The following is a 57,671-nucleotide window of genomic DNA, read 5'->3' as shown; positions in this document are numbered from 1 at the left end:
TCATTGCCTGCGAGCCCATAAGCATGGAGCGCTTCGGAGATATGCTCTTCTTTAAGGCAGATATCACCGACACGATTAAGTCCATCTTTGTCAGCAGCTAACTCAAAGGCCTTGGTTGCATAATTGTACTCTCGTTCCTCAACGCAGGTGTTTCCTAACTCAACGAGTTTTTTCTTGTCCTCAATTTTTGAGAATATTTCAAAGGCATAATCAAAACGATACTTTGTTACACATTGATTACCAACTTCAATTAATTGGGAGGTATCACCAATGGCGATAAATGCCTTAACTGCATGATCTAACTTCCCATCATTCAAGCATTTTTTCCCAAGCTGGAGAAGTTTATCTTTATCATTCGCCAGTTTGTAAACATCAATACAATTGTCAATCTGTGACAGTCTTCGGTAATCCTCGGCAACGTCCAAGAGTTGTTTCTTATTGCCAGCCAAGACAAAAGACTTCACCGCATCACTAAGATTTCCTCGCCGTCTATATTCTTCACCAAGAGCCGTCATAAGATTATAACGGAGTTCAGGCGTAAACATGGAGAGATTAAGATTCTCTATCCCTTTCTTTAATAAGTGGGGAACAACCTTCGCAAATTTATTGGTATCTTCTTTTTGTGCAAAGAACTCCTGGTTGGTTTCAACAATGTTTGAAACCATTTTAGTAATGGCCTTATCCTTTTCCTCCATGCATCTCACCTTTTTTTGACCTACCCCTTAAGGGTTATGTTTTACTGTTGAGTAAAAATATGAGAGTGAAACTAGTATATAAATGTTGCGATTAATATACGTTTTTGGAGATTAATTGTTCGCAGTACCCTGGTTTCTGCTAGCTACTCTGGGGTGATACTCATGGAATCCGACATCTTTATATATCCTTGGTCTCAATCGCGTAGTATGACAACAAGATCATCACGTCCCTTAAAACCAGCACGAAAAGGAACGCCTCTTATTGTAACGAGCGCCTTGCCCTATGCAAATGGAAGTATCCATGTTGGTCATTTAGTTGAGTACATCCAGACTGACATCTTTGTCCGATTTTTACGGAGTACAGGAGAACCAGTTGTCTATTGCTGTGCTGATGATACCCATGGAGCACCTATTGCCATTAAGGCAGATGAATTAAAGATCACGCCAGAAGAACTTATTGCTCGCATGGGAGAAGAGCATCAACGGGATTTTCAGGCATTTCACATTCAATTTGATTCCTACTATACTACCCATTCTCCTGAAAACAAGTACTTTAGCGATCTTATTTTTACCCGGTTAAAAGAAAGAGGGTATATCTACACAAAAGATGTAGAAGTAACCTTCTGTCCCTATTGCCAACGAAACTTGCCTGACAGGTATGTCAAGGGAACCTGTCCTAAATGTAAAGCCCCTGACCAGTACGGAGATGTTTGCGAGCATTGCCATGCAACCTACACAACCGTTGATCTCCTTGAGCCTTACTGTGTGATCTGCAAACAAAAACCTACACGAAAGATATCATCCCATTACTTCTTCAAGCTGAGTGCATTTTCACAACAACTCAATGATTGGCTCACCACTAATAAGAGACTCCAGCCAGAGATTATCCATTATGTGCAGAATTGGATTCATGAAGGATTACAGGATTGGGATTGCAGCAGAGATGGACCTTATTTTGGATTTCTTATCCCTGGCGAGAAAGACAAATATTACTATGTCTGGCTTGATGCCCCTATTGGTTATATTGCATCCTATGCCCATGCCAGACACAAAAAGACCCAAGAAGCTGAGCAAGGATGGAACAACTCACGGATTATCCATTTCATCGGCAAAGACATCATCTACTTCCACTTTTTATTCTGGCCAGCCATGCTGATGGGAGCTGGATTTCAGTTACCAGAGCAAATCATTGTGCATGGCTTTTTGATGGTCAATGACCAAAAGATGTCGAAGTCACGGGGGACGTTTTTTACTGCTCGTGAATTCCTTGAGCGATATCCTGCTGAATATTTACGCTTTTATTATGCACGAGTACTCAGCAAGAAAATGGCAGATATCAATCTTGATTTTGCTGATGTTGAACAGAGTATAAATACCGAGCTTGTCGCCAACATTGCAAATTTTTGTTATCGAGTATTGCATTTCTGTCAGCATTCGCTTGGAGGAAACATAGGAACGGTTCATTTCTCCGAAGAACTGGCAACGAAAAGAGAAGATAACCTCAAAAAAATTACTGAGAGCTATGCAGAAGTAAACCTCAATGATACTCTTAAAGGAATTCTGCATTTCAGTGCCCTTGGTAATAAATATTTTCAGGAGCAAGAGCCATGGAAGCAGATGAAAACAGATAAGGAAAAAACGCAAGAGGTTATTACGAATGCGGTTAACCTGGTGAAGGATCTGAGCATTCTCGTACAGCCGATCTTGCCGGTATTTTCTCAAGAACTTCAAAAACAGTTGAGATGTGGAGTGCTTACCTGGCAGGATCTTGCAACAAAACTTGAACACCATCAGATAGGAGAGGTTAAGGTTCTTATCCAAAAGATACAACCGTCGTCGACATCGTCATCACAATCTTCATCTCCTACCTCTCAACCGCCTGCATCACAAGATCCCTTTGCTAACCTTGATCTTCGTGTTGCTACGATTTTAAAGGTCGACGATCATCCAAAGGCAGATAAGCTCTATGTATTACAGATTAATCTTGGTTCAGAAAAACGACAACTTGTTGCGGGCATTAAAACTGCCTACACCAAAGAAGAGCTTTTGGGAAAGAACATTGTTGTTATCGCGAACTTGAAGCCTGCAATGCTTCGAGGGGTGGAAAGCCAAGGAATGCTGTTAGCAGGAGAAGACAACGAAGGAAATCTTGGTATCGTGACTGTTAGTCATACAACACCCGGTACAAGTATCTTTGTTGAAGGAATTTCTCAGAAACCTGCAACAGAAGTAACGCTTGACTTGTTCACCAAGGTAGCCTTAACCGTGAAGAACGCTACGGTGCACTATAACGGAAAGCCCCTGAAAGCAGGCACAGAGATCTGTCATGTTGAACACGTGAAGGATGGAGCACGCATTCGTTAATAGGTTGTTATGTGCAATATTACTCGGACGATTTTTCTTGAGCAAGATTTATTAAAATAAGTAGTTTAATTTGATTTATGATTCAAAAAATTTATGAAGAACAACTCAGAAGAATAATGAGACTTAGGGAAAGACTTAATGATTATTCAGAAATCACTGATGAAAATTATGCAGATGCAATTGATGATTGTACTTCTTTTTTCATCCAATGTTATCATCTCAGTGATTGGTTAATTAAAAGCGGGTTTAACAAGAGTGGGGTACATCATTACGTTAAATCAAAACACAGTTTATCTTTGTGTAGAAATCTTGCGAATAAACAAAAACACCAATCGATTGATAGATATAAATCAGAAAATAGATTTGTTACCATAGAAAGGTCAACACCAATAACAAGATTTGTTGACCACATAACTGATGGGAAGATAAAGCTTGGCATTGACCTTTGGGAGTTAGGTCATCCTATAGGGGTGCTGGAAGTAGCAGATCAATGCATTAAGGATTGGTTAGCCTTCATAAATTCAAATGTTTAAAGAAAAATCGTCCTGCGTCATACTGTCGGTCGCTATCGCTCCCTCGTTCGCCTTGCAGGCTCACCACATAACAGCGCGCGATGTTAGGCGAAAAAAACTTACAAATACTATGGCTGATTTAGTAATGCAACCCTTAAATGAAGGCCTCATTGCATCAGTTTATGAAAGCGCAAGAAGTTGGAGACCTTTCCAGACTGAAAAAAAAGTACTTGGGTATTTGGAAGACCGATTAACAGGTATTATAACTTGTATTCATCATGATATTTCTGGTGATAGAACATCATCAAGAACTCTTCCAGAACTTGTTGCTTTGGAATCATTTTATACCGTGGCTTTGCTTAGATATTTGCAGCAAACTGTCGGTATTCCAACGCACATACAGCATTTGCCAGTATATAACACTCCAGAAGGTAACCAAGTTGAGAGATATCTAGAAGAATTCTTTAAGACCACATTACGCCAAAAAATCGTTCCGTCATAAAACCTTCGCTCCACTTCGTAGGACTCGATGCGCATAACACGCAATCGCTTTGTTATACGAAACTAATTTTGTCAGAAATTTTATATTTTTGATGGGGGACAATCTTACAATAGATAAGGAGTCCCTAATTCCTTACTTTTATGGGGGAGTTTCTTCTTCTTATCTGTTATAGAAAGATAGTTTTGTCTAGTTGTTACTGGACGACCCAATTCTTTTTCAGCATCTATCCTAGCATTTCCTGCGACTTTTCCGCCTCTTTTGGCAACATCTTTGCTCTTATCAAAAGTTTCTGGTTTTTCATCTTGTGAAAGTTCGGTTGTCATACGTTCACCAAGCATTGTAAAAATCAGCTCTAAATCATTCATGTGATCTCTTAGATTGGCTTTTGATTGTTTTGGCAGATCTTTGAACTTTTTGTACTCAGTTGGAGTCATTCCGAATGTGGCTTTAGAAATCTCTGCTGTAAGAATAGCAAAATCTCTTTTTTCTTCAATGCCTCTTTCTTTCCATTCATCAGTCAGATTTTGCCTTATTGCAATACCCCTTAACCTTTTATCAATCCAATCTTGAGGATATCCTTTTGCAGAGTAAATCTCTTTCATTCTTTCCTGTGCAAGTTCAGGATTCTCTATTTCATCAATTCGGTCTTTCCCTACCTCTGCCAGCCATCTCTTGAATGGTTCAGCATTTTTGCTTGGAATTGACTGGATAAGCCGAAAAACATCCTTTGTATTTCCTGCAAGAACGCTTCTCTTTTTACCTGTTTCAGTCAGCATTTCTACATGGGGACAATTTGTCCCTAGGTAGCCTCCAAGCTCTTCATCTCTTTTACGTAATTTTTTTAGATAGTCAGTAGGGTTAACACTATCTGTTAAAGCTTGGACTATATCAACCAAAGAATAATGCCATTCATCTTTAAACCAAGTTCTTCGGATTTTCTTGCTCTGAAATACCACTAATGCTTTGTCTTTGGCAGGCTCTTCCATTTTGTATCGCTCTTATATATTCATTAACTTAAATTAAGATAGAGATATTACATTGTTTTTCATAACATCCAATACCATTTTAGCAATATCATGCAGTGAAATTGATTCTGGGTCTGAGAAACCGCCTACTTTTGTCATGATTCTTACATTAAAATTTAAGAATTTTCCTTCATGAGCAAATGGGCTTCTATACTTATCATAAAGGCGTTTTATAGATTTTTCAAATTCTATGTATAATTCATTCACATCTTTATACCCTTCTGTTCTCAAAGTTGAAGTTTTAACTCCGTTCACTTTTTCAACCTTCAATCTCATAAAACTAGGGGCAGTATTGAGATTCTTATAAGTAGTTACAATAAGCTTCACAAAATTTTTTCTTGACCCATAGGTATCTCTATATTCTTCATACCATCTTGGGATTATATTTTTAGCAGAAGTGCAACTTTTAAGCTCTTTTGTAAAAGCGTCTATTCTTACTTTATCATCACACAACCATTCATCAAAAGTTTTGTATTCATTATAGTTCTTTTTGGACGCAATTGATTCTATTATAACACATAGTATAAACATTGCAATCTCAAAATGCCCTCCTTTAATATTTTTAAGTGCCTGCTCATAAAGATAAAATATTTCTTGCTGATACTCATTTTTATTATTAACGCCTTTACAAAATTCAGAAAATTCTATATCAATCTGTTTAAATTTCTTTGATTCAATCATTTTTCATCTTTCCATTTAAGCAATATTAAATTAAAGCACCTAATACATCTAAGCGAATGGCGAAATGGCAAAATTTTTAATTTTGCTCCACAATAAGGACATTCTGCCTTAACTAATCCAAAAAAAAGACTAAGACCAAGTAACCCTAAGGCATAAGCTATTAGTGCTGCGCCAAATGTGTAAAATATACCTATAATAGTTATTATGGCTATTACTCCTGTTAGAAATATTATAAAACCTAATAAAATTAAGAATATTCCACAAATTTTTGCTATAATTCCAGTTCGTGGTTTGACTAAACTTAATTGTTTGTATTCCTTTATCATTTTTTATCCACTATCTTAAAGTATTTCTCATAACTTTCATTAAGCCAGAACTGATTTTGTCTTCCGACTTTCTTATATTTTAGAATTCCTTCGTGAACCATTTTTAGAAGATGCACTTGTGCTGTATTCCAAGATACTTTAACTTCTGCTGCTATGTCTTCTGTTGTTGAAGGCCAATCTGCCTTTTTTAGAAATTCTAGTATCTTTTGTTTTGTATTAATCATTAGCGAAACTCCCCCGTAAACTGTGATATATCATAAGCCAAGGCATAATTCCTATATAAATATTCCGATGAAATTTTGTAGAAACAGAACTCTCCCCTAAAATAGATTAACTTGAAGAGGCTTTGCCTTGGATGAATTAAAATTGTCCCCGTTACTTCTTGTTCTTGAAAGTCGCTGTTCGCTCCGTTGATAGAACGCCTCTCAAAATTACTTTTCGGTCGAAATCCGTTGGGACTTCGTAACCGACGGAGAGCATAACACCGGGCGTATGTGTTATGTTCAATAATTCCTTGCCCGCTTAACGAAAAATTTATTAACTATTCAGTAAGTTAGGTATTATGACAATGCTCTCTGTTGTAGCAATTTTGGGAAATATTCTTATAATTTTTTCTGTATTACCACAAATCTACACTCAGGTTAAGACAAAAACCCGAAAAGGTTTAAGTGCTTTAATGATTTGGTGTTGGGTAATTGGAAATGGATTCATGTTGATATATAATATCATTGAGGTTAGAGATTTCTATAATAATATTCTATTTACACTAAATATATTAACTTCTGTATTTATGTTGTATCTTTATTATTTTAGGTCTAAATAGGCAGCAAGGAATGACTCTTCGTCCTCGATACGCCAAAACTCGAACTCTGCCCTAACGGAGGAGCATAACCGCGATCCGCATACGTTTTTTGAGATCCCAAAAATTGATTTTTAAACAAAAACAACGAGAACGGGGGTTTCCTAACTGACGAAAGGACGTTTTTACGAAAACTTAGCGAAAGGTTTATATATGTGTAATCACATCTATCCACATAAGGTGATAAAACATGCCAAATATAACATTAGCAATACCGGAAGATTTACACACAAGAATGAGAGAACACTCTGAGATTAGGTGGAGTGAAGTAGTTAGAAAAACTATAACCCAGAAGATAGAAGATTTAGATGTTATGGACAAACTAACTGCTAAGAGTAAATTAACACAAAAAGATGTAGATGAAATTGCTAATAAAGTAGATAGTGCAGTTGCAAGAAAACTCGGTCTAAGAAGATGATTCTTGTCATTGACTCTAATATCCTTCTTGCTAGTCTTATTAGGGATTCTACTGTAAGAAAGATTATTGTTGAGTCTGGCTGGGACTTTTTCTATCCAGAATCTTCTTTCCACGAGATAAGGAAGTATAAAGATTTAGTTCTAGAAAAATCTGGAATGAATGAAGAAGAATATACAGAATTGTTAAATCATTTACTAAAGCATATTACTTTAGTCCCAGAAGAGCAGATTAAGCTTAAAATAGAAGAAGTTGATAAACTTCTTGGAAAAATTGATCCTGATGATGTTGTTTTCTTGGCAACTGCTTTTGGCATTGAAAATTCTAAGATGTGGTCAGATGACCCTCATCTTGAAAAACAGAATAAAGTTAGAGTTTTTAAGACAAAGCATATTGTAAAACTGTTTTTTCCTGAAGAAAAAGAAAAAACCAAATAGTTACCTACGCGGCACATTAATGTTTTGAGATCCAAAAAATTGATTTTTCAACAAAAACAACGAGAAAAAATAAGAAAAACTTTATAAAGAAGTTCTCTTTTAATCCTTGCGAATGAAAAAAGAGAGGAAGGGGCAGATTGAAAAAGTAGCTCAGCCTTTTAAAAAAGAGAGGCCGTATGCAGTCCGAGTGCTGATCATTTATTCTCTTATTCTTGGAGTATTTTATCTCTTCTTAGCGATCTACGTGCCCAGCACCATGCTTGCAGGCAAAATGCTGATTGGCAATGCAGCACGAGACGTCAATATTCTTACGACCGTCATTATTGCCGTGCTGGTGTATGGTATTGCTGAACAAAAATCATGGTCCTATTATTTGGCTTTTGTTCTCTATTCCCTCAGCGTCCTGAATTCACTCATCTCAGTAGCATTCTTAAAGTTCAGTATCTTTGGCTTTATGGAACAACTGATTCTTGGAGCATTGCTTGTTACCGTCATTCTCAATGGACTTACGCTCTGGTATGTCCACAACAGGAGAAGCTATTTCCTTAAGAAAACATATTTTTCTCCTGAACGCAAGGATGTTTTCTTTGCCCACAGTATCATTGTCATAGGATGTATCATGTTGTTAATCCTTCTGAGCTCAGCCATTGGCCTTTATCTCTCGCTCACCAAAAACATCGATCAAATCGTTCAGGAACTTGAAGGCTTTGACTTTACCGAAGCAAAGGTAGTATGCTTAACACGAGAAAAACAGAACGATCTATGCCTGGTAACCGTTGCCTTAATCCACCGTCATAATGAAAACGTACAAACAGCCTGTAATGAAATTCAATCAGAGTTTTACAAATTTACCTGCTACAATGCCATCAAATAAAAAAAGAGGAAGAAAAGCACAGGTAACGGTTTTTTTGCTTATTGGACTCCTCTTGATTTTTTCCTCATTCCTTATCTTTTTTATTAAGTCCAGAGTCAGCGAATATAAACCACCCGTACGAGAAGAAGTAAAGGTTCCTCCCGAAGTGCAACCAATACAGGATTATGTGGAGAACTGTGTTACTGATGTTACGGTGAAGGGCTTGAAGATTATGGGTATGCAGGGAGGGTGGATTAGTCTTACTGATGAAACCTTAAGCGGCAGCAGCTTTCACTATTCTTCTGTACCAACAGAGTCAGAGCTTATTGATTTTGGTCCCTTACGTGTACCATACTGGTGGTACCTGAAAAGCAGGAATGACTGTACCAAGGATTGTCAGTTTTCTGATCGCGGAAGACCTTTGCTTAAAAGCACGCAACAAGAAGGAATGAGAACGTCAAACGATAAGTCCATGGAAGCACAATTGGATCGGTGGATACAACGAGAGCTACCTGCTTGCCTTGATGACTTTAAACCATTTGCCCAACAAGGCATGGTGATTACCGAAACAGGAGATATCCAACCCTTAACCATAGTGACGCAGAAGGATGTGGTTGTCGAGATCTCCTACCCCTTAACCGTACAGCGTGGAGAAAAAATCTATGATCTTGATGCATTCATTAGTATTATCGATGTTCCTCTCTTTGCAATGTACGAGCTTTCCACAAAAATCGTGAATGAGGAGATTGCCTGGGCATATATTGAGGACGTTACCTTAAACCTTATTGCATTGTATTCTGGTGTGGAAAAACCTCTGCCACCCTTTGCTGCCACAACCTTTGGCCCTGGCGGCATACGAGCACCTTGGATAAAGACTGAAGTTCAAGAGGTCATCGAAGAGCTCATTTTGCCCAACTATATCCAGGCCATCCAGATTCCGAACACGACTGGTTATCGAAGATACCGTGTTGAAAATAACGCGGTCTTGACGAATGAACAACAGGGTGTTCTCGATATGTTCGTCATCACGATTCTTGAAAAGCCCTATCCCTATAGCGTTGATTTCTTTTATTTAGGGTGGCCTGTTTATTTTGACATTACGCCACGTGAAGGTGAGCTTATCACGGCAAGCACGATCTCACAGCAGAGTTTACAAGGTCTTCTCCAAGTATTTATCCAGCGGTATGAGTTTTCATATGATGTGAGCTTCCCGGTATTAGTAACCTTACGTGATGATGATGCATTTGCTGGACAGGGATATCATTTCCAGTTTGCCATAGAAACAAACATTCGTGATAACTGGGCACTTACTACAGACTATCAACTAGGAGAGCCTTTGTTAGGAGAACAATCCCTCTTTGACCAGCGGAATCAACGATTGAGTGGCAATGTGACCATTGAAACACGGGATAAGCAAACAAAACAGGCATTGCCCGGTGTTCAGGTCATGTATGCCTGTGGCGCACGCAGCCTCTTTGTTGGAGTGACCTCTCTTGACGATGAAGAAAAAGCACGAATAACCAAACAATTACCTGTCTGCTTAAATGGTGTCCTCACCATGAGCAAGCAGGATTATCTTGACTATTCAGTGGTCGTTGATACGAAGATAGGTGAGGAGCTTTCGGTGGTGGTTGAACAATGAAACCGTTACTGATGCGTATAAGTGTTCTCTGTTGCTGTCTCCTTCTGTTTTTTTTGCCCGTGACCACGGCATCCCTTCTGAGTACGAAGCCAATTACCGTAGACCTTGAGCCGCTTGATTACCAGAATGTTGTTTTAAAGGAAAGAGACTTTGATAATATCTACGCGCTGCAGCAAGCCCCTACCTTAGAACAACGACGGCAATTATTGGCAACAGAAACAAGCCCTGTCGAAAGAGCAGAGCAAGTGTTATTGATACTGGAACGCATAAGCACTGACCCTGGCGATGCTCCTTTTCAACAGTATGTGATTAAAAAAGGCGATGAAAAAAATAAGACGGTTGTTGTTCCGCTCATTCCTGGGACTTATCGCATGGAAGCACAGTTGTTGTTGTATGAAAATGTGACCATTCCTGAATATCAGATTTCCTACTGTAAAGGTCTGACTGGTGGGGGATGGAAACAGACCGGTGATACGGCAAAAGATGCAGCTATTGCAGCAGGCATTAGTGTCGGAGCAAGCTATCTTGCCGCTGCCTCTATCCCGGTACTTTCAAGTATTGCAGCGCCTTTGGCTGCAGCAGGTCCTATTGGCATAGCCATTGTAAGCGTTATTTTTGCTCTGCAGATCCTCGCCAATATATTTGGTTGTCTTGGAGACGAGGAAAAGGTAACGGTTCCTTCCATAACCTTAAACCCTGCACTTATTGGAGGTGCTGTCGGGAACATTACCATTACCAAGGAGATGCTGGCTCAGGAAGAGATAACCTTTTATGTCTTTAAGTTACCCTTACCCATCCGCATTGAGGAGATGAATATCATGATGGCTGTTGAGGATTTTTCACAAGCCTACCCCTACATGATGAAACCATCATAACCAAAGATACCAAAGATTTTTGAGGAGAAACTTATTTATGCCCCTAAGGATCATGGATTTCACAAGAACCGTAGATCTCAAAAAAAGTATAGCTTTGTTGATGGCAAGCTTAGTCATCAGTTTATCCTTGATTACGCCGATTTTTGCTCAACCAAACACTATTTTTAATGCAACAGTAACCGGTATTGATGGCACTGCTCAATATCATCGCCAAGATGATATCTTAACCTACAAGGTCATTGTTGAAACCAATGATACTGTTGAGCCAGACCAGATTAAGGTAAACAATGTTGTTTTTGGTCGCAACTTTTGTAATGGAGGTACTTCCTGTGCAGCTTATTCCAGCCCAACTGTTGTTGGCCAAGAATGTACGTGTACGGACTCCAGTTTTATTCCTGAGGATCCCTATGGATTTACCTTTTATTATTTTACTCCCGGTGTCAGTGATCCGCTTGATGTCTTTGGTCCTGTTATGGTCTATCCTGAAGAGCTTCCTCCAACCATAACCCTCTTTAATATCACCCAGGGAAACAAAAAAGTAACAGCAAATATCTCTGTTGCTGATACTGCATGCCAAGATCCTGAATGTGAAGGAAAATGTACAGGCATTTCGTATCTTGAGATCTATGCGAATGGTGATGTTGTTGGTCTTGATCGTCCCAATACCCAAAATTGCAGCTATGCAACCGGGCTTGTTCTTGACGGTGTTACCTCAGGAGAAACTGATCTGTACGTTAGAGTTTATGATCTCTTTAGTCAAGCAACCGAGAGCGATCATATACGCTATACTATTGATCTTGAGGACCCTGCATTGGAAAGCGTTAGCATACTGGATGATCAGTCTGGCGAAGAAGTACGATACATCTCCTTAGAAGGGAACCGAGAACAAGTCGTTGATGTTGAAGTCGTCTTTAGGGAAGAAAATCTTGTCGAAAGTATTGCTGATCTCTCTTATCTTAATGATGACCGAAGCTTTGCCGAGAGCTATAAAGCAATTCCCTTTCCCAATAGTGGCGCAGGAATCCAGGTTGATTGTGAGACCAGTGAAGAAACCTACACCTGTACCTTTGAGCGCATCCATTTGAAGATGAACAGCGAGAGTGCTGTCTTGCGTTTTAATCTGACTGATGTTGGAGGGAATAACGTCGCTGCAGAACAGACCGTCACCTTTACCATTGATGATAGCGGACCTGAAGGTTTGGGAATTCAAAGCGGCATGTGCATTAACGAGGCATGTTTCTTAGGACCTGATAGCAATAATCTTACCATAGTCCTGCAATCTCCTGGCGCAGGATTTACCAAGACCATGAGCATCAATAATCAAGAGGTGCATTATGTAACCGTAGATTTAAGTGGCTTTATGGGAAGCGCCTGGCAACGGGTTGGAAGTAATGATTGCACGGCAGCAGGCGAACTCTGGAGCTGCCGTTGGTATAATCTGCGAAAGGGAGTTTCCTTAGTGAGTGGAAGAACGGTTGATATCTTTCTCACCACCCCTTCGCAGGATGATGCTGGTAATCCTATTGAAGGCGAAATTCGAGGAAGCTTCGTGTATGATGAAACGCCACCAGAAATTCTCAGCATTACCGTAGCAACCGATGAAGGAAAGGACTATTTTAAGGATGGTGATACCCTACTCTTTACTGCCGAGATTGAAGAAATCCACAGTCAGGTAGCTGAAGATGGCAGTACTACCTCTGGAGATTTTTCACGGATTAAACCAGGAGCGATTAAGATCCCTGCAGATCAATGCAGTCCTAAGACCATTAACAATACGCAAACCTGTACCTGGACGATTACTGATGTACGAGCAACAAGCGGAGAGGTGAGTGTGAAATTTTCTATCAGTGATATGGTGGGCAACACGGCAACCCAAGAAACAACGCTCAGGATCTATGGTGTTTCTACTGAGGAATTTCCTGACCATTTTACCAACACGGTTTCCTTTATTCCGGACAACTACAAATTAGATGCATTAACTGCGCAACGCTTTCCGCTGAAGGCATTTGCCGTCGTGCATCTTAGGGAGAAAGCAGGAGCAAGCATTAACGGAGATGATCTCAAGGCAGTCGTCAGAGAACAATGTAATTACGCCTCTGAATTTTCTGACGAGCCCTATCTCTATGCTGATCCGGTATATGATCCTTCCTTAGACGAATGGACTGCAGTATTGCGGATTGATTTCAAAACAACGGATTTCTCTGAGATCGGCCCAGAGGTTCCCTTTGATTGTATCTTCTACCTCGACTATATCTATCAAGAACAGGCTCTGAGAAATCCAGAGCTTGAGAACGTGAGTTTTGCGGTCCAGATCTATAATGTTCCTTTAGATAGTGTTGATGATGCGTTTTTGGACAAGATTAATGAACATAGGCATTGGGTTCGTGCAGGGCAAGAATGGGTCAATGGGCTCAATAAACTCTTTACCATTCTCAATAATATCTGCGAGTTGGAAGGTGTACTGTCTGCACTGTACAAACTCATGGCCCAGACCAGAGCAGTTGTCTATGCCATCAGCGGGGTTATTTATGCCTTTGATCCTCCGGCTGCACAAAACCTTTGGGACAAGTATAATGAGATTATGTGTAATATTCAGAGTACGAAACTGACGAGCATTGGAAAATTATTTGGAAAAGAGTCATCTGGTGAACCAACAGGTGGAGGTAAGTTTCTCAAACAGGCCTGTGCTGCGGTGAGTTGTGCGCAATGTGATCCTAATCCACAAACGAATCTCTGGGGTGGGGAAGTTGACAGTGAGGGGTATACATGGAACAGATTTCCTGGAAGTGATTATCTCTTTGACCCTGAAACATTCTTACCATTTGATAAACAAATAACAGACTCCGCTCAGGAAAAAACAGGGACAGAAAAGAATGTACGACCCATTCCTACTACCGAAGATCTACGAAATGCCTTTTCTGCATATCCACGGCCAGAGGACAGTATTATTGTAAGTATTGGCTGTTTTTGTGTGCCTGGCATTATCTACCATCTCAATAGACTACAGCAACTTGAATGTGCCTATGTTGATTGTATGGCTGAGCAGAGCAAGAGCGGATTACAGCGATTTGCCAGTTGTGAAGAAGGATTAGCGATTGCGCAATGTGTCTATACCTGGGGAAGTATTGCCCGCAGCTTTGGTGCCTTTCTTGTCCTTGAACGAATGGCTGAGTGGGTGCAAACCATTCTTAACCATCCTACGGCGTTTGCAATCCAACAGGCTCGAGGATTTGTCTGTGCTGACTATAATACGCAACTAAGTACGCCGGTCTGTAAGGCATCTACCTTAGAGAATCCCATGACCATCACCAACATGGGCTGTGCTCTTTTTGATTCCTATATGACCTTTGCCGATCATGAAAGCTACACCAACAATATTGCATCAATCTTTAAAGCAGATAGTTTCAAGAACATGTTCAAAGGAGAAGATGATATCTGTGGCCAAGAAGATGTCAAGGAAGTCCTTGATGCCCTTGAAAAGCGTGAAGAAGATCAAGAAGGAGGAGAAGAAGGTGGAGGGCCAGACATTGGGCCTTCAGGGTGAGACAACATGAACTCCAGAGCATACCTCAACATAGTGGTGATGATAGTAGTAGCAACAAGCATACTCTTGGTGCTACCACAAGGGGTGGAAGGGACAGGTGATAGGCCGGATGAAGGGGAGACAAGAGGAGACGCAGGGATAGGAACAACCGTAAGTCCAGTAGTACACTCTGATAAAGCGTGTTCAGCTCCAACTGAGGGTTCAGACAGAGGTTGGTCTGGATGGTGTAATTTCATCTTTGGTGGGGTTGGCGTTCCTTCTGGACAACAATTTTTCCGAACCCCAGATCCAAGTTCAATCTACCTTGCTGAAAAACTCGGATGGACTGACTATGAAAAAGAACGGCGACTTCCTTATGATTTTGCAGATCCTTTTGTCTGGGAATTGTGGATGTGCCAGAAGTCTGATTTTGGTTTAGGAGTGCCTGAAGATGCAATGCTTCGTGTTGATTCCCAGGGATTTGGACGCTATGCAGTTTATCTTGCAGGAGAATGGTACTACCAAACAGGAGATGATACCTTTTCCTACAAACTCGACTGGTCTCTCGGAGATAGCATCTACTTTACTCTTTACTTGAAAAACAGAAACATCCCCAATACCTATGCAGTCATCAATAAGAGTGGAACCCTTCTCAGAAATCAGCAGGGAGCTGCAAGTGGATTCTTCCAGTTTTATCTGAATGAAACCTCGAGTAGTTATAGTGACAAAAATGTTGCTCAAGACCAGCCATACTGGACTGATCTCTGTGTCCGGTATATTGAAGATTACAATCCAGACTTGGCTGCAAGTTATACTGCGGAAGATATTGAAGATCCTGTCTGTGTTCCTCTGCTTAACCAGGATGAGTTTGTTGAAGGAATGTTAAGTTATAGTGCTCCACAAGGGGAAGCGCCAGATATTGGGCCGGGTGACGGTGGAGGTAGTGATGATGAGCGCACCATTCCTTAACACCTCTCGCCTTGGAGATCTTCTTGCCCTCAAAGAACTCAAGAAGAGTTTTGATGGAAAGCAGTTACTTGTTGGTCTTGCTCTTGATCTGGTGTATGTCATCCTCATTGCCTTGCTTTGGTATGGCTATCTCACGTATAGTGCAGGCATTCTCAATACAGAACCTGGACAGTTTGACGATCCTGCTCTCTTACTTACCTTTGTGCAAGGGATAGCCTATCGATTTGTCTTTATCACGCTCTTGACAATCCTTGCTACTCTCTTGCTCTCCTCCATTATCAAGGGATGGATCTATCGCTACTGTATGCAACAACGCTATACTGCACGTTTTTTCAGTGTGCTCTTTCTTATGAAGACCGGCTGGTTTCTTTTATGGGCAATGTTTCTGTTGCTCTTACTCACCATCCAACAGGAACAAGCCTTCTTCTGGACCATGGTGTACATCCTTCTCCCGCTTTACGTTTATGGTACGGTCATTCTCTCCACACTTCTTGATCCACAACAGATCAAAAAATCACTCGCTCAGAGTATGCACGTGCTCTTCAAGATCCATCGATTTATTATCCCTCTTATAATTATAAGCGTTGGTGGTGTACTGCTCTTCATTCTCATCTTTGCCTTGCAAGGACTGCCAGCAGGCGTATGGTATGGTTGTATTGCTCTTCTGTTCCTTGCCTATCTGGATTGGGCACGGCTGTTTTTCATCCAAGTCATCACCACAGTGGCATCGAGCAGAATAACAATCAAAACAAAGTCCATAAAACCAAAAGGTATAAAAGGAAGCTCTGGCTCTATATCTCAAAAAATAACCACAAAAGAGGCTAACGCATGAGTACAAAGGGTCAAATAACCTTGTTCTTGATAGTGGGTATTGTTCTCGTTATTGTGGTTGGTACCTTATTTACGCTCACGAAAGGAAAAACAACCACTGAAACCAAAAAGCAACAAGAACAGGCGCAAGAATCACTGGTTGTTGCGCCAACTGCCCAGGTCTATGTGGAATCTTGTCTGAGCAATGAAGCGAAGAATGCTCTTTTTTTCTCAGGATTTCAAGGAGGCTATATCTGGATTCCTCCTTCTATCCCAACCCTTGCAACCTTCTACGCCAACACCTCTTACTGGTTTTACCAGGGAAATGATATTTCACCCTCTACGACGCTCATCGCCCAGCAGATTGCCGACTATGTTGATCAATTCGCCCTTTCCTGTATTCTTGCCTTAGAAGACAACCTGCCGGGATACAACATTACAAATTATGGAACCTTGCAGAGCACGGTACAAATCCGTGAAGAAGATGTCCTTGTACAGACACAATTCCCCCTCACCATTGCTACGCCAGGAAATGAGCAGCAGATAGATGCATTTAATGTTCTTGTTCCAGTTCCTCTTGGCAAGGTCCTTACGGTCGGGCATGCTGTTGTTGATCTCTTTGCTGCAGATCCCACTATGATAGACTTAAGCGGTATTGCCGCACAACCCGTAGATGTAGCGGTGTATCATCTTGACACCTATGAGAAGGTAGTCACCATACGAGAGGACACCACGCAACTGAATGGTTATCCGTTACAATTTAGTTTTGCCGTCCAGATGCAGCCTGGCCTAGGAAACAGAGCGCCTATCATTACCATAGAACCATACCATGAAGCACCGCTTGGCTTAATTCTTCTGAACATCACTGCGGTTGATCCTGACCATGATCCCTTAACCTATGCAATTCTCGATGACCAAGCAACGATTAATGCTGAGGGAATGGTGAGCTTTACCCCTACTGAGTCCGGTCTTTACACACCTATTGTGACGGTTACCGATCCCTTGAATGCCTCAGACTTTATCATGCTTATGATTAATGTAACCGGTTGATAACGATGAAACAAATGATGATACCATTATGGATAACGTTACTTGTAGTGTTAGTGGTGTTCTCACCCCTCATCTCTGCAGAAACAGATGTCGGGGGGGGTGACTCTGACGATGGAAACCAACAATTTACTGGTGAAAATGTTGAAGATTTTAGTACCTGGTGTGAAACTAACCCAGAGAGTTGTCCGAAATGGTTAACAGCCAACTATAAAGGAGACTATGCAAAGACCTATTTTGAAAATAAACCCGAGGTCAGTGAGAGCAATAAGGATCTCTTTCAACGATATTTGGAAAGCAGTGATAGTGGTGAGACCTACACAGACAACACCCTCAATAATGCACACAACTACCTAACCTCATCAACCTTATTCCCAGATGGTATGACTGCTGAGAAAGATAAAACCATTGCCGAGAAATATTGTCAGAGTATCTATCAAGGAAAGACCTGTGAGTTTGACAGTGCAGCAATGATTACTGTCGTTAACGAGGGATATCCTGAGCAGGGGGACTCAATTAAGGTAACATTCGCTGATAAAGGAGGAAAAGTCACGGTTCCTGTAGCAGGCACGGATAGTGTATTTAGAGGTGAACCTGGAGCATCAATGACCTTAGAAGGTGATCAGTTTATTATTAATGGAGTTGGAACAGTTACCCGAGATGGGGTGACGTATCGTAGAGTAGAAGGAGAATCTGACCACCCTGCAGTCAGATTTGAATTCGTGGAAGGACATTTTTCATTAGCTCAAGGGAGCAACTGGAAAATCCAAGGTAAATTGTTTACTAACCGGGAAAGTGATTATATTATGGCACAGCCCGGGAAGAATGATGCCACGGTCACGTTTAATCCTGACGCGAATCTTATTGTCTCTACACTGGATGTTGAATTCACCTTTCTGACAGAGGTTAATGGAAAAAAATACGATGTGAAAGGAAAAGGAAACTACTTTGGAATTCGATTTAGTGACCGACAAGGACTTCAAGCGTTGACTGAAACAACCATTAAAGATGGTGATGCATATGCTACCGATGCTCTTTCAGGTACGGCTACGCGGTTTGAGAATGCCCCCGACCATGGGCTCCGGGTTCTCTTTGGCGTTGAAGAAGGTTCTGACGGAGAGAAGGCTTTGAACGGAGATGTAACTGCAATAGAGACTCTCAGAACGGATGAAAATACTCCAGTCGCAATTTTCACCGGCACTGAAACTGTGCTTCTGGGACAAGGAAAGGTAACGCAAAAGAAGGGTGAGAGCGATATCGCAGTAGAGGGAATGTATAAAGACCTCTACACCAGCATTGAAGGACAAAAGGTACAATTGGCAACAACAGAAGAGTTTGACTTTGAAGAGAATCATGTAGAGGATCTAGCTAGAGTCAATGTTGACAACCAGGAGCTATTCTACGAGTATGACAACAGAATACCTGATAAGCAACCTTTATGGGTAGGGACAACGCAAGATCCTGAAAAAAAACAACCAACATCAACAACACAGGTCTCCTTCTCCACAGAACCTCTTGACGCTCTTGGTAAGAATAAAGGAGGCGGTCAAATAGCCAGCATCAATGACCTAAATCAAATGAGAGTGAGTGTTGATCCCACTTCCACAACTCTGTTCAACGACGTAACCGCATGGGACAACGATAAAAATAAGTTAGTTACATTTCCAATTGATTTAGGTACCCTGAAACCAGATGGATGGTATGCGATTGACACTGCTGCAGGTACGAGTGGTGCTCCTGAGGCAGCAGCAGTAAGTGCTGATGCAACAAAGGACGAAGCAGAAGAAAGTGCTGAACCAGCTCCAGATGGAGAGACTGGCGCTGAAACCCGCAACTCTCCAGGAGAAGCAAGAAAAGAATGGACAAGGACAGAGAATGACATAATTACCATCAACTCTGGACTTCCCGATGCTGTTGGTCTTGATGATCTGTTTGGCGATTTGGAGTTTAATTCTCTGTACATCAAGCAGCCAGATGGAAAGTATTACGAGGTAAGAGTTAAAGAAGGTAAATATTATTACACAGATAGTGATAGTTACCCTACAGGTCCCTATGCAGCTATATGGGGTGGAGAAGAAATCTATAGCTTTGATAAACTTCCTGTGGACTATAATGAGGTACCAAAAGATCCACCAACCCAAGAGGAAAGAGATGACTGGAAACGACAAGCTCAAGAGAGGGCTGCATTAGATCATACTGCTGTAGATCCACCTCCTGATCCTACTGCAACAGCAGCTGCGGTAAGTGCTACTGATCCTGCTACACATTGTGCACATCCAGGACCACCTTGTGATTAAAATGATGCTTCTCCAGGACAAATCTTGAAGCAGGAATATGCTTATACGTCACTTTTTGATGAAAATAGCAAGATTTATATATTTGTGACGCATACCTGTGTTTATGGTGAACCTGAGGATAAGAACAGTTAAAGGTAAGACTTATTATTATCTCGAACACACCATCAGAGAAGGTAAGAGATTTAGGAACAAAAGAAAGTATCTTGGTTCTGAAGAGCCTAAGAATACAGCATTAATTAAAGAAAAATTCATGCACGAGCTATTCTTAGAGAAATTTAACGAAAATCTTGAGAGTATTCAGAAGAAATTTAGCGAGGATTTCTCTACCTATCCCCCTTCTGCGAGAGAACAGCACATTGAATCATTTATGATTAGATTTACGTATAACACCAACAGAATAGAGGGTAGTACACTGTCGTTGAAAGAAACGGCTGATTTGTTACAGCAACACATAACGCCCAGAAATAAGCCTCTAGAGGATGTGAAAGAAGCAGAAGCTCATAGGAAAGTTTTCTATGAAATGCTAGACTCTAAGAAAGATTTAAGTCTGTCTACGGTACTTTATTGGCACAAGCTACTTTTACAAGACACCAAGCCTGATATTGCAGGGGTAATAAGAAAGCATCAAGTAGCTATTGCTCGAAGCAAAGTAGAACTACCATTCCCAGCAGAGCTTGATATTTTGCTCCATGATTTTTGTAGCTGGTACCATAAAAATAAAAGTAAACTAAACCCCGTAGTCTTGGCTTCGTTGGTTCATTTGAAATTTGTAACTATCCATCCATTTAGCGATGGTAATGGAAGAATTTCAAGATTAATGATGAATTTTGTATTGCATAAGCACAGCTATCCGATGTTAAACATTGAGTATACAAACCGAAACAGTTATTATAACGCTCTCGAGAGAAGCCAGACGAAGAACAAAGACTATATTTTTGTACAATCTTTAGTAAAGAGATATTTGAAAATGTATTATAGATATGCCAAGTGACCACAAAATAAATTTCTCATGAAGACTGGACGTTTTGTGAGAGATAAACGTCTCAAAAGAAGCAAAGTTTAAATAGACAAACGAATTCTCGTGTATTAACTAAGTTGGGTGCTCGTACTATGGCTACCTTTACGGTATCAATACCTAAGGAATTGAAAGAAGAAATTGATAAATTCCCTGAAATTAACTTAGCTGAATATCTAAAAAAGAGATTCCAGCTTAGAATACATGAATTGCTAAAGTTTGAAGAATTGAAGAATAAAGGAGCGCTCTAACGTGGCATCGGTAACATTATCAATAAGCAGTGAATTTAAGGAAAAGCTAAAGCATTTCGAATGGGTTAATTGGAGCGAGATCGCTAAAGAAGAAACCAGAAAGAAGCTGATTTTTGAAAAGTACCTTCAAACCGGAGAAGTTTCTGATGACGACTGGACGTTTTGTGAGAGCATAGACTGGCATCCTGTTGACGAATTACCGCTCAAGGAAGCGTTTATCAAGAAACTTGCGAAGATTAAAAAAGAAAAGACTATTAAAATAGAGTCTGTTTCTGACATCTTCAAATGAGCTATACGATCGAAAGACGCAGTTAAAAACACATGTGAGGTTTATTGCCCGCCCTATACCTCTTCGTACTTATGTCCTCTGACGAGAACTTCAACATAAACTCTATTGCCTTGAATGGTGTAAAGAATTCGAAGTTTTCCTACTCTTATTCTATAATAATCCTTCAATTCGTATTGTAGTTTCTTGTTTCTTTCTGGACTCTCCTCAAGTTCCTGTAATTTGTAGAGAACCTGCTCTTCAAGTGGTTTATTCTTTAATTTTTTCACATCCTTTAAGAAAGAGTCGGTTAATATAACTTCATAACTCATTTTTTGAGAACATCCTTTAGCTTGTGTATTCTTCCAGCGTTGATATCTTCTTTGCTCCTTCTTATTGATTCTCGCACCTCAGGAGCATTCATAAGTTCTATTGATTCCACAATAACATCGAATTCTTCTTTCTTCCGTATCATTTCCTGAAAAATATCTTCATTTATCGTTATTGTCCTTGTCATATCTTTCACCAAGAAGTTGATGTTACTTCTCTATATAAACGTTTCGGACAGGCAATTCTGGTGTTCCATTTGCTATTCTGTTTACACATTTAAAAACAACCACTCATCAGAAAAGCAAAGTTTATATATAACTGATTATATACCTACTATTGGTGATGTATAATGAGCGCAACAACTATACAACTTGAGAAATCCGTTGTAGCATCATTAAAGGAAGTGAAAGAATATCCTCGACAGACCTATAATGAATTGATTAAGCAGATGATTCATACATGTAAGAATATAAAGAAAAGAAACCAATATGATGAGTTTCTCCATAAAACTCAGCAAGTTAAGATGAAAGAACTGTGGGACAACAAAGAAGATGAGGCATGGGAAAATGCCTAAGCCAGGCGATATTGTTCTCGCTCATGTCCAGTTTACTGATACGTTTGAGATTAAAAAAAGACCTGCCGTAGTGCTGTTCAGCGAATTTGATAATGTAGTGGTCGCTGGTATCACCAGCAATCTTGAAATGAAAGGCATACTGTTGACAAAAAAGGATGGAGCTCTCAAGGATAGTGTCATTAAATTAAACTACATCTTTACTGTTTCGACTGCTATGATTGAAAAAGTATTATTTTCTCTATCGAGTGAAAAGAAAAAGAACATTTTTGATGAGTTAGTTCAGCGACTGCATGGGTTGCGGTAAAAGAGGTTACCGAATAAGAATCTGTGGTTCAGTGCTTGTCGTGACCTCAACATTCGTTCCAGAAATCTGGTATTGATCGTACTTTGCCAGAACAAGCGCTGCTCGCTTGGTGTCAATGGCTTCTAATCCTGCAACAAGAATAGCAATATTTCCATTAGGATGCTCATAAAGCTGAATAGATCCCATTCCCTGACTGAAGCCCTTGGTACAGGGAACTGGATAATCCATTAGTTCTGCTGCAACGGTATTAATACAAGGTCCGCCAACCACAATCAGATTTTGGGCACTGACATTGGTTATTTCAGAGGCCAAACGAACAGCCTCTACATTAATGGCAGTGTTGCTGTATGCCTGTAAGCTCAACGCAACATAGGTAACACCTACCACATCTGCTGCATTGGCATAATCACCAACCACCAAAAGCCCATTGAAATGACCATCAGCAAAGAAAAGATCTGGATAATCATGAAGATCAGCCCCATCTACCTGAGGCATGAGGAAACTAGAGAAAAAGAGTGCAAGAACCATTGATAACAGACTATACAGCGAGCGAAGTTTCATGGTGATCAACGACAATTAAACGTAAACTATTCATCCCTACATATAAGAGGAATGTCAGGAACATGAAGATAAACAACAACAAGAAGGAAAAGAAAAAAAGAGAAAAAAGAGCGTTGCGCTCTTATCCAGTTACTGTTGGCTTGCCAACGGTTATGTCCGTCAAGCTGGTACCGGTAACTTCAACTTCGTCACCAGTAAGTTGGTCCTTATAGCTTGCATAGTCAGAGGCTACATTGGTTGCTCGTCTGGTGTCTGCTGCGCTATATCCTGCAACAAGCATAGCGACATAGTCACCGTTCTGGAAGAGCTTAATCTTCGCTTTTCCTTCAGTAAATCCAGATGCACAATCAGCTGGATTGTCGAGCAAGGTAGCAGCTGCTGGGTTGACACATGGTCCACCAACAACAATTGCATTCTGTGCCTTGACATTGGCTATCTCAGATGCTAATTTAACAGCACCAAGACCAATCTCTTGGACGTCATCAGTATTGACGCCGCTGGTTCCTGTTGAGGTTGTCGTATCTCCTGCAGTGACATAGACCAAACCCATTGCCTGTTGCTTCGGGAAGGTAATCTTCAAAGAGTTCTGACCACTGGTTGGCCTGTTCTCTTGGTAGATTGTTCCGTACTTGTCTGCTGCCTCATACAACGTTGAGTCACCAAGTTGGGCATAGCTGTAAATCTCTGAGCCCTGGGTTGGTGAGGTTGTGTTGTACTGCAGTTCGTTACTGGAAACATAGACATTACCAGATCTCCAGGTAACTCTGGTTGAACCATCGTCCATCTGGTTGCTGGTTACGGAAAACTTGTTTTCCGCAGTTGTGTTAAACGCAATACAGGCCCCATACTGGGTGTAAAGACCATCTGCCAAGTCGTCAGTTGCACCATAACAACTGTCTCCTGCAACATCACCATAGTCACCATCACCGTTCATATCAAACGAGGTAAGCGATGAGGTTGCTGTCGGAGAACTTGGTACGACAAAAGTGTAGGAATTACCATCAATAGTTACCGTACCGGTTGTTCCCGTGTAGGTTCCCACATAGGTAACGCCTGCATTGTTCTCATCGTCAAACTTTGCCTGGGTGTTACTGATGTCTATTCCCCTATACTGGAGGATGTGGCTGTACTCGTTCTTGGAAACAACAAGGTATTCCTCATCAGCAATGGGTTCTGTTTCGTTGAGAACCAAGTCTCTGACCGGAGAGGAATAATATCCAAGTACGACACCAGTTCCGTTGATGGAAAAGATTTCCGCATTGGCAGTTCCTCCCAACTTGTTGGTCCATTTCAACTTGTAGTAGTTGTCTGAACCACTTAAGGAGATTTCCTCGGTCTTGCCATAGTCCATGCCTTTGTAGTCAATATCAAAAGCACTGAGGAAGAAATTTCCGGATTCACCCTCTTCCTTTGTAGCAGCTGCATCCATGGTCGTTCCTGGTGTAATATAGAGTGTCGTTGAAGGCGTGTATTTGACACGGATTTCACTAATAGTAACGTCTGCACCTTCAGTTGTTCCTGCATCAGTTCCGGTGATGATATCAACACCAACAGCATCAACCGTGTTGGTACCAACTTCAAGGGACCCACCATAGTTGTTATTAGAGGTGTTGGCATCAGTGAGCTTTACTTTCTTAGCTCCAACCGTAAAGGTAACCTGATTACCAATCTCGGATGCATAACCATAGTAAATCATATTGGTTACACCCAACTCACTACCATCTTTTAAGAGGTAGGTTTCTCCTTCTTCAAGGTCTCCGGTTGATTCTCCATTAACCGTGAAGTAGGCCTTTGGTCCTGAAGCAACTGCATCAACTGTTACGGCATATTCAACGCCATTTACGGTAATGGTCTTGCTCGTTCCTTCTTTTTGGGTAAAGGTTCCTGCACCGCCCATCAAGGTAAGTGCTACATTGTTAGTAGTGCTGTGGTCGGTATCAGTTATCGTGTATTCCTTCCCCAAAAGGGTTATCTTCTTGTTCTCAAAGTTCTTGAGTTCTCCACTATTGGCAGTGGTGTGATCAGATTTCCAGGCAGGAGTAAAGGTTGCCTTGTACTCGTAACCAAGACTGCTTCCATCAACCTTGAGATAGGCCTGTGGTTTATCACTAACATCTGTCCATAGCTCCCACATGACTCTGGTAGAATTCGGCAGGTTAATAACCTGGGAAACGCTTGCGGTGTTCAGTGCAGAACCGGTATTGGCATCAGCCAAAGCCTTGATATCTGTTTTGGTCACTGAGGTTTTTACCGAACTTAACGTTTCGTTAAATTCAACATAATCAGTACTTTCTTTAATCTGGGCAGCATCACCTTGTACAACCGTAGTACTGCCAGCTCCAGTATCGACCGGAGTCTTCTTGACTGATGCAGCCTGCATTGCAATGGCAATGTTGGTCACACCAACCACGTCTTCTGCTGCTGCATTATCACCAACAACTAAAACAGCATCAAACACACCATCCTTGATGAATAGTGGGTTCGGATAGTTGCTTAAATCAGCAGCCATTGCTCCGAGCACCGTTGCACCTAGCATGGTTGCTCCTGCTCCTAAGGCTGCAATTTTCCTAATCGCCTTTTTTACCCTCATTCGCTACACCTCCATGTGTATTTTTTTGGGTACTTTAATCGTTTTCAGTACGGTCTTCCTCGGCAAGACAGCACTCTACCTCGCCGAAGCGCCTATTGTTGAACTGTTTTGGTAAAGTATATCCATCCTCCTTTATAAAGTTTTCGCAATGGATTGTTTCCCTGGTAAGGGTAGATGGGGTTTCAAATCCTGTAAGATAAGAATTTTGGCTTTCCAACCTTTTGTACCTCCCCGATAGAAACAGTTATTTTTCGTTTTCTCTATTCTTTCCCTAACCTTGCTTATCGAGAAGAAGAGCTGGCAAGAGAAAGCAAAAGAATGCGGGGAGCAGGATTCGAACCTGCGAAGGCACTAAGCCAACAGGTGTCTTCATTTCATTGCCCTAAGGCTCATCACACCTTGAAATGCCTAAGCCTGTCCCGTCTGACCCAGGTAAGTTGCTTACCGTGTTTGGCCACTCCGGCATCCCCGCGTTACGCTCAGTGCAGGCGTAGTTATATTTATACCTTTGCCATAATGTTTAAATAGTTCCCCCATTAATAATAGTTTATGAAAATCATCTCTCAAGGGGCTGAGGCAGTTCTCTTACAAGAAAAGGATGCCATTGTCAAGGAGCGAAGACCCAAGCAATACCGTCTTCCTGAACTGGATGATGTCTTAAGAAAACAACGGACACGGAGAGAGGCAAAGGTCATGGAAACATTAACACTGCTCAAGATCCCCTGTCCTCGTTTACTGGCCATCGATGATAAAGGGAGGTGTGTCACCATGGAAAATATTAAGGGAAGTACCTTAAGCGATGTCCTTGAGTCCGCTCCGTATATGCAGCTCTTCACAACCATCGGAAAGTACGTTGGACTCATGCATGCCAACCATATCATCCATGGAGATCTTACCACCTCAAATATTATGCTTACCCCAGAAAAGGAGATTGTGTTTGTTGATTTTGGATTAAGCTTTTTTTCAACCAAAAGAGAGGATAAAGCTGTAGACCTCCATCTCTTACAACAGGCATTGGCAAGTAAACATTATACTATTGCAGATGCATGCTGGTCTGCATTTTGTAAAGGCTATAGCTCATCGCCTGACCACAAGGCGATCTTACAACGATTAGCACACGTTCAACAACGGGGAAGGAATAAAGCAAAACATTAGGTCACTACATCAGTGCAGAGAATGAGGTACAACTATGTGGATCATGAAGATCAAGCTCCGGCATAACTGTATGATGGGGAACAAATGCAGGGCGTTTCACGTTGAACTGCTCGCTGTTCCCCTTGATTATTATACCGAAGGGAACAACGTCCTGTATTCACGAATGGCAACCCTCTTTGGTAATGACCAGCAGATCAAGAATTTCATGGAAGCTCTCAAACATGACCCTGATGTCGTGAAGTTCGATCAGCAGGGAAATACCTTAGTGCTGACGAGCAAAAAGCCAGTCAGGGAACGGATACCTTCATCCCTATTAGGAAGGAATGTTTTTCTTACCAAACCGGTGTATCATGATCCAGAAGGCTATGAATATTATGAAGTGGGATCAACCGTCAAAAACCATCTCATGACGTGGATTCAAGAGGTAAAAACCGAAATTCATGACCTAGAGATCTTTAAGATCCTGAAAATCGAGCAGGTAAAGTGCAAGGACATCTACTTTCCGGTGTTTTTGCCCAAGCTGACTGATCCACAAAAGCGGGCATTAAATCTTGCTATTGTACGGGGCTATTATAATTATCCGCGAAAGGTTGAACTCAGACAGCTCGCGGGTGAGGCTAAATGCTCGCTTTCAACCTTCCGTGAACATCTGCGGAGAGCAGAAAAGAAAGTCATGCCCGATCTCTTACGAACCTTAATCCACGAAAACCAACCAAAACCTTAATAATACATGAGATCTCTCCGGTATAAACATGACTTTTCGCACTGAAAAGGATTCTCTTGGAGAACTTTCTGTTCCAGCTGATGCTTACTTTGGTATCCACACGCAACGTTCTCTCCAGAATTTTCCCATTAGTGGCAAACCGTGGCATCCAAAGCTGATCTCGGCTATTGTCCAACTGAAGTTAGCATGCGCCCAGGCAAACCATGAGCTTGGTCTCTTGAGTGCTGAGAAAACAACAGCCATGGTGCAGGCATGCCATGAGATCAACGAAGGAAAATTTGCCGACCAATTCCCTGTAGATATTTTTCAGGCAGGTTCAGGGACAAGCACGAATATGAATGTCAATGAAGTTATTGCTAATCGTGCCAATGAACTCAGGGGAAGTAACAAAGGCCTGAAAAGTCCCGTGCATCCTCATGATGATGTCAATAAAGGCCAATCGACGAATAATGTTATTCCTTCAGCTATACGAATAACCGCCCTTGATTTGGTTAATGACTTACTCGATGGCTTAACACAACTCAAAAAAGAACTGGAGAAAAAAGCATCTGCTTTTGTACGGGTAGGTAAGGCAGGACGAACCCACCTCCAGGATGCTGTTCCCATTACCTTAGGTCAGGAATTTACCGCCTATGCTACTGCCATACAAAAACACATCGAACGACTGAAACAGACCAAAACCTTTCTCTGCGAATTAGGAATTGGAGGAAATGCCGTTGGTACAGGGATTAACACCTATCCTGAATTTCGCGCTACGATTATTCGCTATCTCAATGCATCACCAGAACAGAGTAAACAGAAGGTAACCGAAGAATATAAAGTAACCAGTGATGGTATTGAAAGCACGCAGTTCTTAACTGATCTTGCTGCGCTCTCTGGCTTACTGAATAACCTTGCCATTGATCTCAACAAAATAGCCAATGATTTACGCTTAATGGCTTCTGGTCCGACAACTGGATTTAATGAAATCACCCTTCCTGCGGTTGAACCAGGATCCTCAATAATGCCGGGAAAGATCAACCCAAGCATCCCTGAAGCGATGAATATGGTCTGCTACAGAGTGATGGGAAATAATGTAACCATAACCATGGCAGCAACTGCAGGAAACCTTGAGCTTAACACCCATATGCCCTTAATCGGCAATACCCTTCTTGAATCACTTGAAATCCTTACCAATGCAGTTCGCATATTTACGAACAAATGCATTATCGGAATTACCGTTAATAAAGAACAGTGTGCATGGTACTTCGAGCATTCTCTCGCAGTAGGTACGGCCTTTAATCCCTACCTTGGGTATGACCTTGTTGCTGCATTGGTCAAAGAAGCTCGTCGTACAGGAATCCCACTGAAAGACTTGGTTGTTGAGAAAAACCTCTTGAACAAAGAGAAAGTAGCAGCCATCCTTGATCCAGAGAGCTTAACCCGGCCAAATCTGCCAAAAGATCTCCCACAAAAGGATAGAGAAAACCACAAGAGCTAGGATTAACCGTACCAGATATCATCAGTTTTCGGATTATTTATCGCAAGTTTTATTAAGGCAGTCTTTCCTCTGACAAGCATTATGGCACTCCAAACAAAAAAAGATCAGGAAAAAGGCACCCAGAAAAAGAGCTGGCTTCGCTGGCTGTTTGTCCTTCTGATTATCGGTGCTGTCCTTATCGTGAGCATGCTCATCGCTGGAGTCATTGCGTTTCTTTTTGCAGGAGACTCCTCGAGTTATGGAGGAAGCGGCAATGTTGCCGTCATTCCGATTACAGGAATCATTCTAACTGAACGTAGCTCCGGGTTCTTTAGCGATGATGTTACTTCCTCAACAGACATCGTGGCTTTTATTGAACAAGCTGAAAACGATCCTACGATTAAGGCAATTCTTTTCGAAATCAACTCTCCTGGAGGTTCGGCAGTTGCGAGTGATGAGATTGGCACAGCAATAAAAAAAACAACCAAGCCAACCGTTGCCTGGATTCGTGAGGTAGGTGCATCTGGTGGATACTGGGTTGCCTCAACAACCGATGTTATTGTGGCAAATCGCATGTCCATTACCGGAAGTATAGGCGTTGTTGCTTCGTATCTTGAATTCTCGGGATTCTTGAGACGTTATAACATCACCTATCAAGAGATGACTGGCGGGACATACAAAGAACTGGGTTCACCCATGAAAAGCCTTAGTGATTCAGAACGTGCATTGCTCCAACAAAAAATTGACCGTATCCATGCGTATTTTATTCAGGAAGTAGCAGACAACCGTAATCTTGATAAAGCCACCGTAAAGGAGATAGCTACTGGAGAGTTCTTTTTAGGTGTTGAGGCCAAAGACCTTGGGTTAGTCGATGTCTTGGGTGGCCAGGATGAAGTCTTCGCTATTCTCGAAGAATCGATCGAGGAAACTCCCCAACTCGTCCGCTATGAGAAAAAGCGTACGCTCTTTGATGTCCTTGGTGAGGTCTTTTCGCAACAGTCATTTTATATAGGTCAGGGCATTGGAACAACATTAGTCAATCAGGCAACTCGTTCTCCCCAAGTACAAATAACAACCTAGCGATCCAATGGCTTTGCAACCCTCCAGAGAAGATTGAACTGTTTTCGGTAAGCATCAGCCAAATCCTTGTTCTCAATCATAATAGCGTAATTTGGTGTACCCATTATAATAATAGTAAGCTTATGTTGGTAAACCATCATGGGAGTGGCATGGAAGTACGCTGCAGGAACCCAACGGTAGGTTGTTTGTCTACCGGTAACAAAGGTTCTGTCTCCTTCCTTCACGAGTACTCGTTCAGTACAGTTGAGTTTTCGTAATCGGTTGATGTGCTGGTCAAGAGCAATAGGATCTTCGTTAAAGAATTTGCGTTCATCAACACCCGAAATAAGGATTTCGCCTGGTTTCTTCGTTAAGGTCTTAATGATGTCACGATAAACTGTTCTAATGACCTCTCTTCCCTTAATAAGCTCGACAAAGGTATCCTCACGAGGGAGATGAGTTAAGGCAATTAATTCAGGAAGAAAGGATTGAATCTTCTGTTCTTTTTGGTGAAACATATCCATAATCTTCTCAGGGTGGATCCCTTGAAAGTGCTTTTTATTCTGCTGCACCACAAAACTAACAAACCCTTTCTCAAGTAATCGGTCAAGCGCATCATACACGGCTTGGCGATGTAACCCTGATCGCTCGGCAATAGTATTCACAGAAACAGAACCTGTTTGCAACAAAGTGAGGTAGACGGTTATCTCATTGTTGGTCAACCCAAGTTCCTTGAGAATCTCGGTGTTCATCTACCGGATAAACCTCTGGGAGTATTTAAATTTTCTTATTTTCGTAAAAACTTTTACTACAAAGGTTAAAATAGTAGACGTGATCTCCCAGAGAAGTAGTAAAATAACCGTTGGAAAAAATGAGAGAAGAAACGTTTTGGATGTGATGAAACATGAACTATCGAAGGATGTTAATGGGCATAGGCGTTATCGGTATGAGTATTGCTGGCTGTGCAAGCAAAAGTGAAACAAATAGTGAAAAGAGCGAAGAGAAAAAGACGACTATTATGAATCAGCAACGCGAAGATTTTGAACAAAGAGCGTTTGTTTTAAAAAGCGGTTATAATCCAGATACTCTCTTTATTTACGGTGGTGAGGGCGGAGGATCATCAGATGATGCATCATACATTGCAGTACTTACTTGGAACATAAATGAACCCTTTTTTAGACATAACCACCTCATTAGACCCGGTGATCAAGCATACGAACACCATAATCAACAATTTAAAGCATACAGAGAAAAAAACCAACGAAACGATTGGTTGGTAGCTGGACTAGAAGAACGGATAATACGCATTCAAGAAGGTGATTCTACAGCAAGTATCCCAGATACCATAACTGTTTTTGCGTGCAGTACTCTCTCTGACTCTTTGGGCTATGCTCTATATATTACCAAGGGATTCGGACGTTATGAACCACCCCGTCATCACAAGGTAATTAGACCTGGAGATCAAGAATACGATGCGTACAATAATCAACTACAGTCTCTACGGCCAAAAAGAGATCCAAAAGATTATAACCTTAGTGGGTGGAAACATTTCTAAGGAAGGACGGTTGGAATACTTATTGAGGCAAGATTAGGGGTTGTGAGGAAAAAATAGATTCTTTTCTCGGTAGGTGGTATCTTTTTATTTTGTCAAAATAATCATTTATGATAATAATGGTTTAATAAAAAGATAGAACCCTACTTTTCATTATCACATAATATCTAATTTTGCTAATTTTAGATTAACGAAAAGCTTAAATACTTCTTTTTGCTTCAAAGGTACATGCAGGCAATACCGTTTCTTCAGGAGCTTGAAAAGATATCTAATCCCGTCATCACGCTTAATGAGATTATTAGGATCACCGGGAAAAGCAGAGAATATGCACGCATCTATGTTCATAGGCTCATCAAAAGAAATCTTATTCAGGAGGTTGAAAAGGGAAAATACACAAAGGTAAATGATACCCTTGCGATTGCCACCAACCTTATTTTTCCTTCCTATCTCTCATTCATCAGTGCCTATTCTTTCTATGGCTTCACCACCCAAATCCCCATTGTCGTAAAGGTAGTTTGCCTAACTTCGAAAAAAACGCTCCGGCTCGACAATATGGACATTACCTTTATCAAATTTAAAAAACGCCATCTTTTTGGATATCGAAGAGAGCAACAGAGCAATCATTATCTTTTTATCGCGGAACCTGAAAAAGCAATCATCGATTCCCTGTATTTGCCACGACATTGCCCGATAAGCGAAAGTTTTGAGGCGCTGAAAAACAACGAGTTAGCTATTGACAAGCTTATCAGATATGCACTCCTTATGGATTCAAAAGTAACCATTAAAAGACTTGGATATCTCCTAGAATTACAAGGAATTGATGTGTACGACCAACTCAAAGGGAGATTAAACAGTAGATATGATCTGCTGAATCCCTTTGCTCCTAAAACTGCGAAACGCTCATCAAAATGGAGACTTCTCACAAACGAGGTGTTTGCAAATGATACTCAAAGGTGAGCTACAGGAATATGCGAGGATGCTCGGATACAATCTTGGCCAAGCAGAGATGGATTATCTTCAACACGTATTTCTTCTCTTCTTATCAAGGAATACTGCCAACAGCCTTATTTTTAAGGGGGGTACTGCGTTACAGAAAGTGTATAGTCTAAACCGGTTCAGTGTCGATCTCGATTTTACCCAAGCCCATGAAACCAACACTCATCAGATAATGGAGAAAGTAAGTAAGAACATTACTGAATTCGGATATAAAAATACGGTGCAAGAGATAAAAACCATTGGAAAGACCTTTAAGATAAACATACAAGGTCCGCTTTATACGACCAACCCATCAAGTATCTATCATCTCAGAGTCGAAATCAGTACCCGTGAAGACGTTCTTTTGAAACCAAATCTCAAACAAATAATCCCCCTGTATAGGGATCTCACCCCTTACACGCTCCTTGTTATGCATGAACATGAGATTTTAGCTGAGAAAGTAAGAGCTATTATGACAAGAAATAAGTCCAGAGATGTTTTTGATTTCTTCTTTCTCATAAAAAAAGGAGCAACTTTTGACGTGCAATCAACGAACATAAAACTTGCCTACTATCAAGAGACTTTCGAAGAACAGAGGTTTATCAAAAAGGTCAAAGAGAAAGAAGCTGGATGGGATAAAGAATTGAAAAACTATCTTCAAAGAGTACCAGATTTCCGAGAGGTTTCAACGGAGATTATTAAACACGTCCAAACCTTTAAATAAACGGTTCTTTTTCACTCTACTATGATTGGATCAAACAGCATTGAGAACATCGAACACTGGCGTCAGGCAGGGAAGATTGCAGCAGATGTCAGAGAATACGCCAAAACTATAGTCAAGCCCGGAGTTAAGGTTCTTGATGTTGCCGAAATTCTTGAGGCAAAGATCAGGGAATTAGGAGGAGAACCTGCGTTTCCGGTAAACATCAGTCTTAATCATGTTGCTGCGCATGACACGGCCGCTCCCCAAGATACAAGAGTCTTTCGCAATGAAGTGGTAAAGGTTGACGTTGGAGTCCATATTAAAGGATGTATCGGAGATACGGCCTGTACCATTGATCTTTCAGGAAAGTATACTGATCTCGTCAGAGCAGCAGAAGAAGCTTTAACAGCTGCAATCAAAACCCTTGCTCTTGGCACACCTATTGGCGCTATCGGAAAGAGCATTCAGGATACCATTACTGCTCGTGGCTTTGCACCCGTGCGAAATCTCTCAGGCCATGGCATTAGTGTCTATGACGTCCATACCGAACCAGGCATTCCGAATTATGATACCGGTGAAAAACGAGCTATTACAAAAGGAATGATTTTTGCTATTGAACCCTTTGCCACAACTGGTGCAGGAAAAATACAAAATAGTAGTAATCCTCTGATATTTTCACAAATTGCTACCAGACCAGTCCGTGATAACACGACACGACAGATCCTTGCAAAAATAAAAGAGTATCATATGCTTCCCTTTGCCTCTCGCTGGCTAACAAAAGATTTCTCTCCTTTCCAGGTTCAATTTGCCTTGCGCCAGCTTGTGCTATCAGGTATACTGCGAGACTACCCTCCACTTCCTGAAGTGGCAAAAGGCATCGTCAGTCAAGCAGAACACACGATTATCGTAACCGATAAAATAGAAATAACAACGCAATAGTTCTCAAGGATGAGGAGAAAGGTTTAAATATTACCATGTATTACAATGGCATACGATGGAAGTTGTCACTGTAAAATTTCAGGAAGAAGTACTCAAAAAAATAGACGAAACGATAGGAGAACATAATTTTAATTCTCGGACAGAATTTTTCAGAGAAGCAGTGAGAGACAAACTGGCTGAACTTGACAAGGAAGTATTAGTGAAGGAATTTCTGAAATTTAAGGGCAAGGCTGATAAAAAGACGACGTATGAACAAAACCTAAAAACCAAAAAGGAAGTAAGTAAGGAACTAATGGTAGAACTCGAGAAAAGGTTTAAGTAATATCCTGTGGCTTCATTGTCTTTACTATATCTGATAGGTTTTTATGAAAATGTTTGTCCTGTGAAATAAGGAGAGCACTATGATTCCTTGCTTGGATTGCATTAAGACAGTCGACAAAAGGTATATTCCTCAATTGAGCTAGCCTCTTTGCTTCAAGATACTCTTCTTTTGTGATTTCAATTTTTAGAAGGACATTATTCATAAAAAGAAACCCAAGCATATCATAAATATCCTTTTCAGGATAATCTTTTTTTAGTTCCCAAATTAATGATTTTGAGAATAGTATAATATCTCTCTTTTGGAGTATCTTTATGAAAAGATTTGCTGCATATTTTCCAAGTGGATTACCCGCTTTACTTGTTCTGTCCTCGTAGAAATCTCTCCAAAGCGAAGTATCAAGCCAGTACCGTTTTGTCATTCCACAATGCTGATAACGGGAGTTTATATGAATTGCTGACCAGAAAGCGTTTTTTTTACGTACATACCAGAAATCTTCTTGTTTACCTTATCACTTCAACCATTGGAGAAAAAAAGATTTAAATACAAGTTATCCATTCATAGCCTTTAAACACCATCAAAAGAAAGAAAAGAAATTGGATATTAACTGATGGCAAAATCATTATAAGTATGGCGAGAAAAGAGGCGGGCACATGAAATCTCTACAACTTGTTGTGAAGAATTTTCCTAAACATCTTCTTCTGTTGTTCTGTTGTGCAATCACGCTGTTTGTTCTTTTACCCGTAACCGATGCCGTGTGTACGGACACTGACACCTTCTGGTTTTCTGGAGCAGTAATGAACAGTACTTATCAAACTGCTCAAGGAGTTAATGTGAGTGTGATTCAAGCAAGTCAAGGAACACCGATCCCCGAGAACCCAAAATGGGCATTAACCGATGCAACAGGAAGGTTCAACATTACAAGTATTAATGGCAGCTGTAGTCTTTTATTTCAGGTCAGCGCTCGTCTCTATCACCCTGATAATAGAACAGGTCTCGAAGTAGGACCTACCTTACCGATACTGCCGAAAGAAGCTATCCAACAAGAGATGGAGAATGGAACAATCTATCTCCAGCCTGCGGCAACATTACAGCTCAATGCCATCAACAATTCGGGGAATAATCTCAGCTTTAATTATTTTATCCTCGAAAAAACCTTTGGCATGTTTGTCAGTGAAAAAATTACAACCTTGACGAATGCAACAAACATCCTCGTGCCAAGAAATCGAAATTATACGGTTGTTTTTTTCCGCAGCCCAGATGCTGTTGGTAATTGTGATATTGATCCAACCGCTTGTATTCCTCCTCTGACGTATTCATTAACGAATATTTCTAGTTATGAGGGAACAAATTATACTCTTCCCATTACCCAGAATATGACCTATGCTTCAAATTATCTTACTGGTTTTATTACCGTGCAAGGAGGCAGGAATGACATTAATGTAACGAGTATTACTGCAAAGCTATCTGTTTCCGGCATGGTTCCACCAAACGCTGAGGTAAGTCTTGGTACACCAAACATCACGAATGGCATAAACATCTCGAACTTTACCACAAACTACAGCCTGCAACTTATGGGAAACCCAACAACCGGCATTACGTATATGCTTGAATTCTTTGGAAGCAATGGGACAGGATCAAGTGCAACATATTATGCAGCATTCCAGAACATAACCATAACGCAAGACACTCAATTTAATCTTACATTGAAACCGCTGGCAGGAACCTATACCCAGACCTCGGATCTCAACGCCACACAAACAACTATCCGTCTTATTGATGAAGAAAATAGTTCAGTAACTGATATCCATCTTGAAGCACAGGTTGCCATGAGTAGTGGTACCTTTACCTATATGTACGAGTCAGTAACCCAAGGTAATCTTACCGTGCCATTCCTCAACGAGAGCAATGTGACCCTCGAGATTTACAGCAGTAATTTTGCACCACTAAAGAAAGTAATCAACCTCACCCAAAATCCCATCACCATACAACTCAAGCAGTTCAACCCAGAGGGAGTAAATAGTAGCGGAAGTTCTGAAGGAAAGTTCAGTAATTTTACCTTCAAGCTTATCAAAAACGAGGCAAACTGTAATGGTATCCAGCCGAACGCTAGTTGTGATGTTGCTTCGTTCGGTACTGAGTTTAATCCTTTCAAAGCCATGATGGGCGGAAAGGTCAATGGAAGACTACAAATTACCGATGGACCAATGGTCATGTTTGTCGGGATGGATTTACTTGCCTCAGGCCCCCCCGATGCTGCACTGAACGACCAGGCAGAGAGTGATCTCACCAATCAGTCAGGCGGAAGTTTCCAACAGATCTGGAAGGTTGCGAGTTTTGCTCCTGATATTTATGACGCTATTCTTATTGGCATTCCCTTAAACACAAGTCTGGTTATACCGTCATCAGGAATAAACGCCACCCTTACGTACCTTTATGACAGTAACTGGAATATCATCTGGAATGCAAGTGCTGATCCAAACCTGAGCAATATTCCTACAGAATATGCCGATTACAATACCTCTTGGTTCAATGCAAGCAGAGGCGGGATGAGTTGCTCGTTGAGCTGTACAGCAACAACAAGCGACTTCACGTGTTGTGTTGCATTAACAAGCAACAATTTTAGTGGAGATTATGTTTGGTTAAAATTACCGCACTTCTCAGGTCCTGGTGCATCTATCAATGGTAATGCAGATAATACCCCACCAACAACCGCTCCAGCCTTACTGAGCGTAAATGATTCTGATGCTGACGGCAATATTGAACTTACCTGGCAGAATGACACCAACGAAAGTAATGAACAGTACCTTATTTTACGGTACACAACGACTATTAATGCAAGTACCGCAGCATCAGCAACACTCGTAAAAACCATTACCAATGAAACTACCACGAGTTATGAAGACAATACCAGCGTGCATGCAACAAATTACTGGTACGCTTTAGTAACGAAAGATACTGCAGGAAATTACAATCTCTCGGTGGTAAGCAACAGCCTCAATGCAACCACCGATGATACCTTTAAACCAATGTCTCCTACCGGACTAAGCATTGTAGATTCAGGAAGTGGCGTTGCAGAACTCGCCTGGACAGCAGTAACAAGAGATGTTAATAATAACACCGATGCAACAGGCATAATCTACCAAATCTGGAGGAATACCACGGCAAACTTCAGCAAGGCTCTTGCCAATGAAACATTAGCATATCTGACAAATACCACTGCAAGATCCTACAATGACAATAGTGTATCGGTCAATACAACCTACTACTACATTGTCACTGCTGTTGACGATGCTGGAAATAAAAATCTCAGTATTGGCCCAACCAATAATGGAAGTGTGAGCATTGCTACCTATTGTGGCGATGGTACGTGTCAGTCAGGTGAATCAAGCAGTAGCTGTAGTGCTGATTGTGGTTCAGGCAACCAAGATACAGGCGGTGGTGGTGGAGGAGGAGGAAATACCCAACAAAATACTACAACCTCAGGAACAACAACACTGAATACTTCTGGAGAAAAAAAATGGGATAGTGTTACTGCTGAACAGCTCGCAATATGGACGATAAAAGATGTTGATATTGAAGTAACTCAGCTCGAGTTTACCTTGCTTGAAAACAAAACAAATGTGAGCGTTAAGATCGCAAAGCTCAGCTCTGCACCAACTACCTTACTTCCTTCTGAAAGGGTGGTCTACCAATACGTCGAAGTGACTCCCTCGAATATAGAAGAAGGACAGCTTACCAATGCAAAGATTCGCTTTAAAGTAAACCTTTCATGGCTGAGTGAAAAAAACATTCTTGAAAATGACGTCTTGCTTCTTCGATACGCAAATGATGTATGGAACGAACTGCCAACAAACAAAACAGGTTCAGATACGAGTTATGTGTATTATGAGGCAGAAACTCCAGGGTTTAGTTATTTCGCAATTAGTGGAAAGGAACAGCCAAAGAATGAGTCAGAACTCCAACAAGAACAACAAGGAGACCAAGGAGAAAATAATTCACAGGAGGAGATTCTGCTCACTCCTGAAACAACAGAGGATGAGAAAGCACTGCCACGAGTCAACTGGATTCTGTGGGTAATTCTCACTGCGATTATTGTCATTCTCGCTATTGGTATTTATTTCTATCGACAACAAAATTTACATAAAACAGCAAAGCGATTGGAAGCAGAAAGCAAGGATAAAGAGGAAGAGGAAAAAGAGTAAAAGCTTTATCCAAAAAAAGAGTTAGCAAAAGTTTAAATAAGAAAACCATATTAGCTCTTTCATGTCTATCTATGATGAATTAAGGACTGCTCTTCTGACAAAACAGGATCGCTTACACGATATCGTTGGTCAGGAAGAAACAAAGCTACAACTAAAGTCGGCCCTCCTGATGGGGCATCATGTCATCATTGTTGGTCCACCAGGGATCGGAAAAACAACGCTGGCAAAAAATATTGCTGCGCTATTACCCTCTGTTCACGTGAATACCTGTCTTTATCATTGTCTTCCTGAACTACCTGTCTGTCCAGAATGCCTCCATAAACAAGAACGTGGGATGACAATACCAACACAAGAGCTTACGGGAAAAGAACGTTTTGTTCGTGTTCAAGGGAGTCCGGATTTAACTGCTGAAGATCTTCTGGGAGATATTGACCCTCTTAAAGCATTGCAATTTGGGCCTCTCTCACTCCAAGCATTTACGCCAGGAAAAATCTTTCAGGCAAACAACGGCATCTTATTCTTTGACGAAGTGAATCGTTGTCCTGAAAAACTACAGAATGCCCTCCTCCAAGTGCTCGAGGAAAAAAAGGTAACCATAGGAAGTTATCAGGTGGACTTTCCCACAGAATTTATTTTTATTGGCACGATGAATCCTGAAGATACCAGCACCGAGAAACTGTCTGACGTGTTCATCGACCGGTTTGATCTGATGTACATGACCTATCCTGAGAAGCTTGCTACAGAGACAACAATCGTCAAGCAAAAAGCAAAGGTACTGACACATCAGGGAAAGGCCATCGTTTTTCCTCCAGAGCTTTTGAGCTTTATGCTTTCTTTTGTCCGCTACTTGCGAGATCATGCCCACGTTGAAAAAAAACCAAGCGTAAGGGCTTCACTAAGCCTTTACGAACGCGCTCAGGCATATGCACTGTTGCATGAGAGAAAGGTAGTTACCAAGGAGGACATTGAAGCCTCGTTACTGTCTGTGCTCAGTCACAGAATTCGGCTAAAACCTTCAGTCAAGTACCTGCAACAACCCCCGGATTTTATTAAAGAGCAGTTTGCACATTTCGCAGAGCATCATCCAATCCATGAAAGTGGTGATGGTCCCTAAAAAAGTTGAACACGTTAGCTACGAAAAAGCAGCCATCATCCAGGAGGCAGCAGGAAGCCTTGCTCGTGATCCTGATGAAGATAAGCTGATGCACTCACTTCTCGAAAATGATACCAAAAGCATTGAAGATGCACAACTCATCAATGATGCCATTAACCAGGGATTAGGAAGCTTTACCCCAAATCTTCTTTTTGAGCAGATTGTTAAGGATTACCGAAATGCTCGTACCTGTTACGGTGATCGCCTCATCCGACTCTTGACGGGCTATGATGAACGCTATTTACAGAAGAATATAAACCTTCCAGAGTTTCGTCGAGAACTCAAACAACAAATTGAAGAACATATCACCAAACTCAAGCAGAGGAAATTGCTTAATCGAGATGGAATGCTCACTGACAAAGCATTACGCTTTGGTGCCGTTGCGCTTTCTATGGAAGAACTTAATCACCTACTTGCAAAAGGATTTCTGGGCGAGAAAATCCACAAAAAACACGCAATTTATGGCGACAAAGAAAATCTAAAACCGTTTAAAAAAGGCCATCGCTATCGTGATATTGCGATAAAGAAATCTGTCCAGCGTGCAGTACGAAGGCAGCACCATGCGTTAATGAAAGAGGATCTTGTTGCTCATGAACGACAGCAGAAAGGAAAAATCTCTATTATTTATGCCTTAGACGCTTCGGGAAGTATGCGCGGAAAAAAAATTGAAACTTGTAAACGAGCAGGAATTGCATTGGCATACAAAGCAATTGAGGCCAAAGATCAGATAGGATTACTCGTCTTTGGAAGTGATATTGTTGCAGAGGTAAAACCAACCCAGGACTTTGCCTTGTTGCTCGAGAAAATTGCGGGCATCCGTGCCTCACAACAGACAGACCTCGCAAAAACCATTAGCCATGCTATCCAACTTTTTCCCTCTGTAGACCAGACAAAACATTTAATTCTGCTGACTGATGCAAAACCAACTGTCGGAAAAAATCCCGAAGAAAAAACTCTTGAGACAGTGGCGCTTGCACGCCAAGCAGGAATAACCATCTCGGTTATTGGTATTGATATTGATGAAAAAGGCAAGCGTATGGCACAAAAAATGGTCGAGATAGGCGAAGGAAGGTTCTATGTCCTTACCAATCTCAGTGAGCTTGATATGATTGTCCTTCAGGATTATGCTCAGGTTGCCTAGCTACCGGTATGGTTACTGCATGCGTCTTTCGCACTGCGCTCACTGTTTGATAATCGTGAAGTAACATTTGAGGATCCTGCTCATAGAATCCTGCTGCAATCTGTGCAGCATGCGGAAGGGCAGCTTCACGCTGAGCAAACCATTTGTCGAGGGACTGTGAACCTGAAAGACCATTATGAAGAGGGTAACAAGGAGTTGAAAATGGAGTAGGAAACATTGCGTTAAGAATTCCATTAACCTGAAAGTAATGGAGCAGTTTTTCAGGTTTATATCGTCCACTTGCGAAATCATCAGCAACAGCAGCACACGATGCTTCTCGACAAACAAGCAGTTCTAAATCAGCTCGACTACAGAGGGATACTATCATTGTAACACTAAGAAAGGGAATTTTATTTTTAATAGTTTGTCTATAATGAAGCCTGATGAGGATAAAACTTTAAATAGGAGTGAGCACTGAAAAACTGAAATGAAGCTGTTAGCCTTTGTGGATGTCCATCGAAGAAAGATTTTCATGGAGAAGATTGTTAAGAAAGTCAAAAAGTACAAGGTTGAGGTTGTGGTCTGTGCAGGAGATTTATCAACCTTTGAACGTGGTCTCTCACCCATGATTACGATGCTTGGACAGCTCCATATTCCGGTTATCATGACGCATGGAAACCATGAGACTCCAGAAAAGGTACTCAGGTTGTGCAACAAATATCCGTTGTTGTACTTTGTCCACAACTCTTTCACCACCTGTAACAACTACCTCTTTCTCGGTTATGGTGGTGGTGGCTTCGGCAGGACTTCCCCGCGGTTAGAAAAAAATATTCAGCGTTTCCAAAAAATAGCGACAAAAAAACCGGTTATTTTTATAACCCATGCCCCTGGCTATCACACTAAACTTGATAAACTTGGTCGTAATCAATACTGTGGCAATAAAACAATCAGGAAAACTATTGAACTTCTCGAACCTGTACTCCACATCTGTGGTCATATCCATGAAAATGCCGGAAAATACGATTACATCAAGAAAACACTAACCATGAATCCTGGCCCAGAAGGAAAAGTACTTGAGATTCATGACCATCGTGCCACTATTATTGCCTGAGACCATTACTTTTCTTCGTTGATCATCCCTAGAAGTCCAAGAAGGCCGAGGAGTTTACCAGAGTCTGGATGTCTTGGCTGCACCTGATCTCGCTGAACCTGTAAAAGTGTAAATACTTCCTCCAAAGCTTGGGCATAGCGTGGCTCTCTCCATCTGTAGGTATCACGATCAAAGCCGACACAATCCTGACCACCATGAGTAAGGATTAAACTTCCATCAGAATAGGGACGATATTCTGAGACAGAACATGAAACCAACCGATGAATACCTGGATCTTCATCACTGCTTCTCCTCAACGTAACGCCCACCTGTTCTTGATATCCTTTTTCATTAAGGTCAGGCAATTCATAAGAAACGCCAAGTTCAATAAGATGTTCATCTTTCCTATAAACACGGAAAAAGCTCGGTATTCTCGAGGGAAAGTCAGGATTAAATCCCTGATGATCGTTTAGATAACATTCAATAGCATCAAAGTTATGCCATCCATGCCCAGTTAGATAATGTTTACCAACACCATAGTTCTTTATTTGTAATCGCATATCGTCAAGCAATATGGTTCTTACTCCTAAAGCAGCATAGAGAGGAGTAGAAAGATCTTCCCATGTTTGTGGCTGAGATCCAGTCATCGCTTTCATTAATCTCTGGACTGAAGAAAAAGTAAGCCCAGTATATCGAGGAGAATGAGCATAGTCTTTCAAAATTTGTTGTCGAAGTGCCGCCCAAGAGTCCTCAGGTCCAAAACTCCTTTTTAATTGCTCTCTTGACTGTTTCCATTCTCGAGAAGCTGGATCAGGATCTCTCCATTCTTCTCCATCGCCTTCACTCAATCCATTGTCTGGATCATCTGGATTACTATTCATAAGTGTCATAGTTTAGTCTCCTTGATTTAGGAAGAGAAGATACTTTTTAAATGTACCTCCAAAACAATAACAAAACCACAAAGAAAAGTTTTAAATAGCATTGTTGCTCTCAAGATTACAAAAGATGGTGAACCGTAATATTCTTTGGAGCCTTATGTTGTTCATAGGAGTGCTCACTCTCTTGGCTCATAGTTCATCTGTTCTCGGCGCAGAAGGAAAAGAACAGCTCCTTGATGATTGGGTGTATGATGAAGACGTCCTCAATATTGATGATGAACTGTTTGTACTAAGCCTCACACCAACATGGGATAGATTATACATTCAAGGAGAGGAAGAAAGTGTGATTGTTGACCAAGGGTACTGTGAAATCTTAAATTACAAAGAGTTCTGTTACATCACTGCCATCTTTGATCCTGCAGAAGGGTACGGGAAAAAGGACTACAAACGAAACAAGATCCTTCCATCAATCCATCTCACCGTTTCAGATCTTCGTCCACAGGTTGTTGTTACAAGAACAGTAAGCAACACAACACCCTATCTTCAAGATACTGTTACGGTTAAAATAAGTATGGTTAATAACGGACTGAAGACTGCTGAAACCGTTACCTATCGTGAAACCATCCCGCAAGAAGCAGTTATTCTTGAGCATCCCTCATTGAGAAGAGAAGGTAATATTCTTGAATGGACTGGCTCTGTAGTCTATGGCTCTAATGTTACACTTTCTTACGAACTTAGATTTACCAAGCCATTTGCTGGAACAGTAAATGCTTCATTGAACTACACCTATAACGGAAATCCGTATTCCTTAACAAATAAAGACATCAGCATCACGACAAATACAGCAAAAATTCCCCTAACAATCACAACAACGATTGACAAAAATCCAGCAGTTATTAATGAACTCGTAATCTATACGGTTTCATTAACCAATACTGATCCTTCTGAAATGGTAACTATTACTGAAATGCTTATCCATGTTGATGATGGTTTCATTGTCAGCAGTTATGAACCTCTGCAAAAGAAAACAACGTCTGATTTCAGGTACAACATGGTTCTCCAGCCAGGAGAGACAAAAACATTCACGTTAGGTGTAGTTGGACTTTTTACCGGAGATTATGACCTTGGGTTATCACTCAATGCAACATCGTATTGGAAACTGGAACTAAGAACTCTCTCCGAGCGTCACACCGACAATAAAACAATAACGATAAAGCTTGGTGAAATACGCCCTCTGATCCACTTTCTTCTTAATGATCTCTCCTTAATCAGCGGCCAAGAATCTCTTGTAGAAATTTCGCTGGAAAACACTGATGAAAAGCGATCATTTCATAACATTACTGCAAGAGTAACTACTGATTATCCCTATTTTGAGAATCTATCAAGTTTCGTTGAGGTGCTCTATCCAAAAGAAAAAAAAGTGATTTATACGCAAAACTTTAAGGCTCCGTGGGTTGAGCAAGAGCAACATTACAACATAATGGTTCAAGGGTCTTATCAGACAACGAACAATGAGCTCTTTGACTATAGCAAAACCGAAACATTTCAGGTCAATGCTAAGGCTGCTAATGCAAGCGTCCAAGTAACGCAAACTCTATCCGCAACCATTGAGGAAAACAGCACGGCAATTGTCAAAGTAAGTCTTACGAATGTAAAAGAGTACGCTCTTGAAAACCTAAAAGTAACTGATACCTTTCCTGGATTAACATTCATTAGTGGAGCCTCTTCTACCGTGTTTGATCGCCTCAAGGGAGGAGAGACTAAAGAGATTTATCAGTACAAACTTCTGGCTCCTTTAGGAACTAACCTGACGGAAACAACCATCCAAACAAGGGTAGAGTATGAAGAAGAAGGCCTTCCCTATGGTACTGTTGCTGAGAAGGTTATTACCATTACTAAGCTTCCTGAAGAGCAGATAACACCCGTCGAGGAAAATACATCGCAGGAGTCAGAAAACAACGAATCAACAAACATCCAGGAGCCAGTAACTGAAGAAAAAAGTAACGATGGGGAAACAGAAGCAGAACCAGGATTCTTCACCCGCCTGTTGCAAGGCATAGCCTCATTCTTTAGCGCGTTGTTCGGATAGTTTCAGCCAGACAGGCTAAAAAAATAAATAAGGGAAAGATAATTACTGCTTCACTAAAATTCCACCACTACTTTCTACCCAATCAGCATGAATTCTGTCACCCGAATATGGTTGTAATCGTTGAGAATACTCTCTGATGAGATGAGCCATTGGACCACGATGAATCGTTATTTGACCAGTAGGTGTAATTCTTTCTATTTCTCTTGCAATTCTCCTATAATAGTTATCCATAATTGCGTCTAAATCTGAATCATCAATCAAAATTGACCTACATCCTCCAATAATATTTTGATCAAACACACCGTAACTTGTCACAATAGCCGATTCGTTTGGATGTTTATCCCAAAATCCATAAGTATCTTCTTCTAAAGAAGATCTCATTCCTTGTGCATTCATTTCTCTCAATTGATCTAGTAATTTTTGCTTTGGTTTTGGTTCAACAACAACAACTTCTCTACATCCAGCATTAAAGAAACGAGGCAAGTACCATCCAGTTCCAGAACCTAAATCAATTACTTTTTGTCCTTGTAATCTTGCAACAATGTCTGGTCGTCCTAAATCATCTGTTATTCTTTCATAGCTAATGTTTTCGAAACTATGACTTGCAATTCTTAGTTTATCAATTTCTTGTTCTGTTAGCGTAACGCCCATCATGATTCTACTAGTGAGTGATTATATTTAAATCTTTTGATCATCTCCTCTTCATTCGCTAATAAAGTCCCTCAGAAGAGATGATGGAAAAAAGATGCAAGAAGAAGATAGATAAAAAATGAGTTTGCTGGAGATTTCACTGGATATAACTCATCTGTTTCAGGTCACGTTGCTTTTGGGCAAGCTGCCCTTGCTCGAGCAATGATTTGATCTTTTGCTCAAACTTCTCTGCTGTTTTTAAGAGAGGCTTGGTATCAACCTTTAGACTAAGATACTTGTCAAGCGCTTCAACAACCTTTGCAGCAGCTTTGCTGTCAGGAAGCTGGGAATGGGTTTCTGCAAAAATACAGGTTACGGGAATGCTTGCCTTAACCAGCAAAGCAGAGGTTACTCCCATAATAATTCCTTCTTTCAATGGTTTCAATCCTATGTTTTGGAGCTTCTTCATGTACACTGGACTAGAACTATAACCAAAGGATTGTGGTTTTTCGACGGTTTCTTGGCTTCCCACACCCTCCACGCTAATGATCTCAGATGCTCCTGTATCACGAGCTAAGGTAAGGATAGTATCGACAATATTCCATTCCTGGCCTGTTGATGCAGTAATAGCATGGAGAATGACAAGATTGTGCTCTTTACTGTAATGAATACCAATGGGTTGGACAACCTGCTGATCATGGATAGCGACAATTGCAGGCATCTTTTCAAAGTACATACTCCCGATAGATTCAGTCTTCAAGTGATCGACAAGAAATTCAGTGGTTATTGTTCCTACTAAACCAAAACCAGGAAATCCTTGGATAATAACTGGATTTTTGAGCTTCTTCGTTAGCCGAAGCGTCATAACATCACCTCGGTGAAGATAGCAAGGTCTACGTTTATATACCTTTTGTTTTGAAAGCGAAAAGTAGTTAAAGGACTTTGTTGTTGACTCTCATATGGAACAGTATGAATAAGAGGTAGGAATGGTACTTGAAGCCCTTATTGGTCCGTTGCAGGCAGAACAGCATCCTTGGAGAATGATTGGTTATGGCTTTCTGTTTAATACTGTTGCAATCATCTTAAGTCTATGGATTTTTGGCGAGCAAGCCTCATTAATCATGGTCTTTCTTACGGTTATGGCATCGATGCCCTTGGTCTATAATTCCCTAAAACGAGAAGAGAGTAAAGCAGAGGTTATAACCAAGGAAATATTTCTCCTCAAAGAACATGGAAAAGCACTTACCTTTCTCATGCTCTTATTTCTCGGGATTACATTGTCAACTGCATTATGGTATGTGTTACTTCCTGAAGGAACATTAATCAACCTCTTTGGCTCACAAAGCGATACGATTCTCACGATTAACAGTAGGGTAACCCAAGGTGGACAAACCTTCCAGCTGTTTTTCAGGATTTTTTTTAACAATTTCAATGTGATCATTTTCTGTTTGCTTTTTGCCTTTGTGTACGGGCTTGGTGCAATGTTTATCCTTAGCTGGAATGCAACCGTCATTGGCGTAGCTATTGGTAATTATATTCGTCTGAACATAAGCAATGTGGCTGCAACGATGGGATTAGAACAACTGGCGCACTATTTTAAGGTCCTGTCCTATGGTTTTTTGCAATATGTTATTCATGGCATCCCTGAGATACTCGCGTACTTTACCGTTGGATTGGCAGGTGGCATTATCTCACTTGCTGTTATTCGGCATCATAATGATCACAAGGAGTTTGAGCGAGTGCTTATTGATTCATCAGATCTTATTCTGCTTTCGGTTGCTCTCTTGTTTGTTGCTGCACTTCTCGAGGTCTTTGTTACCCCTATTTTCTTTTGAAAAACGAAAAGTATATAAATATGGCAATTAGTATACTAGTTACTAAAATTAGGTGTTGGATTGGGACGTGTGAACATCAAAGAAAAATAGGTGTACCCATCAAAAACAGTGATAACTATGAACTACCTTTTATCCTTCGGTGTTGTCATTCTGGTCATGCTTGTACTTTCATTTCTTGTGAAATTGATGAAACAACCGATCATTGTTGGCTATGTCCTGGCAGGACTGTTCTTTGCCTATTACCAGTTCAAAAGTGTTGATAAAAGCAATTTTATCATTTTCTCTGAATTAGGTATTGCCTTTTTGCTCTTTTTAATGGGACTTGAATTTGATTTAAAGAGTTTAAAATATACAGGGAAGGATCTCTTGATCTCTTCGCTTATTCAGACCATTGCTTTTTTCGCTATTGCGTTCTTGATTACCCTTGCCTTTCCTCTCAGTTTCATGGAAAGGGCTTTACTGGCAGTTACCTTTCTCTTTAGTAGTACATTACTCGTAGCAAAGTGGCTCGAAGACAAAAAAGAGATTCAAACACTGAGTGGAAAGGTTATCCTCACCACCCTCATCCTCCAAGACATACTTGCTATACTTATCCTGACGGTTATGAATTTTTCGAGCCAAGAAGGTTTTTTCAGTATGATCCTCATCCCTTTCAAGGGTATTTTACTGGTTATCATCTCCATTGTCCTAGCAAAATACGCTCTCAACAAACCCCTACAGTTTTCTAGCCGCTATCCAGAACTTCTGTTCTTATGTTCATTAGGTGTCTGTTTTTTCTTCATTATCATTGCACCAACATTGGGGTATTCGACAACCGTAGGAGCGTTTATTGCCGGATTAACCCTTGCGAATACGCAATATAAAACAGACATTGTTTCCAGATTAAAACCGCTAATTATTTTCTTCAATATGCTTTTTTTCTTCAGCCTCGGCTTTCAGATGAAATTTGATCTTTCCATGAGTTTTATTTTGCTGTTGTTTCTCTTCCTTGTAGCGAATTTCATCATCAAACCACTGGTTATTTATCTCTCGATTAGAATACGTGGTTATGATACAAAAACATCACTACAATCAGGAATATATCTTTGCCAATTTAGCGAATTTGGTATTATCATTGTAAGCTCAGTTTCCTTCCTGAATAATCCTTCATTAAATTCCATTGTTCTTTTAGGACTAGTCATATCCATGATTCTCTCCTCCTATGTCATTAAATATGATAGGCAACTCCTAGCATTTATCCTTCCATTCCTCAACAAATATGATAAAATCCGAACACGAGAGATTCCTAGCTTTCAAACAGACAAGCATTTCGATGTGCTTTTCTTTGGGTATCCTGAATATATGGAAAGGATTAACGCCAATCTCAGAGCTATGGGAAAGAGCATTTGTGTTATTGAAAATGATCCTGCAAAGATAGAGTTGATGAAAAGTGAAAAAATTGACTATATCTATGGTTCAATCTATAATCCATATTTTTTTGAGCATCTTCATATGAAGAACGTTGAGCTCATCTTGTCTGAAGTAGTGGATATCGATGCAACAAAGGCTATAATCAAGTATGGTAAAAATGCAAATCCGAAGTGTATTGTCATGGTTACTTCAAAAACATTACGAGAGAGTATTGAGCTCTATGAAGCTGGAGCAGATTATGTCATCTATCCGACCTATATCAATGACAACCATATTTCACTTATTCTGGAAGATTATACCAAGGATATAGGTAAGATTATTACGAAAAAAATAAATGAAGTTAATCAGTTTAAAGAATTACAAACCAAGAACGAATTAATTACCAAACCAACATTCTCTGATATTGATTCCTTTTTGGGAAGAATCAAAAAAGTCAAGAAACAGAAAGATAAAAAAGACCCGAACCGTAAGCACAACTTTTATGATATTGATTCATTTTTCGCACGATTTATGAAAAAGCAGCCACCAACAACCATCAAAGAGTCTTAACACGACCTGGCTTATTTTGGAAGATTTCACCCTCTTTTAAGAGGTGGTCGATAATTTCCTCAGCATTCGGTATATTGCTTTGGACAACAACATCTTCAATATCTACACCATCGCCTTTATCGAGCTGTCGAATGATGTTCAGGATTTTTTCACTGGGACTGACTAACGAAACGTCAGGGCTTTGTCGTTCCTCCTTTTGCTCGATAATAGAAGAAACGACTTCATGGTGTAGTGATGTTTTTACATCATCTTCTGTTTGGTGATGATGGTGAAGGATCCCTCGTTTTTGTAACTCAAGACTACGAAGCGCAACCCATCGTGCATTGACAATAACCTTGAGAATCTCGGGAGCAATATAATATTGACCTCCAAATTCACGTACTCTTCCAATAATAAGTAATGGTTGTCCGAGGTTAACATTGGCAAACAAATTGTTCTCTTCAAAACTCCTGACGCTTATCTTGCCAGAGCCATCATCAACAACAACCATGCGATAGCTTAGTTCTTGCAACGGCCCTGTAACGATAACAGCGATAATATTCACTCGAGAAATTTTCTCTCCTGCAGAGGTAAGTACATAACTGGGCGTCCATCCCTCTTCCTTAACATATTGTCCTGAAAGAATATCTGCAATGGTTACTTTTTTTGCAACAAGCCGTTGTGCTGGTTGATTATCCATATCCCGACACAAAAGAACAGCGTCACTCACCCCCCAGTTACTGGAAATTCTCGCAGTATAAATACTTTTTGCCATTATCGCATTGAAAAGAGAGAATAGGACAGAAGATACAGACGAGAAAATGACTTACCGTGTTTGCCAGACATACGATCTTCGTTTGCTAGAAAGTCCATAGCCACAGGATGCGCATACCTTTTTCGTCCGATGATACGAATGCTTTCCACAGCGTCGACACATCATGTGTGGCGCAGTTTTGTTATGTTTTCCCCGTGCAGGTGTTCCTTTTCCCATGACGATCCCTCATAGCAGCATTACTGTAGAATTACGCCGGTGAGATCAAGATGATGGTATCTCCACGAATAAACACTTTTCCTAGTTTTCGTTTCAGCTGCCCATCAATATGCTCTTCACCCTCTTCCAGCACAATGTTGATGTGAATATCAAAGGCATAGAGATTTCCTATGAATTGTTTACCGTTTTTGAGCTCAACCATGACACGCTTATTCCGTGCATGATTTAATGCATCCAATGGTCGCGACATTTCCATATAACAAGTCACCCCTCGTATAGTGATATTATTAGTATTGTCTGGAGAATGTCAATAGTATATAAATGTTTTGTAATAGTCGAGTTTCTCAGAAATAGTCAATACAATCAGTAAAACTTAAACAGTAAACCTATGGCACTATTCCCTTTTGCTTGAGGAATGCCGCCACTTCCTTGCCATCGACCTTGCCACGATATTTAGCCATAATCTTTCCCATCAAAACATTAAACTGGCCTTGAGGATGTGCTGTAATAATCTTACCTATTTCCTGTTCTAGCTCCTTACGCGAAAGTGGCTTGTACTGTTCATACACTACCTGCTTTCCCTGTGCAATCTGGACGAGAATCTCAAAGAGTGCTTCTTTCTCAAGCTCACCCTTATCAAGACGAACAAACAAATCTTCTACTAATGATAACTGGTCAAAGGGATTAAAGGTAACTGCATACCGTGTTTTTATCTCTTTGGGATAACTGGTAAAGACCTCAGCAATGAGTTGTGGTTTGATATGGGAAAATCGGGAGACATACGCATCAAACTGAATACCCCGCTTTGCCATCTGGTCGGCACTATCATTACTAATCTTATACGTAATGACATAACGCTGGATTTTGTCTCGAATCAGTTCAGGAAGCTCAAGAGAAGTTACTTGTGGTATAAAGGGTTGAACATCAGTCTCTGGATATAGTCGAGCAGAACCTGGCATAGGTCTCAGATAGGTAGAGGTTCCATCCTCATTTGCTCGCCTGACTTCTTGGGGAATGCCCTCAAAACATTTGATAATACGATTACGGACAATGTCAAGTGCACCTTGTGCACGGTCATGCTGATCTGCAATGAGAATGAAGCCATCATTAGCTGCACAGGAAAGTTTTTTGCGGAGCAGAGTAACTTCTTCTGGTGTAATACCATAGCCAGGAAGTTCATCGGCATGGAACAATCCCTTAACACCGCTGTGAACTCGAGCATAATCAGCAAGCTCTGTTCCTAATCTCCGTCCTGGTTGCAGCTCCTTTCCCAGGTTTCCTTTAAATCCTCTAAGCGGTAATCCATAAACACCACCCTTTGAGTGGAGTGCTGACTGAATGACGTTACTTGATGAATGCTGCAAGAGAGGGGTAAGGTCATAGATAGTAGCGGAGGCTATTGTTTTTTGTGCTTCTCTCATTATCTTGGTGGCATGCAACGCCTGCTTGAGCTCAAGAAGATTACGTTGACGAATGCATTCATATTCCACAAGCATAGGCAATAGCTTCAAGTTCTGTGCTCCTTTAATCTCAACACGAGCACCATCACGAATAGAGATGTTGAGATCTTGCCGTATGGTTCCTAAGCCACGCCGTACCTTTCCAGTGCTTCTCAAGATCATGCCCAGTTCTTCAGCAACTTCTCGTGCCTGGAGGGGTGAAGTAATACTGGGATCAGTTGCAATCTCGATAAGCGGAATCCCTAAACGATCAAGACGATAGATAACCGTACTTGCATCCTGCTGAATAATCTTGGCTGATTCCTCTTCGATGCAAATAGTAGGAATAGCAACCTTGCCATGAGGAGCCTGAAGCGTGCCATTAAGCGCAATAAGTGCTGTACGTTGAAATCCAGTAGTGTTACTGCCATCAACAACAATCTTCCGCATCACTTGTATTTGATCAACAACCATAGCATGGAGAAGAGAAGCAACCTGAAGTGCAATAGCCAATGCCTCAGTATTCATCGGTTGAGGGGGCTCTTCATCAAACTCAACAAGACAAGTCGTATCGGTATATCCTTCATAGACAATGGTTTTCTGCTTTGCCATTTCATGCTGGGCTGCAATATCAATGCTTCCGGTTTCTCCTGCAGATGCTCTGAGTTTTCGTTTGACAATAACATCAGGAGGATCATCACGGAGTTGAGAAGGACAGGTACAGAATAACTTGTGCGTGTTTAACTGCTGATGAATTTCAAGACCGCATCGTAAACCCATTTTTTCGTAGTCAATCTCCATACCAGAGAAGGGTAACACACTTCTTTAAAAAATCTTTCTTTTTTAAGTCAAGTGTTTAACTGAACATCCGAATCCTAAAAGACACGCCACGTCGATGGCGGCTGACGGATTGTTCACGTTGTTCACAACCCTACGAAGCACCCCGGAGGGGCCAACCCCCACTTCGTCAGCGCCACAAGTATATACGCTCAGTTCACACGCAAGGAAGCACACTGCTATTGACGCGGCTATCCTACCAACAGGCAGGCCGCGACGTGCAACATTTGTTACACCTTTTGATCAAACGTTAGTAACGTTTGTTTGATGAAAATCATTAACTCGTTCAGTAAGATAAGCAATGATTGCTGGTATGCCCTCACCGGTTTTTCCGCTCATCGATAATACATGAACATCCTTTGGTAAGTCCTGCTGCAATTGGTGCGTGAGTTGCGGAGTGATCAAATCGCTCTTATTAACGACTAAAAGAAAATTCAAATGAGAGAATTGTGCTCGAAAGTTCGTGTAAAGACTTAACTGTTTTTCCAAAGCATAGCCGCAGGTTTCCGTAGGATCAATAACAAAAAGAGCATCATGGGTTGCATAGGTAAGGGCAAGAACAGCCTGTTTTTCAATAGCGTTCATAATCGTGAAGGGCCTATCCAACGCTCCAGGTGTATCAATAACCTGAACAGAATGATTGTTGATGTTTCTATATCCAATGTTTAAGGATTTTGTGGTAAAGGGATAGCTTTGGATATCTGGATCCGCTTTGGTCAACAAAGTGAGAATGGTTGTTTTACCCACGTTTGGAAAACCGCAGAGAGTAACCGTGTATTTTTCGGTCTTTAGTGTGGGAAATTTCCTCATAGTTTTACGCGCAGTCTCGAGACACTGCAACGAAGCGTCTATCTGTTGGAGAAGTGAAGAAACCCTGCCATAAAAAGCTCGCTGATAGCGCTCTACTCGTTCTTTGTTTCGCGCATTTTTCATGACATCAAGATAATATTTTGCAAGCTCGTCCAGCTTCGCTATTACCCATTGAATGTTTGCTAAGGATTTCTTAAGCTGGGTATAGTTCAGCGTAATTTTAACAAGTTCATGGTAAAACGGAGGTAAATTATCGATCGAAGGGTAGGCACGAAGGATAGCTCCTAATTGGCTTCGTAAGGTCTTGTGCATCGCCTTTAATCGTGCAGTCTCACGTTTTTTTTCTTTAATAAGTTTGATTGCTAGCGAACCAATCTCTTTGTATTTTCTGCTCTTTTGGAGATGTCTCGTACGTGCACGTTCCCGTGTTGCTGCCTCTCGGCCATCACGAAATGCAACATCCAAATAGGTCTGATAGGACGCTATGGTTATGAGCGTTTGGAAGTTCATCAGAACACGCAAAACAATGGAGTATTTAATACTTTAGCATCAAGGTAAGTTCTTGTTTCCTAGAAACATCTGAGATTGAAGCAACAGATTTTTATACTTCTCATTTCTGAGGGATGACTATGGCCTTCCTGACAGAACTAGGATTGATCTTTCTCTTTTCCATTATAGGGGGAGTTCTTGCCGTGAGGTTTAAGCAACCGACGGTTTTAGGTTTGCTCTTAATCGGTGCAATTACAGGACAACATATGCTCGGCCTCGTACAAGATGATTTCTTGATTGAGGCTTCGATTCAGATCGGTGCTATCTTGCTTCTTTTTACCTTAGGTATAGAATTTAGTCTTGCACATCTGTTTAATCTCGGCACAAGAGCAGTAATCGTTGCCATCATGAAACTCGGGATGGTTTTCTTTCTCTCTTACTCAGCAGCCCAAGTTATGGGGCTTGACCTTATGACGTCACTTTTTGTTGGCGTTATTCTATCGATAACAAGCACCGTTGTTTTCATGAAAGTTCTTGAACAAAAAGGGATGGCGAAAAGAGAAGAAGTACCATTGCTTATAACCGTCTTAATCATTGAAGATATCTTTGGTGTCTTTGCATTGACCTTTTTTTCAAGTCTCAATGGAGAAGACTTAACCATTCCCATCATTGCCACTCGATTGCTTGTTTCACTCACATTAATGGCGATAACGTATGTTATCCTCCAACGAATACTACGACGGGTTATCCATTGGCTGAGCAAGTATAGTACTGAAGAAACATCGACCTTTATTTCTCTCGGTTTGTGTGGAGGAATGAGCTACCTGGCGCTCCTCTTTCATCTCTCTCCGTCAGTTGGTGCATTTTTAGCCGGAAACATTGTTTCTTCACTTCCTAATGCGAAACAGTTTGAGAGAACAATACACCCCTTTATTCTTACTTTTACCTCGCTTTTTTTCTTTTCGATAGGGACGATAGTAAACTTTTCAGTGATATTGACCAGCTTATTGCTTGTCCTTGTTCTTCTAATAATTAATATAGTCGCAAAATATATCGGTGTCGGACTGGGGAGCTATTTATTTGCAAACGTTAGCGGTAGGCAAGCAGTATTCAGCGGATTAGCTATGATATCTGTTGGAGAATTTTCGCTGTTAATTGCAAAAGAGTCTACATCCGTAGTGTCAGGTATAGATTTAGTGAGCATAACTGCTGCAATTATTTTTCTCTCTTCAATAAGTATGTCGCTCTTGATAAATCATGTTGAAAAAATACATACCCTCACTACTCGGTCAATCCCTCGAGCAGTACAGGAGAACATGACCCTTATTTCAAAGTTTATTAGTAGTATCTCCCTAACCATGATAAGGGATACCATAAGTATGAAACAAATAGATCTGGACTTAAAGGCAATAATTAATAACATCACTGCCATTACCATCATTGCTGCTGTAGGGGTTTTTGTTTGGCGATATTTCCGAGAGGTTATCGCATCCATCATCGGAAGCCAGTACGTGCTTGCAGTGGTGCTTCTTTTCTTCTTATTTCTCTCTTCATTTCCCACACTGCGTGTCGTGCGAAGTACCAAAAATGTATTAAGGCGTACATTACAATGCTGTACCAAGCTTTATCCCCAAGAAGCATCGAGCGAGAAGAAAATATTCAACCATGTTATCATACTTCTCTTATTGTTTTTTATATTGATTGTGTCCCCAAGCACCTTTGCTTTTATAACACCAGAATTTGCCTATCTTATAGAGGTATTTATCCTCACCCTTATCCTTATCTATGCTTTCCGATCTTCGCGCCTCATTTATGGGTTTACCAAAAAACACGAATCCAACCTCACACAGTTAAGTAAGAAATATCAATCTGGATTCGTGAAAAAATTAAAGATCGCAAAATCAAAGCTTTTGAAAGAATAGGTTTGAGAACAACGTCTCCAAAAAGGAGTTGAGAGCGAATTATAGGAAAAAACATTAAATTTCGTAATAATTTGTATGTCTTTTCCTAATAAGCAAAGGACATAAAGTTACGGTTATTAGTGTCCTTTGCTATAATTGAGATTGTCAAAATCGTTTTGATAACAAGTGCCATCTAACTGACGGATATCTTCTAGAGCAAATCGTTCCTGTTGTAATGTCTCTTTAAGCTGTAAAAGATCTGGCACATAATCCCCAAGAAGTGTTGTATCTTCATGGGCATTGATGGCATAGGAATGAATATGCGGAGGGACAAAAACCGTTTGACCTGCTTCAAGATTACAATGTTTTTGATTATAATGAAAACTTACTTTCCCTGTAAGTACATGGTAGATAATGTACCGTTGCTCAGTGCTCAGACGAATCATAGCTTGCTTGGTTATGGTTAGGAGATCTTTTGCAAAATATCGATTGGCAACAAGATGAACCCTTTCCACACCGCTGATAATTTTTCTTCGTAAGGGCTTCGTGAGTGAGCATGTTATTTTTCCAAAGAGAAGAACTTCCAATGCTTTTGTCGTATGACAAGACCTTCCTCTTCCAAAGTCAGCAATACGCAAGGTCGGCTCAGCAAGGTACTGCTGCTTCATAAAGGGATCTTGTTCTTGTTGCACTAACAGGTCATCAGGATGAACCTGTAATGATAAAATATCATGAACCAGCAGAATTTTAGAAAGGGTTGGTAAGAGATTAGTACCAAATCCTTGTTGAATTTCATCAATGACAACAAATGCATTAGGAGTCACGGGCCAAAGTGTATGGAGACCTCTCGCTTTGTTAATATAGACTTGTCCCGGCTCAAGTTTTGAGGTAGTAAATATTCTTGGTACTAATGATTCCATGGTGTTTTTATCTTCAAGAACACCAGAAGCAATGATCTTTGCAAACATCTCTTTCGTTACCTGCTTCTGTAAACCAGTAATAGCTCTTACTTCTCCACGCACCGCTCGGATGTACCATGCCTCTGTTTTTCCGCGTAAGGTACCAAATGAAGAGAAACTTCTACCGAGAAATTGTTGCGGATTTGTTCCAAAAATGTCGTGTAATGTCCTTGTTCCATCAGCGACATTCATAACTCGATTTCCTATTGTCCCTTCTTGCCCTTTTTCTGGAAGGGTTGTTTGGGCCGAGGCAAGATAGACCTCGCCAATAGAAGTATATGCCGGTGCCTTAATATGGGTAAATTGCTCGCTCTGCGTAATTCCCCATATCTTTTTAACCAATCGGGGTTCAAGGATAAGTATCTCAGGAGGCATAGTTCTATTTTCTCGAATATCTTTTCTTATTTTTAGATTTTATGTTTTTTCAACGACTACTGCTTCTGAGGAAGTGATTTCTCCTGTGCAGCATGTTGAATCAAGCGAAAGCTTACTGATTTTGCAAATTCAACCTCAGGTTGGTCAAAGGGATTAACATCTCGCAACCAAGAACTATAGACAGCAACATACTGGAAAAACGCAAGAAGTTCTCCAACGGTGTAGGGAGTAACAGCATCAAGTGTTAGTACTGCATGCGGGATTTTCTTCTTAAGGGCATGTTGTCGTGTCCCTTCATACTCATAGAGAAGGGCAGCTCCAAGTT

General features: G+C 40.9%; 58 protein-coding genes and 1 tRNA gene (2 of these 59 only partly in view). 36 read left to right on the top strand and 23 right to left on the bottom strand.

What is annotated here, in order from left to right; all coding sequences use genetic code 11:
* A protein-coding gene (locus tag HYW21_07300; protein ID MBI2549128.1) for a hypothetical protein crosses the window boundary here: on the bottom strand, positions 1–695 show its 5' portion. 40 nt of this gene lie to the left of the window's left edge; only the first 695 of its 735 coding nucleotides appear in the window; it begins with the start codon at positions 693–695; its stop codon lies beyond the left edge, outside the window.
* A 207-nt stretch (positions 696–902) separates the two neighbouring features.
* On the opposite strand from HYW21_07300, the gene metG reads away from it, so the two are divergent.
* The 3 genes from metG to HYW21_07285 all read left to right on the top strand — a co-directional run bounded on the left by metG (position 903) and on the right by HYW21_07285 (position 4,073).
* Positions 903–3,059, top strand: a complete 2,157-nt coding sequence (gene metG, locus HYW21_07295; protein MBI2549127.1) for a methionine--tRNA ligase — start codon at positions 903–905, stop codon at positions 3,057–3,059.
* A 77-nt stretch (positions 3,060–3,136) separates the two neighbouring features.
* Positions 3,137–3,592 carry a hypothetical protein gene (locus tag HYW21_07290; protein MBI2549126.1) on the top strand — a complete coding sequence of 152 codons (456 nt, stop codon included), beginning with the start codon at positions 3,137–3,139 and terminating at the stop codon, positions 3,590–3,592.
* Positions 3,593–3,701: 109 nt separating this feature from the next.
* Positions 3,702–4,073 (top strand): hypothetical protein, encoded by a 372-nt coding sequence (locus tag HYW21_07285; GenBank protein ID MBI2549125.1) that lies wholly within the window; start codon positions 3,702–3,704, stop codon positions 4,071–4,073.
* Between the two features lie 104 nt (positions 4,074–4,177).
* Here HYW21_07285 and HYW21_07280 read toward each other — a convergent pair whose 3' ends face one another.
* From HYW21_07280 to HYW21_07265, 4 genes are read right to left on the bottom strand one after another with little or no spacing between them, the layout of a single operon-like run.
* Positions 4,178–5,059: a phage antirepressor protein gene (locus HYW21_07280; protein ID MBI2549124.1), complete on the bottom strand. Its 882-nt coding sequence runs from the start codon at positions 5,057–5,059 to the stop codon at positions 4,178–4,180.
* A 33-nt stretch (positions 5,060–5,092) separates the two neighbouring features.
* Positions 5,093–5,779, bottom strand: coding sequence for a hypothetical protein (locus tag HYW21_07275; protein MBI2549123.1), 687 nt, complete (start codon positions 5,777–5,779; stop codon positions 5,093–5,095).
* Positions 5,776–6,105, bottom strand: coding sequence for a hypothetical protein (locus tag HYW21_07270; GenBank protein MBI2549122.1), 330 nt, complete (start codon positions 6,103–6,105; stop codon positions 5,776–5,778). Before HYW21_07270 ends, HYW21_07275 begins: the two co-directional genes overlap by 4 nt.
* Positions 6,102–6,329, bottom strand: coding sequence for a winged helix-turn-helix transcriptional regulator (locus HYW21_07265; GenBank protein ID MBI2549121.1), 228 nt, complete (start codon positions 6,327–6,329; stop codon positions 6,102–6,104). Before HYW21_07265 ends, HYW21_07270 begins: the two co-directional genes overlap by 4 nt.
* A gap of 338 nt (positions 6,330–6,667) precedes the next feature.
* On the opposite strand from HYW21_07265, the gene HYW21_07260 reads away from it, so the two are divergent.
* The 14 genes from HYW21_07260 (at position 6,668) to HYW21_07195 (ending at position 21,387) form a co-directional block, all read left to right on the top strand.
* Positions 6,668–6,928: a PQ-loop repeat-containing protein gene (locus HYW21_07260; protein MBI2549120.1), complete on the top strand. Its 261-nt coding sequence runs from the start codon at positions 6,668–6,670 to the stop codon at positions 6,926–6,928.
* Positions 6,929–7,154: 226 nt separating this feature from the next.
* Positions 7,155–7,382, top strand: coding sequence for a hypothetical protein (locus HYW21_07255; GenBank protein ID MBI2549119.1), 228 nt, complete (start codon positions 7,155–7,157; stop codon positions 7,380–7,382).
* Positions 7,379–7,816 (top strand): hypothetical protein, encoded by a 438-nt coding sequence (locus HYW21_07250; protein ID MBI2549118.1) that lies wholly within the window; start codon positions 7,379–7,381, stop codon positions 7,814–7,816. The genes HYW21_07255 and HYW21_07250 overlap by 4 nt, the downstream gene beginning before the upstream one ends.
* A 112-nt stretch (positions 7,817–7,928) precedes the next feature.
* Positions 7,929–8,690 carry a hypothetical protein gene (locus tag HYW21_07245; GenBank protein MBI2549117.1) on the top strand — a complete coding sequence of 254 codons (762 nt, stop codon included), beginning with the start codon at positions 7,929–7,931 and terminating at the stop codon, positions 8,688–8,690.
* Positions 8,677–10,311 (top strand): hypothetical protein, encoded by a 1,635-nt coding sequence (locus HYW21_07240; protein ID MBI2549116.1) that lies wholly within the window; start codon positions 8,677–8,679, stop codon positions 10,309–10,311. The genes HYW21_07245 and HYW21_07240 overlap by 14 nt, the downstream gene beginning before the upstream one ends.
* Positions 10,308–11,186, top strand: coding sequence for a hypothetical protein (locus HYW21_07235; protein MBI2549115.1), 879 nt, complete (start codon positions 10,308–10,310; stop codon positions 11,184–11,186). Before HYW21_07240 ends, HYW21_07235 begins: the two co-directional genes overlap by 4 nt.
* Before the next feature lie 37 nt (positions 11,187–11,223).
* A complete protein-coding gene (locus HYW21_07230) occupies positions 11,224–14,730 on the top strand; it encodes a hypothetical protein (GenBank protein ID MBI2549114.1) in 3,507 nt (1,168 codons plus the stop codon).
* Positions 14,731–14,736: 6 nt separating this feature from the next.
* Positions 14,737–15,678, top strand: a complete 942-nt coding sequence (locus HYW21_07225; protein ID MBI2549113.1) for a hypothetical protein — start codon at positions 14,737–14,739, stop codon at positions 15,676–15,678.
* Positions 15,656–16,510 carry a hypothetical protein gene (locus HYW21_07220; GenBank protein ID MBI2549112.1) on the top strand — a complete coding sequence of 285 codons (855 nt, stop codon included), beginning with the start codon at positions 15,656–15,658 and terminating at the stop codon, positions 16,508–16,510. The genes HYW21_07225 and HYW21_07220 overlap by 23 nt, the downstream gene beginning before the upstream one ends.
* Positions 16,507–17,538 carry a hypothetical protein gene (locus HYW21_07215; protein MBI2549111.1) on the top strand — a complete coding sequence of 344 codons (1,032 nt, stop codon included), beginning with the start codon at positions 16,507–16,509 and terminating at the stop codon, positions 17,536–17,538. Before HYW21_07220 ends, HYW21_07215 begins: the two co-directional genes overlap by 4 nt.
* A 5-nt stretch (positions 17,539–17,543) precedes the next feature.
* Positions 17,544–19,832 (top strand): hypothetical protein, encoded by a 2,289-nt coding sequence (locus HYW21_07210; GenBank protein MBI2549110.1) that lies wholly within the window; start codon positions 17,544–17,546, stop codon positions 19,830–19,832.
* A gap of 103 nt (positions 19,833–19,935) precedes the next feature.
* The gene (locus HYW21_07205; protein MBI2549109.1) at positions 19,936–20,823 is read left to right on the top strand and encodes a Fic family protein; all 888 of its coding nucleotides are present in this window, start codon (positions 19,936–19,938) and stop codon (positions 20,821–20,823) included.
* Between the two features lie 119 nt (positions 20,824–20,942).
* Positions 20,943–21,098, top strand: a complete 156-nt coding sequence (locus HYW21_07200; protein ID MBI2549108.1) for a hypothetical protein — start codon at positions 20,943–20,945, stop codon at positions 21,096–21,098.
* A 1-nt stretch (position 21,099) separates the two neighbouring features.
* Positions 21,100–21,387: a hypothetical protein gene (locus HYW21_07195; GenBank protein MBI2549107.1), complete on the top strand. Its 288-nt coding sequence runs from the start codon at positions 21,100–21,102 to the stop codon at positions 21,385–21,387.
* A gap of 53 nt (positions 21,388–21,440) precedes the next feature.
* On the opposite strand, the gene HYW21_07190 is transcribed toward HYW21_07195, so the two are convergent.
* Entirely contained in the window at positions 21,441–21,695 is a 255-nt protein-coding gene (locus HYW21_07190; protein MBI2549106.1) for a type II toxin-antitoxin system RelE/ParE family toxin, read from the bottom strand.
* Positions 21,692–21,889 carry a hypothetical protein gene (locus HYW21_07185; GenBank protein MBI2549105.1) on the bottom strand — a complete coding sequence of 66 codons (198 nt, stop codon included), beginning with the start codon at positions 21,887–21,889 and terminating at the stop codon, positions 21,692–21,694. Before HYW21_07185 ends, HYW21_07190 begins: the two co-directional genes overlap by 4 nt.
* Before the next feature lie 153 nt (positions 21,890–22,042).
* Here HYW21_07185 and HYW21_07180 point away from each other — a divergent pair, with 153 nt between their 5' ends.
* The gene (locus HYW21_07180) at positions 22,043–22,267 is read left to right on the top strand and encodes a hypothetical protein (GenBank protein MBI2549104.1); all 225 of its coding nucleotides are present in this window, start codon (positions 22,043–22,045) and stop codon (positions 22,265–22,267) included.
* Positions 22,260–22,571, top strand: coding sequence for a type II toxin-antitoxin system PemK/MazF family toxin (locus HYW21_07175; protein MBI2549103.1), 312 nt, complete (start codon positions 22,260–22,262; stop codon positions 22,569–22,571). The genes HYW21_07180 and HYW21_07175 overlap by 8 nt, the downstream gene beginning before the upstream one ends.
* Positions 22,572–22,577: 6 nt before the next feature.
* On the opposite strand, the gene HYW21_07170 is transcribed toward HYW21_07175, so the two are convergent.
* The 3 genes from HYW21_07170 to HYW21_07160 form a co-directional block, all read right to left on the bottom strand.
* Complete coding sequence (locus tag HYW21_07170; GenBank protein MBI2549102.1) at positions 22,578–23,132, bottom strand: S-layer protein; 555 nt, start codon at positions 23,130–23,132, stop codon at positions 22,578–22,580.
* Between the two features lie 121 nt (positions 23,133–23,253).
* Positions 23,254–25,722, bottom strand: a complete 2,469-nt coding sequence (locus HYW21_07165; GenBank protein ID MBI2549101.1) for a hypothetical protein — start codon at positions 25,720–25,722, stop codon at positions 23,254–23,256.
* A 319-nt stretch (positions 25,723–26,041) separates the two neighbouring features.
* Positions 26,042–26,194: transfer RNA gene (locus HYW21_07160), tRNA-Leu, on the bottom strand.
* Between the two features lie 77 nt (positions 26,195–26,271).
* Between HYW21_07160 and HYW21_07155 the strand changes: the two genes are divergently transcribed.
* The 4 genes from HYW21_07155 (at position 26,272) to sppA (ending at position 30,140) form a co-directional block, all read left to right on the top strand.
* The gene (locus tag HYW21_07155; protein ID MBI2549100.1) at positions 26,272–26,877 is read left to right on the top strand and encodes a Kae1-associated serine/threonine protein kinase; all 606 of its coding nucleotides are present in this window, start codon (positions 26,272–26,274) and stop codon (positions 26,875–26,877) included.
* Between the two features lie 34 nt (positions 26,878–26,911).
* Positions 26,912–27,601, top strand: a complete 690-nt coding sequence (locus tag HYW21_07150; protein ID MBI2549099.1) for a helix-turn-helix domain-containing protein — start codon at positions 26,912–26,914, stop codon at positions 27,599–27,601.
* 28 nt (positions 27,602–27,629) lie between these two features.
* Positions 27,630–29,081, top strand: coding sequence for an aspartate ammonia-lyase (locus tag HYW21_07145; protein ID MBI2549098.1), 1,452 nt, complete (start codon positions 27,630–27,632; stop codon positions 29,079–29,081).
* An 81-nt stretch (positions 29,082–29,162) separates the two neighbouring features.
* Positions 29,163–30,140 (top strand): signal peptide peptidase SppA, encoded by a 978-nt coding sequence (gene sppA, locus HYW21_07140; protein MBI2549097.1) that lies wholly within the window; start codon positions 29,163–29,165, stop codon positions 30,138–30,140.
* Here sppA and HYW21_07135 read toward each other — a convergent pair.
* Positions 30,137–30,871: a MarR family transcriptional regulator gene (locus HYW21_07135; protein MBI2549096.1), complete on the bottom strand. Its 735-nt coding sequence runs from the start codon at positions 30,869–30,871 to the stop codon at positions 30,137–30,139. The genes sppA and HYW21_07135 overlap by 4 nt on opposite strands.
* Before the next feature lie 152 nt (positions 30,872–31,023).
* Here HYW21_07135 and HYW21_07130 point away from each other — a divergent pair, with 152 nt between their 5' ends.
* The 5 genes from HYW21_07130 (at position 31,024) to HYW21_07110 (ending at position 34,610) form a co-directional block, all read left to right on the top strand.
* Positions 31,024–31,674, top strand: a complete 651-nt coding sequence (locus tag HYW21_07130; GenBank protein ID MBI2549095.1) for a hypothetical protein — start codon at positions 31,024–31,026, stop codon at positions 31,672–31,674.
* Between the two features lie 225 nt (positions 31,675–31,899).
* A complete protein-coding gene (locus HYW21_07125) occupies positions 31,900–32,628 on the top strand; it encodes a hypothetical protein (protein ID MBI2549094.1) in 729 nt (242 codons plus the stop codon).
* The gene (locus tag HYW21_07120) at positions 32,612–33,370 is read left to right on the top strand and encodes a nucleotidyl transferase AbiEii/AbiGii toxin family protein (GenBank protein MBI2549093.1); all 759 of its coding nucleotides are present in this window, start codon (positions 32,612–32,614) and stop codon (positions 33,368–33,370) included. The genes HYW21_07125 and HYW21_07120 overlap by 17 nt, the downstream gene beginning before the upstream one ends.
* A gap of 21 nt (positions 33,371–33,391) precedes the next feature.
* Entirely contained in the window at positions 33,392–34,288 is an 897-nt protein-coding gene (locus tag HYW21_07115) for a type II methionyl aminopeptidase (GenBank protein MBI2549092.1), read from the top strand.
* Between the two features lie 55 nt (positions 34,289–34,343).
* Positions 34,344–34,610: a ribbon-helix-helix protein, CopG family gene (locus HYW21_07110; protein MBI2549091.1), complete on the top strand. Its 267-nt coding sequence runs from the start codon at positions 34,344–34,346 to the stop codon at positions 34,608–34,610.
* Here HYW21_07110 and HYW21_07105 read toward each other — a convergent pair.
* On the bottom strand, positions 34,603–35,028 hold the full coding sequence (locus HYW21_07105; GenBank protein ID MBI2549090.1) for a hypothetical protein: 426 nt from the start codon (positions 35,026–35,028) through the stop codon (positions 34,603–34,605). The two genes, HYW21_07110 and HYW21_07105, sit on opposite strands and share 8 nt — an antisense overlap.
* 232 nt (positions 35,029–35,260) lie before the next feature.
* Between HYW21_07105 and HYW21_07100 the strand changes: the two genes are divergently transcribed.
* From HYW21_07100 to HYW21_07090, 3 genes are all read left to right on the top strand, one after another.
* On the top strand, positions 35,261–38,812 hold the full coding sequence (locus HYW21_07100) for a PGF-pre-PGF domain-containing protein (GenBank protein MBI2549089.1): 3,552 nt from the start codon (positions 35,261–35,263) through the stop codon (positions 38,810–38,812).
* A 61-nt stretch (positions 38,813–38,873) separates the two neighbouring features.
* Complete coding sequence (locus HYW21_07095; GenBank protein MBI2549088.1) at positions 38,874–39,926, top strand: ATP-binding protein; 1,053 nt, start codon at positions 38,874–38,876, stop codon at positions 39,924–39,926.
* Complete coding sequence (locus HYW21_07090) at positions 39,916–41,106, top strand: VWA domain-containing protein (GenBank protein MBI2549087.1); 1,191 nt, start codon at positions 39,916–39,918, stop codon at positions 41,104–41,106. The genes HYW21_07095 and HYW21_07090 overlap by 11 nt, the downstream gene beginning before the upstream one ends.
* Here the strand turns inward: HYW21_07090 and HYW21_07085 are convergent.
* Positions 41,057–41,473: a hypothetical protein gene (locus HYW21_07085; GenBank protein MBI2549086.1), complete on the bottom strand. Its 417-nt coding sequence runs from the start codon at positions 41,471–41,473 to the stop codon at positions 41,057–41,059. The two genes, HYW21_07090 and HYW21_07085, sit on opposite strands and share 50 nt — an antisense overlap.
* A gap of 99 nt (positions 41,474–41,572) precedes the next feature.
* Here HYW21_07085 and HYW21_07080 point away from each other — a divergent pair, with 99 nt between their 5' ends.
* The gene (locus HYW21_07080) at positions 41,573–42,196 is read left to right on the top strand and encodes a metallophosphoesterase (protein ID MBI2549085.1); all 624 of its coding nucleotides are present in this window, start codon (positions 41,573–41,575) and stop codon (positions 42,194–42,196) included.
* Between the two features lie 5 nt (positions 42,197–42,201).
* Here the strand turns inward: HYW21_07080 and HYW21_07075 are convergent, their stop codons facing one another.
* Positions 42,202–43,065 carry a hypothetical protein gene (locus HYW21_07075; GenBank protein MBI2549084.1) on the bottom strand — a complete coding sequence of 288 codons (864 nt, stop codon included), beginning with the start codon at positions 43,063–43,065 and terminating at the stop codon, positions 42,202–42,204.
* 115 nt (positions 43,066–43,180) lie between these two features.
* On the opposite strand from HYW21_07075, the gene HYW21_07070 reads away from it, so the two are divergent.
* A complete protein-coding gene (locus HYW21_07070; protein MBI2549083.1) occupies positions 43,181–45,142 on the top strand; it encodes a DUF11 domain-containing protein in 1,962 nt (653 codons plus the stop codon).
* A gap of 42 nt (positions 45,143–45,184) precedes the next feature.
* On the opposite strand, the gene HYW21_07065 is transcribed toward HYW21_07070, so the two are convergent.
* Positions 45,185–45,796, bottom strand: coding sequence for a hypothetical protein (locus tag HYW21_07065; GenBank protein ID MBI2549082.1), 612 nt, complete (start codon positions 45,794–45,796; stop codon positions 45,185–45,187).
* Positions 45,797–45,929: 133 nt separating this feature from the next.
* Positions 45,930–46,637 (bottom strand): proteasome assembly chaperone family protein, encoded by a 708-nt coding sequence (locus HYW21_07060; GenBank protein ID MBI2549081.1) that lies wholly within the window; start codon positions 46,635–46,637, stop codon positions 45,930–45,932.
* Positions 46,638–46,758: 121 nt separating this feature from the next.
* Here HYW21_07060 and HYW21_07055 point away from each other — a divergent pair, with 121 nt between their 5' ends.
* Together HYW21_07055 and HYW21_07050 are read left to right on the top strand one after the other, a co-directional pair.
* On the top strand, positions 46,759–47,607 hold the full coding sequence (locus HYW21_07055) for a stage II sporulation protein M (GenBank protein ID MBI2549080.1): 849 nt from the start codon (positions 46,759–46,761) through the stop codon (positions 47,605–47,607).
* A gap of 117 nt (positions 47,608–47,724) precedes the next feature.
* Complete coding sequence (locus tag HYW21_07050) at positions 47,725–49,566, top strand: cation:proton antiporter (GenBank protein ID MBI2549079.1); 1,842 nt, start codon at positions 47,725–47,727, stop codon at positions 49,564–49,566.
* Here HYW21_07050 and HYW21_07045 read toward each other — a convergent pair.
* From HYW21_07045 to HYW21_07025, 5 genes are all read right to left on the bottom strand, one after another.
* The gene (locus HYW21_07045) at positions 49,553–50,320 is read right to left on the bottom strand and encodes a hypothetical protein (protein MBI2549078.1); all 768 of its coding nucleotides are present in this window, start codon (positions 50,318–50,320) and stop codon (positions 49,553–49,555) included. The two genes, HYW21_07050 and HYW21_07045, sit on opposite strands and share 14 nt — an antisense overlap.
* Positions 50,321–50,371: 51 nt before the next feature.
* Positions 50,372–50,536, bottom strand: coding sequence for a 50S ribosomal protein L37e (locus HYW21_07040; protein ID MBI2549077.1), 165 nt, complete (start codon positions 50,534–50,536; stop codon positions 50,372–50,374).
* Between the two features lie 31 nt (positions 50,537–50,567).
* A complete protein-coding gene (locus HYW21_07035; protein MBI2549076.1) occupies positions 50,568–50,786 on the bottom strand; it encodes a small nuclear ribonucleoprotein in 219 nt (72 codons plus the stop codon).
* A gap of 136 nt (positions 50,787–50,922) precedes the next feature.
* Entirely contained in the window at positions 50,923–52,776 is a 1,854-nt protein-coding gene (gene gatE / locus HYW21_07030) for a Glu-tRNA(Gln) amidotransferase subunit GatE (GenBank protein ID MBI2549075.1), read from the bottom strand.
* Between the two features lie 279 nt (positions 52,777–53,055).
* Positions 53,056–54,132, bottom strand: a complete 1,077-nt coding sequence (locus HYW21_07025) for a 50S ribosome-binding GTPase (protein MBI2549074.1) — start codon at positions 54,130–54,132, stop codon at positions 53,056–53,058.
* Positions 54,133–54,251: 119 nt separating this feature from the next.
* Between HYW21_07025 and HYW21_07020 the strand changes: the two genes are divergently transcribed.
* Entirely contained in the window at positions 54,252–56,033 is a 1,782-nt protein-coding gene (locus HYW21_07020; protein ID MBI2549073.1) for a cation:proton antiporter, read from the top strand.
* A 116-nt stretch (positions 56,034–56,149) separates the two neighbouring features.
* On the opposite strand, the gene HYW21_07015 is transcribed toward HYW21_07020, so the two are convergent.
* Positions 56,150–57,346 (bottom strand): AraC family ligand binding domain-containing protein, encoded by a 1,197-nt coding sequence (locus tag HYW21_07015; GenBank protein MBI2549072.1) that lies wholly within the window; start codon positions 57,344–57,346, stop codon positions 56,150–56,152.
* 56 nt (positions 57,347–57,402) lie between these two features.
* Positions 57,403–57,671 carry the 3' end of a hypothetical protein gene (locus tag HYW21_07010; GenBank protein ID MBI2549071.1) on the bottom strand. The gene runs 961 nt beyond the window's last position, so the window shows 269 of its 1,230 coding nt (coding positions 962–1,230); the start codon falls outside the window, past its right edge; its stop codon occupies positions 57,403–57,405.

Source organism: Candidatus Woesearchaeota archaeon, from assembly GCA_016187565.1.
Taxonomy (GTDB): domain Archaea; phylum Nanobdellota; class Nanobdellia; order Woesearchaeales; family JACPJR01; genus JACPJR01.
This window is presented reverse-complemented; position numbering and strand designations above follow the sequence as displayed.

What these genes read in the sequence shown, in the direction of transcription:
- HYW21_07035 (MBI2549076.1), bottom strand. Translation starts at nt 50,786, where the DNA reads ATGTCGCGACCATTGGATGCATTAAATCATGCACGGAATAAGCGTGTC.
- HYW21_07015 (MBI2549072.1), bottom strand. Translation starts at nt 57,346, where the DNA reads ATGCCTCCTGAGATACTTATCCTTGAACCCCGATTGGTTAAAAAGATA.
- HYW21_07255 (MBI2549119.1), top strand. Translation starts at nt 7,155, where the DNA reads ATGCCAAATATAACATTAGCAATACCGGAAGATTTACACACAAGAATG.
- HYW21_07180 (MBI2549104.1), top strand. Translation starts at nt 22,043, where the DNA reads ATGAGCGCAACAACTATACAACTTGAGAAATCCGTTGTAGCATCATTA.
- HYW21_07050 (MBI2549079.1), top strand. Translation starts at nt 47,725, where the DNA reads ATGAACTACCTTTTATCCTTCGGTGTTGTCATTCTGGTCATGCTTGTA.
- HYW21_07040 (MBI2549077.1), bottom strand. Translation starts at nt 50,536, where the DNA reads ATGGGAAAAGGAACACCTGCACGGGGAAAACATAACAAAACTGCGCCA.
- HYW21_07280 (MBI2549124.1), bottom strand. Translation starts at nt 5,059, where the DNA reads ATGGAAGAGCCTGCCAAAGACAAAGCATTAGTGGTATTTCAGAGCAAG.
- HYW21_07170 (MBI2549102.1), bottom strand. Translation starts at nt 23,132, where the DNA reads ATGAAACTTCGCTCGCTGTATAGTCTGTTATCAATGGTTCTTGCACTC.
- HYW21_07065 (MBI2549082.1), bottom strand. Translation starts at nt 45,796, where the DNA reads ATGATGGGCGTTACGCTAACAGAACAAGAAATTGATAAACTAAGAATT.
- HYW21_07175 (MBI2549103.1), top strand. Translation starts at nt 22,260, where the DNA reads ATGCCTAAGCCAGGCGATATTGTTCTCGCTCATGTCCAGTTTACTGAT.
- HYW21_07190 (MBI2549106.1), bottom strand. Translation starts at nt 21,695, where the DNA reads ATGAGTTATGAAGTTATATTAACCGACTCTTTCTTAAAGGATGTGAAA.
- HYW21_07205 (MBI2549109.1), top strand. Translation starts at nt 19,936, where the DNA reads ATGGTGAACCTGAGGATAAGAACAGTTAAAGGTAAGACTTATTATTAT.
- HYW21_07235 (MBI2549115.1), top strand. Translation starts at nt 10,308, where the DNA reads ATGAAACCGTTACTGATGCGTATAAGTGTTCTCTGTTGCTGTCTCCTT.
- HYW21_07130 (MBI2549095.1), top strand. Translation starts at nt 31,024, where the DNA reads ATGAACTATCGAAGGATGTTAATGGGCATAGGCGTTATCGGTATGAGT.
- HYW21_07210 (MBI2549110.1), top strand. Translation starts at nt 17,544, where the DNA reads ATGAAACAAATGATGATACCATTATGGATAACGTTACTTGTAGTGTTA.
- HYW21_07245 (MBI2549117.1), top strand. Translation starts at nt 7,929, where the DNA reads ATGAAAAAAGAGAGGAAGGGGCAGATTGAAAAAGTAGCTCAGCCTTTT.
- HYW21_07200 (MBI2549108.1), top strand. Translation starts at nt 20,943, where the DNA reads ATGGCTACCTTTACGGTATCAATACCTAAGGAATTGAAAGAAGAAATT.
- HYW21_07090 (MBI2549087.1), top strand. Translation starts at nt 39,916, where the DNA reads ATGGTCCCTAAAAAAGTTGAACACGTTAGCTACGAAAAAGCAGCCATC.
- HYW21_07135 (MBI2549096.1), bottom strand. Translation starts at nt 30,871, where the DNA reads ATGAACACCGAGATTCTCAAGGAACTTGGGTTGACCAACAATGAGATA.
- HYW21_07250 (MBI2549118.1), top strand. Translation starts at nt 7,379, where the DNA reads ATGATTCTTGTCATTGACTCTAATATCCTTCTTGCTAGTCTTATTAGG.
- HYW21_07260 (MBI2549120.1), top strand. Translation starts at nt 6,668, where the DNA reads ATGACAATGCTCTCTGTTGTAGCAATTTTGGGAAATATTCTTATAATT.
- HYW21_07115 (MBI2549092.1), top strand. Translation starts at nt 33,392, where the DNA reads ATGATTGGATCAAACAGCATTGAGAACATCGAACACTGGCGTCAGGCA.
- HYW21_07225 (MBI2549113.1), top strand. Translation starts at nt 14,737, where the DNA reads ATGAACTCCAGAGCATACCTCAACATAGTGGTGATGATAGTAGTAGCA.
- HYW21_07145 (MBI2549098.1), top strand. Translation starts at nt 27,630, where the DNA reads ATGACTTTTCGCACTGAAAAGGATTCTCTTGGAGAACTTTCTGTTCCA.
- HYW21_07095 (MBI2549088.1), top strand. Translation starts at nt 38,874, where the DNA reads ATGTCTATCTATGATGAATTAAGGACTGCTCTTCTGACAAAACAGGAT.
- HYW21_07270 (MBI2549122.1), bottom strand. Translation starts at nt 6,105, where the DNA reads ATGATAAAGGAATACAAACAATTAAGTTTAGTCAAACCACGAACTGGA.
- metG (MBI2549127.1), top strand. Translation starts at nt 903, where the DNA reads ATGACAACAAGATCATCACGTCCCTTAAAACCAGCACGAAAAGGAACG.
- HYW21_07060 (MBI2549081.1), bottom strand. Translation starts at nt 46,637, where the DNA reads ATGACGCTTCGGCTAACGAAGAAGCTCAAAAATCCAGTTATTATCCAA.
- HYW21_07290 (MBI2549126.1), top strand. Translation starts at nt 3,137, where the DNA reads ATGATTCAAAAAATTTATGAAGAACAACTCAGAAGAATAATGAGACTT.
- HYW21_07105 (MBI2549090.1), bottom strand. Translation starts at nt 35,028, where the DNA reads ATGACAAAACGGTACTGGCTTGATACTTCGCTTTGGAGAGATTTCTAC.
- HYW21_07070 (MBI2549083.1), top strand. Translation starts at nt 43,181, where the DNA reads ATGGTGAACCGTAATATTCTTTGGAGCCTTATGTTGTTCATAGGAGTG.
- HYW21_07120 (MBI2549093.1), top strand. Translation starts at nt 32,612, where the DNA reads ATGATACTCAAAGGTGAGCTACAGGAATATGCGAGGATGCTCGGATAC.
- HYW21_07025 (MBI2549074.1), bottom strand. Translation starts at nt 54,132, where the DNA reads ATGAACTTCCAAACGCTCATAACCATAGCGTCCTATCAGACCTATTTG.
- HYW21_07230 (MBI2549114.1), top strand. Translation starts at nt 11,224, where the DNA reads ATGCCCCTAAGGATCATGGATTTCACAAGAACCGTAGATCTCAAAAAA.
- HYW21_07020 (MBI2549073.1), top strand. Translation starts at nt 54,252, where the DNA reads ATGGCCTTCCTGACAGAACTAGGATTGATCTTTCTCTTTTCCATTATA.
- HYW21_07150 (MBI2549099.1), top strand. Translation starts at nt 26,912, where the DNA reads ATGTGGATCATGAAGATCAAGCTCCGGCATAACTGTATGATGGGGAAC.
- HYW21_07110 (MBI2549091.1), top strand. Translation starts at nt 34,344, where the DNA reads ATGGAAGTTGTCACTGTAAAATTTCAGGAAGAAGTACTCAAAAAAATA.
- HYW21_07265 (MBI2549121.1), bottom strand. Translation starts at nt 6,329, where the DNA reads ATGATTAATACAAAACAAAAGATACTAGAATTTCTAAAAAAGGCAGAT.
- HYW21_07100 (MBI2549089.1), top strand. Translation starts at nt 35,261, where the DNA reads ATGAAATCTCTACAACTTGTTGTGAAGAATTTTCCTAAACATCTTCTT.
- HYW21_07080 (MBI2549085.1), top strand. Translation starts at nt 41,573, where the DNA reads ATGAAGCTGTTAGCCTTTGTGGATGTCCATCGAAGAAAGATTTTCATG.
- HYW21_07055 (MBI2549080.1), top strand. Translation starts at nt 46,759, where the DNA reads ATGGTACTTGAAGCCCTTATTGGTCCGTTGCAGGCAGAACAGCATCCT.
- HYW21_07165 (MBI2549101.1), bottom strand. Translation starts at nt 25,722, where the DNA reads ATGAGGGTAAAAAAGGCGATTAGGAAAATTGCAGCCTTAGGAGCAGGA.
- gatE (MBI2549075.1), bottom strand. Translation starts at nt 52,776, where the DNA reads ATGGAGATTGACTACGAAAAAATGGGTTTACGATGCGGTCTTGAAATT.
- HYW21_07085 (MBI2549086.1), bottom strand. Translation starts at nt 41,473, where the DNA reads ATGATAGTATCCCTCTGTAGTCGAGCTGATTTAGAACTGCTTGTTTGT.
- HYW21_07075 (MBI2549084.1), bottom strand. Translation starts at nt 43,065, where the DNA reads ATGACACTTATGAATAGTAATCCAGATGATCCAGACAATGGATTGAGT.
- sppA (MBI2549097.1), top strand. Translation starts at nt 29,163, where the DNA reads ATGGCACTCCAAACAAAAAAAGATCAGGAAAAAGGCACCCAGAAAAAG.
- HYW21_07125 (MBI2549094.1), top strand. Translation starts at nt 31,900, where the DNA reads ATGCAGGCAATACCGTTTCTTCAGGAGCTTGAAAAGATATCTAATCCC.
- HYW21_07155 (MBI2549100.1), top strand. Translation starts at nt 26,272, where the DNA reads ATGAAAATCATCTCTCAAGGGGCTGAGGCAGTTCTCTTACAAGAAAAG.
- HYW21_07220 (MBI2549112.1), top strand. Translation starts at nt 15,656, where the DNA reads ATGATGAGCGCACCATTCCTTAACACCTCTCGCCTTGGAGATCTTCTT.
- HYW21_07240 (MBI2549116.1), top strand. Translation starts at nt 8,677, where the DNA reads ATGCCATCAAATAAAAAAAGAGGAAGAAAAGCACAGGTAACGGTTTTT.
- HYW21_07215 (MBI2549111.1), top strand. Translation starts at nt 16,507, where the DNA reads ATGAGTACAAAGGGTCAAATAACCTTGTTCTTGATAGTGGGTATTGTT.
- HYW21_07275 (MBI2549123.1), bottom strand. Translation starts at nt 5,779, where the DNA reads ATGATTGAATCAAAGAAATTTAAACAGATTGATATAGAATTTTCTGAA.
- HYW21_07045 (MBI2549078.1), bottom strand. Translation starts at nt 50,320, where the DNA reads ATGGCAAAAAGTATTTATACTGCGAGAATTTCCAGTAACTGGGGGGTG.
- HYW21_07285 (MBI2549125.1), top strand. Translation starts at nt 3,702, where the DNA reads ATGGCTGATTTAGTAATGCAACCCTTAAATGAAGGCCTCATTGCATCA.